Below are 45843 nucleotides of genomic sequence, written 5' to 3'. Positions count from 1 at the left end.
GGCGTGGGTGGTGCCCGCCGCCGGGTGGCGTCGTCGGCCGAGGCGACCCGACCGCCCGGCCCGCAGTGCCCGGCCGATCCGGCCGGCGCGGGCCAGGCGCGGGCCCGCCGCGCCGAGGAATGCCGGCAGCAGCGTCACCGACGCGAGCACCATGATCAGGACGACGATCGAGACGGCAAACCCGCCCACCGTCATGAACGGCACGTCCGCGACCGCCAGGCCGAGGATCGACACGACGACGGTGCCGCCGGCGAAGACCACCGGCCGCCCCGCCGTTGCCACCGCTCGTCCGGCTGCCTCGTGCGGATCGAGCCCGCGCGCGAGGTACTCCCGGTGCCTGGAGAGCACGAACAGCGCGTAGTCGATGCCCACTCCGAGCCCGACCATGCTGCCCAGGACCGGTGCGAAGGTGGGGACGTCCGTGACCCCCGCCAGTACCGTCATCGTGGCGACTCCGACGGTCAGTCCGAAGACCGCCATGCCGATCGGCAGCGCGGCGGCGACGAGCGAACCGAACGCCAGGAACAGGATCGCGGCCGCGGCGAGGAGGCCGATCAGCTCGCTCGCGCCGCCGTCGGGGTCGGAGAAGGCGTAGAAGAGGTTCCCGCCCATCTCGATGCGCAGGGGCAGTTCGGCGCGCAGCCGGTCGCCGAGATCGACGAGGGCGTCGAGGTCGTTCGCCGACAGCCGGCTCTGGTCGGGGTACTGCACCCGGACGACCGCGATCCGCCCGTCGGCCGAGACGAGGCCGCCGCGCACGGTGGTGTCCCCGCGTGCGTCGAGTGTGCCCGCCGGGTCGCTCGTGCCGAGCACGTGCGGCAGCCGCTCCACCTCGGTCTGCAGCCGCGTGAGAGCGGTGCGCGCGCTGTCGTGGTCGAAGAACGTCGCAGCGCCGTCGAGGGGGGTGACGACCACGTGGGCGGTCATCCCCTCCTGGCCGGTGCGGGCCCGCTCGATCAGTTCCGCGGCCTTTTGCGAGTCCAGTCCCGGAGCGGTCATCGAGTCCGCGGTCCGCCCGCCGAAGGCGACGGCGGCGAGGACGGTGAGCGTGGCGGCGACCAGCCATGCCGCGATCACCCGCCAGGGATGGCGGGCGGCGCTTGCGCCCAGGCGCAGCAGGGCTTTCGAGAGCATCGGGTCCTCCAACCACCTCGTCGGCCGTCCTTGTACGGCCGCCGATGCCGAGGCTCGTCGCCACGGCGCTCCGCGGCATCGGCCCGCGGGCCGCGGATCCGTCGGCCCTGGGGCGGAGTGACAACCCGTCCTTTCGGCCGATGCGCACCGCGCCGCGGTCCCTAGGCTGAGAACCGTGCTGCGAGACGACCTGCGAACCCTGTGGACCGAACCCCGTCCGCCCGACGCGCCCGCCCGCGTGTGGCGGGACTGGGCGCTGCTCGCCGCGGGCCTTGCCGGTGTGGCGCTGGAGGCCACCCTGCGCGAGAACGTCGTGTGGCGGCCGGTGGCGGTGGTGTTCGCCGTATGGCTGTGCCTGCTGCCTCTGTGGCGCCGCACCCGCCCCCTGGCGATGGTCACGCTGGCGTTCGGATCGGTGAGCCTGCTTCAGGTGGCCTCGCTGGTCGCCGCTCCGCGCGAGCCCGTCGGCCTGTACACCGGCGTGGTCGTGCTCGTGCTCGTGTACGCGCTGCCCCGGTGGGGATCGGGACGCGAGATCGTGCTGGGCGGCGCGGTGATCCTCACGGCCGGCGTGCTGTGTTCCGTCACGGACGACACGCCGGTCGTCGAGAACGTCGCGGGCTTGGTCTTCCTGCTGCTGCCCGGCGTGTTCGGGGCCGCCGTGCGGTTCTGGATGACCGCTCGCGAGCGGCAGTTGGAGCAGGTGCGCTCCCGCGAGCGCGAGCAGCTCGCCAGGGAACTGCACGACACGGTGGCCCATCACGTGTCGGCCATGGTGATCATCGCCCAGGCGGGCGGGGTGCTCGCGGACGCCGACCCGTCTGCCGCCGTCAAGGCGCTGGAGGGGGTCGAGGAGGAGGGGGCGCGCACGCTGGAGGAGATGCGCGCCATGGTCGCCGCGCTGCGCGACCGCGGAGTCGGCGCCGAGCTGGCGCCCCCTGCCGGAGTCGCCGATCTGGAGCGCCTGGTGCGCACCCCGGGTGGCCGCCTCAGGGTCGACCTGGGGCTCGACGGCGAACTGGACGCGCTGCCCCCGGCCGTGGACGCGGCCGTCTACCGGATCGTGCAGGAGTCGGTGACCAACGCGCTGCGCCATGCGGTCGACGCGACCGAGCTCGTCGTTCGGGTCGCCGCGGAACGGCACACGGTACGGGTGAGCGTGCACGACAACGGCCGGCGTACCGGCCGGGGGCGCGACGGATACGGACTCACCGGACTGCGCGAGCGCGCGACCCTGCTCGGCGGCACCCTACGAGTCGGCCCGGGTGCCGACCGGGGATGGCATGTCGAAGCCGAACTGCCGAGAGCGAGGAGCGAGAGCGGTGTCCATTCGCGTCCTCGTCGCTGACGACCAGGCGATCATTCGCTACGGGTTGCGGATCATGCTGAACGCCCAGCCCGGCATCGAGGTGGTCGGCGAGGCCGCCGACGGCCGGGAGGCGGTGCGCCTGGCCCGCGAACTACGCCCCGACGTGTGCCTGTTCGACATCCGCATGCCCGAACTCGACGGCCTCGAGGCCACCCGGCTGGTCGCCGGCCCGGGCGTCGCCGACCCGCTGGCCGTGGTCGTCATCACCACGTTCGACCTCGACGAGTACGTCTACGGCTCACTGCGTGCCGGCGCCCGCGGATTCCTCCTCAAGGACACGGGACCGGACCTTCTGGCGCAGGCCGTACGGTCGGCGTCCGACGGTGAGGCGCTCATCGCGCCCAGCGTCACCGTCCGTCTGCTCCAGACCTTCGCGGACCTGCCCGCCGGCCGACCCGTGGCCCAGCCCGTCTCCCCCGTCACCGCCCGCGAGGAGCAGGTGCTCCTCGCCGTCGCTCGCGGGCTGACCAACACCGAGATCGCCGACGCACTGCACATCAGCCTCAGCACGGTGAAGACGCATCTGGCCAGCCTGATGGCCAAACTCGGCGCCCGCAACCGGGTCGAGATCGCGATGTGGGCCTACGAAACGCGCCGTATCCTCCCGGCAACCTGAGCCGGGGTGCCGGGCCATGTCCCATGAGTCCCCGCCCGGACATCAGCGCACCGGTCGGCTCACGTCGGCTGCACGTGCCTCACCCGCCCCAGAGCGTGACGTACCCGGAGGCCGGAACCGGGACGGTGAGACACCCGATACGACAGGACTCCCGACAGCTACCTCGCCGGTCTCCACCTGCACGCCTCGATGATCTGGATCAAAGACCTCACCAGGGCCACCCGATGATCACGACTCGACACGGGGCGCCAGAAGGGCCTAGGCCGCTTCCTGCGACGCGCCTTCCGCTGAGCTCTCGGTGCTGCCCCCGGCCGGGTGGTCGACCGGCCCTCTGCCCGTGCCGTCCGCCGGTCCGCCGGTCGTGCCCCTGGGCGCCCCGGCAGCCGTATCCCTGTCCGCCCCGCCCGGCGCCTGCTCGGCCGAGACCCCGGCCAAGTCCCCCCTCGCACCCCCGGCCAAGCCCTCCCCCGAACCCCTGGCCGAGCCCTCGACCACTCCTTCTCCCGGCCCCGGATAGAACTGCGCGTACCACCGCCGCAACGCCCTGATCCCCTTCTCGTGCGGCAGCAGTACCGGCCGAGGCTGGTGGATCTTGTGGTCCCAGATCCGGACCTCCTCGCGCACCTCGCCCAGCGCCTCGGCCCGGAAGACCAGCTTGAACAGCGGGGTGAGGAAGGGGAGCCAGGCCGGTTTGCGGAGGTAGTACAGCATTCGCAGCTCGCTCGTGCGGTCGTCGACGGGCGTGGTGAGAGCGACTGCCGTCACCGACAGCACCGGCCCGTGCACCCGCACGACCATCACCCCCGGCCCGTACATGTACGAGTCGAACGTGTTGTCGATGTTCCAGCCGAACACCCGCCTGCTGATCGTCCCCCGCGCCTCGGCGAACGGTCCGTCCTCCCGCCACCGCTGGACCGGCGGCTCGTTCTGCCCGTGGATGAAGTGGAAGTGGGACTCGTCGACGATGTTCTCGCGCATCTCCTGGACATGGATCCGCGCCCGGCAGACGTCGTCGATCGGCGAGGCGAAGTCCCGGGACCCCGTCTCCCCGATCTCCGGCACCTCCCACGCCGGCTCGCCCGGCCCGGCGTACACGAACACGAGCCCGCTGTGCTCCCGTACCGGAAACCCGCCGATCGACACCTTGGGGGTCCGTGCGGCGAACGGCGCCTCCACGCACCGCCCGTCCGTTCCGAACCGCCACCCGTGGAACGGGCACTGCACCGTCCCGTCCACGACCTTCCCGCCGACGCCCAGGTGCGCGCCGTAGTGCGGGCAGTGCGCGTCCCGCACGGCCGCCCGCCCGTCCGGCCCGCGGAACGCGATCAGTGCCCGCCCGAAGTAGTGCAGGCTGACGACCTTCCCCGCCCGCAACTCCCTGCTGCGCAGCACCCCGTACCACCCGTGGGGCACGCTCGGCATCGGATACTCGTCGGCCCGTGGATCACGGGGCAGGGCGGCCGGATCAAGGGTGCTCTTGTCATGGCTCCGACGAAATCGCATGGGTCGATGCTAGTGGCGGTCGTGATCTCAGGTCCGTAACTGGTCCTATATTCAAGGAAGTTGGCGCGTAAGGATCGGGGCGGCGGGCGCCGGTCACGACGGCGGCCCGTAGGCGGCGACCATCAGATCGAGGGCCACCCGGCTCACGTCCCGGCCCTTGGCGTCCGTGGAGTTGACGCTGTAGACGAGGGTCCGGGAACCGTCCCGGGTGGAGGCGACGGCCGCGTTGTAGCCCCAGCGCCCGCCCGTCTTGCCCCACACCTCCCGCCCGCCGAGCACCTTCCTGGCCAGCCCGACGGCGTACTCGGCCGGCTTGCCACCCGGGAAGGTCGTCACCTTCGGCACCGTGAACATCTCCTCCAGCAGCGGCCCACGCGGCACGATCCGCCCCCGGAACAGCGCGTCGGTGAACCGCTCCAGGTCCGCCGTGGTCGAGACGAGGTCCCCGGCCGCCCAGCCGTCCGTCACCCCCCACACGGTCACGTCCCGCAGCCCGGTCGTCCCGTCGTCCAGCGTCATCCGCTGGTACCCGTGGTTGTGCGGGCCGGCGATCCGCGGGTCGGCCCCGGGGGCGTACGTGTCCCGCAGCCCGAGCGGCCGCAGCACCAGCCGGGCCAGCTGCCGCTCGTACGCATCCCCGGTCACCCGCTCCACCAGCAGCCCGGCGATCGTGTAGCCGATGTTGAGGTAGTGCTGCCGCTCACCCGGCGCGAACTCCCGCTCCTTCGCCGTGGCCGAGCGCACCATCGCCACCGGGTCGTGGACCAGGAATCGGTTCGCGTACCACTCCTCGACCGTCGACCCCGGGAAGTCGGCCGCCGGGATCCCGTGCGTGTGATCGAGCAACTGCCGGACGGTGACACCACCGTACGAGGCCGGAATCAGGTCCGGCAGATACGCGCGGACGCTCCGGTCGAGGTCCACCTTCCCCTCCTCCGCCAGCCGCAGCACCACGGCCGCCGTGAACACCTTGGTCACGGAGCCCACCCGGAATCGGGCACGCGGATCGGCCGCGCGCCCGCTCGTCAGGTCGTGCACCCCCGCACTGCCCCGCCACACCCCGTCGGTGCCCCCGACCCGTACGAGCGCCGCGGTGGTGTCGGCGGCGGGCAGTCCGGCGACGGCGGCCTCCAGGGCGGCGGTGGCGGGATCCGTCCGCGCCGTGCCGGGGTCCGCCCGTGGCGGCGCGGTCGTGTTCACCGTTCCGCCCGGTGCGGGCGACGCGGCGGCCGGCAGGGCCGCCGGACCCGTCACCGCCCCCAGGACGCAGGCGGCGGCGAGCAGGGTGCGGGTGGCGCGCTTCATGGGCAACTCCGTTGATGTGAGCCGGTGTTCGCGACCGCGCGGTCGCTCTCGACGGCTCCATCCTGCTGACCCGCGGCCCTGCGCGGATCGCCCGCACAGGGGGTCTTCGACGGGCGGCCGCGGTCACCCCCTCGCCTACGCGGGGGAGGCCCCGGGCCGGGAAACTCCCCCGGCCGGGGGACCGGCGGCCCCGCGCGGCGCGTCCCCCGCCGCGATCAGACCCGTCTCGTACGCGCAGATCACCGCCTGGACGCGGTCCCGCAGCCCGAGCTTGGCGAGCACGTTGCCGACATGCGTCTTGACCGTGTGGTCGCTGACGACCAGCTCGGCGGCGATCTCGGCGTTGGACAGCCCCCGCGCCAGCAGCAACAGCGTCTCCCGCTCCCTCCCGGTCAGCAGGCCGAGCCGGGGGTCGGACCGCGGGGCCCGGGCGGCGGGCGGCCGGGTGTACTGCTCCACCAGCCGCCGGGCCACGGACGGCGCGAGCAGCGAGTCGCCCCGCGCCACGACCCGTACGGCGTGCACGAGATCGTCCCGCCGGACGTCCTTCAGCAGGAACCCGCTCGCCCCCGCGTGCAGCGCCTCGTACACGTACGCGTCGGAGTCGAAGGTCGTCAGCATCACGACCCGGCAGCCGCCACCCCTACCGCCGGCCCCGTCTCCGTCGCCGCCCTGCCCGACACCCTCGGCACCGATCGCCCGGCACGCCTCGATCCCGTCCATCCGGGGCATCCGGATGTCGAGCAGCGCCACGTCGGCGCGGTGCCGCCGCACCGCCTCGACCGCCGCCGCCCCGTCACCCACCTCGGCGACCACCTCGATGTCCGGCTGGACGTCGAGGATCAGTGCGAAGCCACTGCGCACCAGCTCCTGGTCGTCGGCCACGACCACCCGGATCGTCACCTCCCCACCTCCGCCGCGGCCGTCGTGCCCGCGAGGGGCGCCACCGGTATCCGTACCCGCACCACGAACCCCCGCCCGCCGGGTCCCGCCCCGGTCTCCGCCGTACCCCCGTGCGCGGCCGCCCGCTCCCGCACGCCGACGAGCCCGTGACCGCCGCCGTGCCCGGCCCGCGGCCCGCGCCCGTCGTCCGTCACCTCCACGCGCACCTCGTCGTCCCCGTAGACCAGCCGCACCCGGACGGTACGGGCGTCCGCGTGCCTGACCGTGTTCGTCAGCGCCTCCTGCACGATCCGGAACACCGACGCCCCGGCGGCAGCAGGCAGCGGCCGCTCCCGCCCCGCCACCTCGTGCACGACGTCGAGCCCACTGCCCCGCACCCGGTCCAGCAACCCGGCCAGATCCCCGGCCCCCGGCTGCGGCTCACGAGGCGCGCGCCCTTCCCCGTACCCTTCCCCGGCCCCCTCCGCGGCCCTCTCCTCGGACCCCTCCCGCAGCACGCCCAGCATCCGCCGCAGCTGCACCATGGCGTCCCGGCCGGCCTCGGAGATCGCGTCGAAGGCGGCCTCGGCCCGCTCCGGAGCCGTCCGTACGGCCACCGGTCCGGCCTCCGCCTGCACGATCATCAGGCTCACGGCATGGGACAGGATGTCGTGCATCTCGCGGGCGATCCGGGCCCGCTCGCGCGCGGCGGCGCGCTCGGCCTCGACGCGGTGCGCCCGCTGCCGGGCGTCGGTCAGCCGTCCGAAGACATAGGCCGCCGCGAACACGAAGGCGGAGAAGGTCAGTTCACGCGCCGACCGGCTGTTGAGACCCACCCCCACCGGCACCGCGACCAGCACCAGCACTCCGGTGACCAGCCGCTTCCACGGCGGCGAGAGCACGGCGACCGTGTAGACGATCACCAGTCCGCTGTACGGCAGCGGCTGTCCGGGCCCGTCCAGCGCCAGCCTGTACAGCAAGCTGGTGGCCAGGACGGCCAGCAGCACGGCGAGCGGGGCCCGCCGCCGCCACACCAGCGGCACCACGGTCAGCGTCGTCAGCCCGTACGCCGCCCAGGTCGCCGCAGGCAGCCCGCCCGCCCGGGGCACTACGAACGGCATCGTCACCGCCGCCTGCACCAGCAGCGCGACCCCGCCGTCGACCACCCACGGATGAGCCTCCCCGAGCGCCCGTCCCCGTTCCCACCACCCGCGCGCCGCGCGCACACCCCGTAACCCCGTCACGACCCCCCACCGTAACGGCGATCCCGACGCGCGACGCCCCGGCCGGCGCCGCCTCCCCACAGGGAGCGCACGCTGTGTGAAGAAACCTGTACAACCGCGCACTGGCCCTCCCGCGACGGCGAACGCAAGGATGGTCCGGAGCCCGAGGAGCCCGTGGGGGCCCCATGAGGCGAGGGGGCAGGTATGAGGTCGCGCTTACGGTGGGTCCCCGCCCGGGGAGAGGACGCCATGGTCGAACGTGACCAGCCCTACGCGGCCGTCCTGCTCAGGTTCGTCGTCCTGGTGGGCCTGCTGACCATGCCGGTGCTCGTCTTCCACTGGGGCGCCTGGTTCCCGTTCGCCGGCGCCGCCTGCTACCTGCTCTGGGAACTGGCCCGCACGCACCGCGCACTCGACGAACTCGCCCGCCTCTGGAACGAGCGGCAGGGGCAGCCGCACGAGCCCGGGCGGCCGACCGTGCCGGGCGGGCGCTGAGCGGGTTCAGGGGCCGGCCGTCGGCGCCGGTGCCGTACTGCGCCGCCGTACGAGCCGTGTGGGCACGAGCGTCGTCCCGTGCTCGGCCGCCCCTTCCTGCGCGCCCTCCCGCATCTTGCTGAGCACGCCCCGCACACACAGCCGCCCCACCTCGGCGAAGTCCTGGTGGACGGTGGTGAGGGGCGGCAGGAAGGACGCGGCCTCCGGGATGTCGTCGAAGCCGACGACACTGACGTCCTCGGGGACCCGGCGCCCGCACTCGTCCAGGGCGCGCAGCAGCCCGAGGGCCATCTGGTCGTTGGCGACGAACACGGCCGTGCAGTCCGCCTGTTCGGCGATCCGCAGCCCGGCCCGGTACCCCGACTCCGCCGACCAGTCGCCCCGCACCAGTGGCGGCGCCGGGCGTCCGGCCTCCTCCAGCGTGGCGCGCCAGGCGTTGGCCCGCCGTTGCGCCGCGAAGGAGTCCTCGGGCCCTGCCAGGTGCCACACCGTCCCGTGCCCCAGCTCCAGCAGATGCCGTACGGCGTCCCGCGCGCCGCCCGCCTGGTCGGTGTCGACGACGGTGTACCGGTCCCCGGCGTCCGAGTCCGCCACCACGACCTGCACCCCGGGCGGCACCGACACGGTCGCCGCGTCGAGCAGATGGACCTCCATGATGACGATGACGGCGTCCACGGCCAGCTCCCCGAGCCGGGAGAACGCCCCGTTCACCTCGTCCTGCGTCGGCACGGCCACGGGCAGCAGCGTGACCGCGTACCCCTCGCGCGCGGCGGACGTGGCGATCGCGTCGAGGGTGCGGATGTTGCCCAGGGTGGAGAGGGAGAAGGTGATCACGCCGAGCGTCCGGAACTCCCCGCGCCGCAGTGCCCGCGCGGCGCTGTTGGGCCGGTACCCCAGCTCCCGCATCGCGGCGAGCACCTGGCGCCGGGTGTCCTCGTTGACCCCGGCGAACCCGTTGGACACCCGGGAGACGGTCTGCGACGAGACACCGGCGAGCCGCGCGACGTCACCCATGGAGGGCCCCTGCCGGGGCCGGGCGGAGCGTCTCCTCGTGCTACGACCGTCGGTCGCGTCCACCTGATCTCCCCCGACTCTTCCGTGGTTCTCTGCCCGGTTCCGTACCCGGGTGGCCGCCAGGTTCCGTACCCGGTCGTCCGCCCGTTGGTCCGGCCCTCGCGCCCCATCCGGCACACCCGGAACGCCGTGTCGATCTCTTACGCATCCTTGACCGCCGCGATTCGGACAGTGTAGACATCCGCCTCAGTGGATGTTTACGTAAACATCCACTGAGCGCCAGACCCACGCAAACCTCATGAGGGCGTGCCGAACCGCTTCGTACACGCCTGAACAGCGGCAGAACGCACGCCTCGCAGGAACCGCACCACGCTGAACGCCGGCCCCTTTCTCCGTGTCTCGCCGGGACGTGACACACGGAAGAGTTGGAGTACTCGAATGGCACACCGCACCCGTACGAGACGGCTCTTCGGGGCCATCGGCGTCACGGCCCTGGCCACCGGAACGGTCATGGCCACGACCTCCCTGCCGATGGCGCACGCCGACACGTCGGCCGCCGTCGCCTCGGTGACGGTCCGCCCCGACCCCTCCTACAAGGCCGAGGGCTTCGAGGGCTGGGGCACCAGCCTGGTGTGGTTCGCCAACGCCACCGGCGACTACCCCCCGGCGGTCCGCGAGAAGCTCGCCGACCTGCTGTTCGGCAAGGACGGCCTCGACCTCAACATCGCCCGTTACAACATCGGCGGCGGCAATGCCCCCGACGTCAAGGACTACCTGCGGGCCGGCGGCGCCGTCGAGGGCTGGTGGAAGGCCCCGGCGGGCACCACCCGCACGGACGTCGACTGGTGGGACGCCGACGACAAGAACGACTGGAACAAGGACGCCGACGCCACCCAGCGCTGGTGGGTCGACCGCATCAAGAACGACATCGACCACTGGGAGACCTTCAGCAACTCCCCGCCGTGGTTCATGACGGAGAGCGGCTACGTCTCCGGCGGCTTCGACTCCTCCAAGGACCAGCTGAAGGCCGACTCGGTCGACGACTTCGCCAAGTACCTGGTCGGCGCCACCGAGCGCCTGGAGAAGGCGCACCACATCAAGGTCGACACCCTCGACCCCTTCAACGAGCCCAACACGAACTACTGGGGAACCAAGCTCGGCGCCGACGGCCAGCCGACCGGCGGCCGCCAGGAGGGCGCCCACATCGGCCCGGAGCTGCAGCAGAAGGTCATCAAGGCACTCGCCCCGGTGCTGAAGAAGTCCCGTACCGACGCGGAGATCTCCGCGATGGACGAGACCAACCCGAGCATCTTCGCCACGAACTGGAACTCCTACCCCCAGGAGGTCCGCGACCTCGTCGGCCAGATGAACGTCCACACCTACGGCACCGGCCAGCGCACCATGGTCCGTGACCTCGCCAAGGCCGCCGACAAGCCGCTGTGGATGAGCGAGGTCGAGGGCGACTGGGGCGACGGCCAGAGCTTCACCGACATGCGCCCGGGGCTGGGTCTCGCCCAGCAGATCGTCAACGACCTCCGCGAACTGGAGCCCCAGGCTTGGGTGTTCTGGCAGCCGGTCGAGGACTACGACAACATGAAGCCGGGCGGCGAGTCCGCGAAGGGCGGCAACTGGGGCTCCATCCAGCTGTCGTTCTCCTGCAAGTCGTCGGACACGCTGAAGTCGTGCCCCATCTACACGAACACCAAGTTCGACACGGCCCGCAACTTCACGCACTACATCAAGCCGGGCGACCGCCTCATCAAGACCGACGACACCTCCAGCACGGCCGCGGTCGCGAAGAAGGGCAAGAAGGCGACGGTCGTCCACGTCAACAGCACGACGGCGCCGCGCGCGGTGACGCTCGACCTCTCCCGCTTCGGTGACGTCGGCAAGCACGCGCGGGTCACCCCGGTGGTGACGGACGCCTCCGGCAAGCTGGTCCGCCAGAAGGCCGTGGACGTCAGGGACAAGAAGGCCACGATCACGGTCCCGGCCCAGTCGGTGACGTCGTTCCTGATCAGCCACGTCTCGGGCGTGGCCGCCTCCGCCGCCGAGCTGCAGGACGACCACACCTACACCCTCACCGGCGTCCAGAGCAGCAAGAACCTCGCCCTCGCCGCCGACGGCAAGAGCCTGGTCATCAAGAACCCGAACGCGACCGCCGCCGCCCAGCGGTGGAGCCTGGACCGCGTCGGCACCGGCCCGACGGACAACCGCACCCGCTACGTCCTGACCGAGGCGGCCTCCCACAAGCGCCTGGCGGTCCGGGGCGGCTCCCTGGTCGCCGAGCCCGACACGGGCACCCGCGACAACGCCACCCAGTGGATCCTCTCCACCACCGGCGACTCCACCTGGACCCTGGTCAACGCGGCCACCGGCCAACTCGCCGACGTCGGCGGCCAGTCCACCAACGACGGCGCGGGCGTGGGCCTGTGGATCCCCAACTCGGGCACCAACCAGCGCTGGAAGCTGACGGACGTGACGCCGGCGTCGTAGCCGACGGCAGCAGCGACCGGGACCCGCGTCCACGGCCCACGAGGAAGCCCCAGGAATGGTCCTGGGGCTTCTTCGTGCCTGCGCGCCTACGTGCCGGGCGCTCCCCTCCGCTCTCCGTCTGCTCCGCCTGATGGTCAGCATTCCCGCACGTCGGCTCCGCTTGAACCGACCCACGATCGCGAAGGTCTGACACGGACGCCGTGGGCGTCCGCAACACAGGTCTCTATGCTCACGGCAACAGAGCAGGGGGCACGATGAGCAGGGAACCTGGAATTGTCACGGCGGCCAACGGATGCGTCGGTTGCCTCATCGTCTCGGCGGTCGGGCTCGTCCTCGTGACGGCGCTCGTTCAGTGGATCGACTGGGGAGTGCTGCTGGCCGCACTTCTCGTGGGCGTGGCTTTCTGGGCCCTTCTGCACTTCCAAGGTGGTGACGCCAAGAGCGGCGACGGCCCAGCGAACGACGACTGAGTCCGGGAAGGGCTACGCGAGGCGGCAGGCGGCAGGCGGCTGGGTGGGTTCCGGGCAGCGGGGGCCGGCAGTTCGAGGGCAGGACTCCGTCAGGGCCGCCCTGCGGGCTGTCAGTGCGCCCGTCTAGATTCACCGCGTGACCGAGCCTTCCTACCTTGCCGCGGTCCGGGAGTCGTACGACACCGTGGCCGACGACTACTGCGCCCTCGTCAAGACCCCTTCCGAGCTGGACCCCTTGTCGCGCTCGATGCTGACCGCCTTCGCCGAGCTGGTGCGGGCATCCGACCGAGGACCGGTCGCGGACCTGGGCTGCGGACCCGGAAGGGTGACGGCGCACATGGCCGGGCTCGGGGTTTCCGTATTCGGTGTCGATGTGTCCCCCAAGATGATCGAACTGGCCCGAAGCGCCTATCCGGACCTGCGCTTCTCCGTGGGCTCCATGACCGCGTTGGAGATGGGGGACGACACGCTCGGCGGCATCCTGGCCTACTACTCCACCCACCACACACCTCCGGAGCTGTTGCCGGTCGTGTTCGCCGAGTTCCACCGCACCCTGGCACCCGGGGGACATCTCCTCCTCGCCGGTCACGTAGGCACCGGTGAGCACCGCCGTCCGACACACGGCTATGGCGGCCACCCCGTGTCCTACGCGTCGTACCGGCTGCCCACGCACCAGATCGCTGAGCTGCTGGACCAGGCAGGGTTCACCGTCACCGCTCAGCTGGTGCAGGAACGCGACGAGGCACTGCACTGGAAGTTCGCCAGTTTCCTGGCCTGCAAGCCGACTGCCGAGGAGCCGGCTTGACCTCGTGGCCCCTGAGATCTCTCACACGTCGATGACGGTGATGCGGGAGCCGCACAGGGCCGTCAGGTCCTCGGGGTCCGAGGTGAGGACCGTCGTAGGGCCGGGGGCGGCGAGGGCGGTGGCGCCGAGCAGGGCCTCGATGGCGTACGTGTGGCCGTGCAGGCCCGCGTCGGCGAGGAGTTCGGCGGCGTGGCGGGCGATGGGCTCGGTGACCGGTTCGATGACGAGACGGGAGAGGGTCCATTCCAGGACCGGGCGGTTGATCCGGGGGTGAATCACTTCCGCGAGGGTGGCCGCGGAAGTGATCACCCGCAGATCATCGGCGCGGGCGCGGGCGCGGGCGCGGGCGCGGGCGCGGGCGCGGGCGAGCCAGCCGGTGACGGTGCGGTCGCGGAGAACTGCCTTCGCCAGCCCTTCGCTGTCCAGGACCAGGGTGCCGCCGGGGGTGGCGGCCGAGGAGCGGGTCATGTGGCGCTCGCACCGCCCTGCGCCTGCTGCCGTCGGGCCTCGTGGAGCTGGTCGCGCAGGGCTCGGATCTCTTCGTCGGTGACGGGCCCGTGCTCGGGCCTCGGCGCCCTGGATGAGCTCGTTGAGTTTGTCCCGCTCGATCTGGCGTGCGGCGGCGGCGACATAGGCGGACAGCCCGGAGGGGCCGCTGCGGGCTTTGGCCGCCTCGGCGATGTCGCGCGGCATGGTGATCGCGTCCCGTGCCGAAGCCCTACATGTCACGCCATATGCGCCGCACAGAGTGCCCGAGCACCGGATCCCAGACCACGCTGACCTGCACGAACCTTGTGACAGGGGCTCAGTAACTGCTTCACTGTGGCGACCTACGGGCCGTGCGGCAGTTTCGCCATCTCCGCTGCTGTCATGCCGTCATCCAGGAAGCGTGAGGCATGAACGATTCAGCGCTGATCACGACCGGCTTGCCCGTCGCGCTCGCCATCATCATGTTCGGGCTCGGGCTCTCGCTCACCACGGCCGACTTCCAGCGGGTGGCCCGTTCGCCGAAGGCGGTCGCGTTCGCCCTGACCGTGCAGATAGCCGTGCTGCCACTGGTCGCCTTCGGGCTGGTCGTCGGCTTCGACGTGGACCCGCTGCTCGCCGTGGGCGTCATGCTGCTGGCCGCGTCCCCGGGCGGCACCACCGCCAATCTCTTCAGCCATCTGTTCCGCGGTGACGTGGCGTTCAACATCACCCTCACGGCGATCAACTCCGTGCTCGCAGCCGTCACCATCCCCCTCATCACCAACCTGGCCATCACCTACTTCGACGTCGAGGGCGATCTGGGACTGCAGTTCGGCAAGGTGCTGCAGGTGATCGCCATCGTGCTCGTCCCGGTCGGGCTCGGCATGCTCGTGCGGAGGCGCTCCGCGCAGTTCGCCGCCCGAGCTGACCGTCCGGTCCGTGTGTTCTCGATCGCCATCCTGGTCGCGGTGTCCCTGGGGGCGCTGCTGGGAGAGCGGGAGAACCTCGCGGACTACCTTCGCCAAGTCGGCCTGGTCACCGGCCTCTTCTGCCTGGCGAGCCTCGGTATCGGCTACGGCGGCGCCAAGGCCCTTCGCCTGAACGAGCCCCAGGCTGTCGCCAGCGCCATGGAGGTGGGGATCCACAACACCACGGTGGCCCTCACCATCGCCCTGAGCATTCTCGACAGCACCGAGGTGGCGGTTCCCAGCGCTGTCTACTCGGTCCTCATGTACATACTGGCGACAGCCTTCGGCTACGCCATCACCCGGACGCGCGCAGAGCATCCCTCGACGGCGAGCTGAGCCCGTGAGCGCGTACGGAGAGGGAGGGACGGCCGTGACGACCATCGCGGTGACCGGCCACCTGGACCTGGCCGACGGCACCGTCCCCCTCGTGCGGGCGGCCCTGGACGCGCTGCTCAGGCCCTACGCGGCCGGTGGAGGGCTCGTCGGGGTGTCCTGTGTCGCCAAGGGGGCCGACACCCTGTTCGCCGAGGCCGTGCTCGCGCTCGGGGGGCGGCTGGTCGTCGTCACGCCCTCGCGCGACTACCGCCGGAACACCGTCGAGGCCGAGCACGGGGCGTCCTACGACCGGCTCGTCGAGGCCGCCGCGGAGGTCGTCGCGCTGCCCTACGAGACGGCCGGACGGCAGGCGTACGAGGCCGCCAACGCCGTACTCGTCGAGCGAGCCGATCGTCTCGTCGCCGTCTGGGACGGCACACCGCCCACCGGCAACGGCGGCGGCACCGCCGACGCCGTCCTCGACGCGCGGGCGGCCGGCGTCCCCGTGGACGTGGTGTGGCCGGACGGGGCCGCCCGGCGCGGGTGAGGTGTGCTGCGAGTCGCACGGCTGTGCGGGACCGTGGAGTGAGGCGGGTTCCGCGCGCGCACGGATCCCGGACGGAAGGAGATCCTCATGAAGTCGACGCGGCCTTCGGACACGCGGGCCACCGAGGCGCGGGACGAAGGGGGTTTCGGTCCGTTCCTCGCCGCGTGGGACCGGGCGCACCCCGCTCCCGTCGCCGACCCCGACTGGCGGCATCTGCTGGACGAGATGGTGCACCCCGGTACCACCCGGGCCTTCCATCGGCTGGCCGAGGCCAGGACCGTGGGCTGAGGCCATGGCCCCGGCGTACGGCTCAGGCGTTCGTCGACGGCTCAGGCGTTCGTCGTCAGCACGACCAGCCGTTGCGTCGCCCGCGTCATCGCGACGTAGTGGTCCACCGCTCCCTCGATGCCTTCGCCGAAGTCCTCCGGGTCGATCAGGACCACCAGGTCGAATTCGAGGCCCTTCGACAGCTCCGGGGTCAGGGACCGGACCCGGGGCGTCGCCGGGGCCGTACGAGACGACCGTGGCGACCCCGGCGCCGCGATGACACAGGCGATCCCGTCGGCGTGGGCGGCCAGCCAGGTGTCCAGGGTCTCGTCCAGGTCCGAGACCGGGCCGTGGACGACCGGGACACCGCCGCTGCGGATCGAGGTCGGGACGTTCGCGTCCGGGAGCACCGCCCGGATCACCGGCTCCGCCTCCGTCATGATCTCCTCCGGCGTCCGGTAGTTGATCGTCAGGGACGCCAGATCGACGCGGTCGAGGCCCACCCGCTTCAGACGCTCCTGCCAGGACTCCGTGAAGCCGTGCCGGGCCTGGGCGCGGTCACCGACGATCGTGAAGCTGCGGGAGGGGCAGCGCTGCAACAGCATCTGCCACTCCGCGTCCGTCAGCTCCTGCGCCTCGTCCACCACGACGTGGGCGAACGGCCCGGCCAGCAGGTCGGGGTCGGCGGCGGACAGCTCGGCGTCGTCCACCAGGCTGACCTGTGCGTCCTCGCCACGCAGCATGTTCACCAGGCCGATTCCCTCGTCGCCGTCGGCGCCGGAGTTGGCCACGGCCTCGATCAGGTTGTCGACGACCTGGCTCATGCGCTCACGCTGCGCGGCGAGGGTCGCGGCCTGCCGGCGCTTGCGGCGGGCCGTCTCCGGGTCCCCGAGGCGCCGGCGGGCCGCGTCGAGGAGCGGGAGGTCGGACGTCGTCCAGGCCTGCGGCTCGTCGCGCTGGAGGCGCCGCACCTCCTCGCGGGTCAGCCAGGGCGCGCACAGCCGGAGGTACGCCGGCACCGACCACAGGTCCCCGACCAGGTCCGCCGCCTCCAGCAGGGGCCAGGCGCGGTTGAAGGTCGTGACCAGGTCCCGGTTCTGCAGGAGGGCGCGGCGCAGGAGGGCCGGGGAGGGGGCGGCGGCGGTCTCCGGGTCGGGATCGGGGTCGGCCTCGGCGTCGTGCCGGTCCGTCAGGATCGTCAGGAGTTCCTCCCAGACCTGGTGCCGGGCCTCGTTGTGCGGGGTGCCGGGTTCCGCCGCGTCGAAGGCCGCGGTCCAGTCCTCGGGGCTCAGCCGGATGTCGGACCAGGGGGTGGTGACCGTCATGCCCTCGGTGGGGGGTTCCTCGTAGAAGCGGACGGCCTTCTCGATGCCTCCCACCAGCGCCGCCGACGACTTCAGGCGCGCCACCTCCGGGTCGCTCTCCGTCCCGGCCGCCGCCCCCTCGGCGACCAGGTCGCGCAGGATGCACGTCTGTACGCCCTCCTCGCCGAGGCTCGGGAGCACGTCGGCGACGTAGGAGAGGTACGGGCGGTGCGGGCCCACGAAGAGGACGCCGCCCCGGCGGTGGCCCAGCCGGGGGTCGGAGTGCAGGAGGTACGCCGAGCGATGCAGGGCGACGACGGTCTTGCCGGTGCCGGGGCCGCCGTCCACGACCAGGGCGCCCCGGGAACTCGCACGGATGATGGCGTCCTGGTCGGCCTGGATGGTGCCGAGCACGTCCCGCATGCGCTCGGACCGGTTGGTGCCGAGGCTGGCGATGAACGCGGACTGGTCGTCGAGGGCTGCGGCGTGGTGGTCGGTGAGCCCGTCCAGCTCCTCGCGGGAGAAGACCTCGTCCCAGTAGTCGCTGATCCGGCCGTCGGTCCAGCGGTAGCGGCGGCGGCTCGTCAGGCCCATCGGGGTGGCGTGGGTCGCGCCGAAGAACGGCTCCGCCGCCGGGGAGCGCCAGTCGATCAGCAGACGGCGGCCGGTCACGCCGTCCGTGAGGCCGAGACGGCCGATGTAGACGGGGTCGGGGTCGTCCGGGCTCACCATGTGGCCGAGGCACAGGTCCAGGCCGAAGCGGCGCAGGGTGCGCAGGCGGGCGGTCAGACGGTGGACCTCCGTGTCCCGGTCCATCGCGTGCCGGCCCATACCGCCGGGTGCCCTGCGTGCGGCGTCCAGTTGGGCGGACACCTCGGCGATCGACTGGGCCAGACAGGCGGCGAGCGCCGCGAAGTACCGCTCGTCGGCGGCGATCAGCGCCGGGTCGGCCTTGGCGGAGAGCCGGGCGGGGAGGTCGAACGCGCTGGGTCTGGTGGTCGGGGGGTTCATGTCAATCGCTCCGAACGCTCCGAATGCGGGGTCGCTTGCGGCCATGGGTGCTGCCGGGTGTCGGCCATGGGTTGTGCCGGGTGTCCTGCCTGCGGTGCTGCTGGTTCTGCTGGTTACTGGTCCTCCTGGGGGTGCCTGTGGGACGGGCCTGCTGGATGGAGCTGCTGGACGGGCCTGTTGAACGGGCCTGTTGAACGGGCCCGCCGGACGAGGCTGCCGGCCGGGTCCCCGTGGTCGATGGTGCACGCTCGGCGTGCGCGTCCGGTCGTGGGTGACGGGGGGTCCGCCGCGACTCCCGTCGGTATCTGCTCAGCCCGGAGATTCTGCGCCACGACGGGGGCCTTGCCGCAAGCCCCCCGGTGCGCTATAGGTTGAGAGTGGCAAGGAGAGTGTGACGTCCTTGCCTTTGCTTGTGTCCGGACGCCATGGGTGCACGTTTCGCCACGTGGCGGACCTCGGAGCGCTACGGGTCGCGCACGGCCGCCGCTCCGATGGGCTTCCCGCGCGGTTCCCCGCGCCCCTGGAAGCCCAGGCCCCACTGTTCCGCGGGCCGAACAGTACGGGACGCGGAAGGTACGGCAAGCCGCAGCCCCTGCACCACCACGGTCAGCGACCACCACCACGGCCCTCGACCACCACGGCCCTCGACCACCACGGTCCCCGACCACGCGGGACACGGCCCACGCCCCGCCGCGGCATCCGGGCGGCGGGTCCAGCGAGGCCGAGGAGGACGCGAGGCATGCCGGACGCCGTCCCCGACCCGGTCCTCCGTGCAGTCGTCGCCGAGATCCGGGCATGGTCGGCGACGCGATGTCATGAGCCCAGTCCTCGCGACATCAGGATCGTGGCGACCACCCGCGACGCCGCCCACGCCCTGCTGTACCCGGGCACCAGATCCAGCGAGGACCCGGTGTTCTTCGCGGTCGCCCGGGGCGACTTCCACCTGATCGGTTCGGGGCCCACCCGCAGCGGGGTGTGGGCCGGCCTGTTCGTGAAGTACCCCCCGGCGCGCGTCACGTCCTTCACGCTTCGCCCGGAGGCGTACATCCCCACGCTGGATCTCGGCAGCCTGGGCCGGGTGCACCTCGCCCCCCGGACCTCCTGAGTAGAGACCCACCGGGCACGGCCCACTCGTTCACAAACTCGGATGAACGGCTGTTCACGAGGGCATCCCAGCGGCCTCTGTCTCGCCCGCACCGACCCTTCCCGTAGGCACCAAAGCGCTACTGAACAGCGACTTCCCACTCTCCGAGGCGGAACCCCGCCGCTCTCTCGCTGATTCATCCATGTGAACGCAACCCACGTACACGTCTATTGACGTGTCCAGAACATCCCCAGACACTCAACTGGAGAAAGCGCTTTCTGACTCTGTCGGCCAACCCGCCCAGGAGATCGACGATGCATACGACGCACATGAGACCCGTCACGGCGACGGCGAGCGCAGCTCTGGTGGCAGCCCTGCTGGTCGCGGCGTCCGGTACGGCGGCGCAGGCCGCGACCGCGCGGTACGAGGCCGAGGTGTCGCCGGCCGTCTGCACCGGCACCATCGACTCCGACTGGGCCGGATACACGGGCAGCGGATTCTGCAACGGCACCAACGCCGCCGGCGCCTACGCGCAGTTCACCGTGACCGCACCCGCATCGGGCACGGCGACCCTGTCCGTACGCTTCGCCAACGGCACCACGGGGACCCGGGCCGCGAGCGTCACGGTGAACGGTTCCGCCGCCGCGACCACGTCCTTCGAGAGCACCGGCACCTGGTCGGCGTGGACCACCAGGACGCTGACCGTGCCCGTGACCTCGGGCAGCAACGTCATCCGTATCAATCCCACCAGCTCCACCGGCCTGCCCAACATCGACCGCCTCGACGCCACCGTGCCCGACGGCGGCACCACGCCCCCGCCGACCGGCTCCACGCTCTACGTCTCGCCGGGCGGGACGGACTCCGCGGCCGGTACGATCTCCGCTCCCACCACCCTGACCTCGGCGATCAGTCGCATCACCGCGGGCGGGACCATCTACCTGCGCGGCGGGACGTACGCCCAGGCAGCGACCGTCACCATCCCCGCAGGCAGCTCCGGCACCGCCGCCGCCCGCACCCGGCTGTCCGCCTACCCGGGCGAGACACCGGTCCTCAACTTCTCCGCCCAGACCGAGAGTTCGTCGAACCGGGGGCTCCAGCTCAACGCCTCCTACTGGCACCTCTTCGGGCTCGTCGTCGAGCGCGCCGGGGACAATGGCATCTACGTCGGCGGCAGCGACAACGTCATCGAGCGAACCGTGACCCGCTTCAACCGCGACACGGGGCTGCAGCTGGGCCGGGCGGCCTCCACCACCCCCGCCGCCGACTGGCCCTCGGACAACCTGATCCTGAGCGCCGAGTCGCACGACAACGCCGACTCCGACGGGGAGGACGCGGACGGGTTCGCGGCGAAGCTCACCACCGGGACCGGCAACGTCTTCCGCTACGCGGTGGCCCACCACAACATCGACGACGGCTGGGACCTCTACACCAAGACGGACACCGGCCCCATCGGACCGGTGACCGTCGAGGACTCGCTCGCCTACGAGAACGGCACGCTCAGCGACGGCTCGCAGGCCGGCAACGGCGACCGCAACGGCTACAAGCTCGGCGGCGACGACATCGCCGTGAACCACGTCGTCCGGCGCAGCATCGCCTACGACAACGGCAAGCACGGTTTCACGTGGAACAGCAACCCGGGCTCCATGGCGGTCTCCGGGAACGTGAGCATCGACAACACCGAGCGGAACTTCAACTTCGACGGCGGTACGTCCGTGTTCCGCGACAACACGTCGTGCCGTAGCGGCAGCGGTACGAACGACCGGATCATCGGCAGCTCCGACAGCTCCAACCAGTTCTGGTCCGGGACGAACGGCTCCCGCTGCTCCTCCTACGCCGGCGGCCTGCACTGGTCCTTCGGCGGCGACGGCACTCTGAAGGTCACCTTCGGGTAGTCCCCAGCCTCGCCGTGCCGATCGCTTCGCCCGGCCCCCGCCCATGACGGTTCGCCGTCATGGGCGGGGGCCCGCTGCCGCCGAGGCCGCGACGGAGCCCCCACCCGCCCTGTCCGCGAAGGCCGTCACCGCTCGCGCGTACGCCTCCGGGTGGGTCACGTGCGGGATGTGGCCCGCCCCCTCGAAGGTGAGGGTGGCCGCCTGGGGGAGGGCCGCGACGAGGCGGCCGGTGATCGCGGCGCACCACGGCGGGCTGTCCGTGCCCCGGGTCAGCAGGACCGGTCCGGTGCAGGCGGCCAGGCCGGCGAGGTCCAGGTGCGCCCCGTGCGGGTCGCCGTGTTCGTCGAGGAACGTGGAGGCGTTGGCGAGGAAGGTCTGCTGGACCCAGGGAGGCAACCCGTCCCAGGTGCCGGGGCCGAGGGCGATCTCGTCGGTGAACCGGCGGGCCGCAGCCTCGGGTTCATGGTCGCGGAGGTGGGTGAGGACGGCGGCGAAACTCTCCTCGACGGCCGACATCAGCGGCCGTAGGCCGGGGTCGTCGGGGACGATGCCCGTGAGCGGGGGGTCGTGCGCGACGAGGCCCCGGACGAGGTCGGGGCGGCGGGCGGCCAGACCGAGGGCGGTCGAGGCGCCGAAGGAGGTGCCGGCGACGTAGGCCGGGGCGAAGCCCAGGGTCTCCATCAGGGACGCCAGGTCCTCCTCGTCCTCGTGCCGTGCGCCCTGTCCCGGTGGGCGCTCGCTGCGGCTGTGGCCGCGGCGGTCGTAGACCAGCACACGGAAGCGTGCGGCGAGGGCGGGGAGGGCCGGCAGCCAGGTGTGGTGGTCGCCCCAGGAGCCGTGCACCAGGACCAGCGGGTCGCCGGCCCCGGCCACCTCGTAGAACAGTTCGACGCCGTTCGCCTCGGCCCTTGGCACGCCCGGTCTCCTCGTTCGTCGGTCCACTGGGGGGTGTCGTGGACTTCAACGACAGGGCGCCGCCCGCGGCACTGTGGCGCCGGTGCTCAGCCCCGCGGCTCGCCGATGTTCACCATCCACGGCACGCCGAAGCGGTCCGTGCACATGCCGAAGACGTCGCCCCACATCTGCTTGTCGAGGGGGACGGAGACGGTCGCGCCGGCGGAGAGCTTCTCCCAGTAGCCGCGCAGTTCGGTGTCGTCGTCACCGCTGAGGCTGACGGAGAAGCTGGACCCGGGGGCGTACTCCATGCCGGGCGGGGTGTCGGCGCCCATGAGGGTGAAGCCGCTCGGCGTCTCCAGCATGCCGTGCATGATCTTGTCGGCCCCGGGTGCGTCCGGTGAGCCGAAGGCACCGAAGGTGTTCAGCGTCAGTTCGCCGCCGAAGACCTCCTGGTAGAACTCCAGCGCCTGCCGGGCGTCGCCGTCGAAGCTCAGATACGGGTTGAGTCGCGAGACCACGAGAACCTCCTGAAGGGACTCGGAAACTCCTGAAACGGAGCAAACGGTCAGATGTCCGGAGACTAGCCCCGGCCACTGACAACGGCATGCCGTGGCCTCCGTCACACACACCTGTCAACACGTCAAGTCTTCACAAAGTACCCATCGGTACCGGGAGTCCCGACTGTTACTTTCCTTTTCAAGATTCCCGCACCCCCCACGAGGCCCCCCATGCCCCTCCCCTCCTCCGATGTCCGCGCGGGCGGCCGGCACCGCAAGGCCAAGGCCCCGAACCCCGCGCTGCGACGGGCGGCCGTACTCGCCGTGGTCGCGCCCGTGGCCGGGACGATCATGGCCGGCACGTCCGCCTTCGCCGCCGACAAGGCGACCGCCAAGCCCGGCGCGGTCGAACTCGACCCGGCCGAGCAGAAGATCGCGGACAATCTGAACACACGCAGCCAGGACACCCGCCTCGGCACCAGGCTCGGCGGTGTCGTCATCGACGCCAGGTCCGACAAGGTGGTGTGGGGTCACAACGCGGACACCGCGCTGATGGCCGCGTCGAACACGAAGCTCGCGACCGCCACGGCCGCGCTGACGGTGCTCGGCCCGGAGCACCGGTTCACCACGAAGGTCGTGTACGGGGACGGCACGCTCACCCTCGTCGGCGGCGGCGACCGCACGCTGACGACCGCCGACCTCGACGCGCTCGCCAAGACCGCCGTCGCCGGGCTGAAGAACGCCGGCCTCACCTCGGTAAAGGTCCGGATCGACGACAGCCTCTTCCCCGAGCCGACCCTCGCCAATGGCTGGAACACCGGCTACTACCCCGACTCCGTCGCCCCCGTCCGCGCGCTGGTCGTCGACTCCCACAACGTCGACGACACCTCCCTCGACGCGGGCGGCGTCTTCGCCAAGCAGCTCGCCGCGCGGGGCGTGACCGTCGACGGCGGCGTCACCCGCGGGGTCGTCGGCAAGGGTGACGTGCCGGTCGCCGCGCACACGTCCGACAAGCTGTCCACGGTCGTCAAGCAGATGCTCAAGGTCAGCGACAACGACATCGCCGAGTCGCTGCTGCGCCTGACCGCGATCGGCGCGGGCCGCTCCGCCACCTTCGAGGACGGCACGGCCGTCGTCCGCGAGGTCCTCACCCGGTACGGCATCTCGCTCACGAACGTCGAGATGTACGACGGCAGCGGGCTGTCCCGCGCGACCCGCATCCCGGCGCGGACCATCGCCGACATCGTCGACCTGGCCGCCGACCCCCGGCACGCGCAGACGCTGAAGTACGTCATCGACGGGCTGCCCGTCTCGGGGGAGGCGGGCGCCACCCTGGGCCCGGAGTTCGGACGCTTCGACACCGCCGACTCCCAGTGCGCCGTCGGCCAGGTCAAGGCCAAGACCGGCACCCTCACCGGTGCCGTGGCCCTGAGCGGTCTGACCAAGGCCCAGGACGGCCAGTGGAAGGTCTTCTCCTTCATCGAGAACGACTCCACCGCCGGGCCGTCCGACATCAAGGACGCCCTGGACGGCCTCGCGGCCACGGTCAACGGCTGCTGGGCGTAGCGCGCACCCCCTGAGAACTCCACGGACGCCGGGTGTGGGGACGGCCGGCGTCCGTGGGGCACGACGACGCCGTCACGACGGCGTGACCGTCACGACGGCGGCACCGTCAGAGACCGAACTCCTGCGGGGACAGGCCGAGCGCCGCGCACGCCTCGCGCAGGACCTGCTCCTCGGACTGCGCGATGTACCCGTCGGCGCCCGCCACCACGAAGCCGGTCTGGACGACCGCCCGCGCCTCCGTCGGCTTCTTCGCCGCCTTGGCGATCTCCTGCATGGCCTCGGCCTTGCCCTGCTGGAAGTTGGCCGACAGCTGGCCGACGTGCTTGTGGAAGCGCTGCCGGAGCTGGTCCGCCGGGAAGTTCTGCAGGACGTCGTTGTTCAGGATCAGCGACTCCACGTGCTGCCGCTCGTGCTCGTCCACGTTCCCGTCGGCGGCGGCGACCAGGGCGCACATGGCCATGCTGGCGTCCCGGTAGGCCCCGCTCTTGAGCTCCGTCTTCAGGGAGGTGAGCTGGGACTTGAGCGCGCTCACCAGCTGGGCCTTCGACCCGCCGCCGGACCGCCCGGAGCCGGACCCGGTGGAGCCCAGGGGCCCCGCGCCGGGCCGCCCGTGTCCGGTGCCGCCCCGCGCTCCCTGCGCCTGCTGCTGCAGACCCTTGGCCTGGTCCTTGATCCGATCCCACATCGCCATGCGTTGCCACCTCGGCTTCAGCCCGTGTCGTGCCGGTCGTTCCGGTCGTCCGCGTGCGTTCCGCACGTCACCCGGTGAACGGCCGTCACCCCCTTCGGAGTTCCGGGGGCCGCGCCGCCGCGGTCAGCGGCCGTTGCCCTTCGCGGGGGCGCGGCGGCGGCCCTGGGACGGGCGGCCGCGACGGCCGCGCGACGCCGGGCGGGCGGACGGCTGCTCGGTGACCGGCGGAGCGAGGACGACCGGCACGCCGGAGGGCGCCTGGGCGCCGGTGATGCGGTTCAGGTCGGCGCCGCCGGAGCGGACCCTGGTGGTCGTCGGGGTGATCCCGGCGACGGCCATCAGCCGGGTGACGTCCCGGCGCTGGTGCGGCAGGACGAGGGTCACGACGGTGCCGGACTCGCCGGCGCGTGCCGTACGGCCGCCCCGGTGCAGATAGTCCTTGTGGTCGCCCGGCGGGTCGACGTTGACGACGAGGTCGAGGTCGTCGACATGGATGCCGCGCGCGGCGACGTTCGTGGCGACCAGCGCCGTCACGTCACCCTCCTTGAACTGGCTCAGGGCCCGGTTGCGCTGCGACTGCGACTTGCCGCCGTGCAGGGCGGCGGCGCGCACGCCGACCGCCAGCAGCTTCTTGACCAGCCGGTCCGTCGCGTGCTTGCTGTCCAGGAACATGATCACCCGGCCCTCACGGGCGGCGATCTCGGTCGTGGTGGCGTGCTTGTCGTCGTCCTCGATGTGCAGCACGTGGTGGTCCATCGTGGTGACGGCGCCCGCGGACGGGTCGACCGAGTGGACGACGGGGTCGTGCAGGTAGTCGCGGACCAGCCGGTCGACGTTGCGGTCGAGGGTGGCCGAGAACAGCAGCCGCTGGCCGCCGGGACGCACCTGGTCGAGCAGCGCGGTCACCTGCGGCATGAAGCCCATGTCGGCCATCTGGTCGGCCTCGTCCAGAACGGTGATCGCGACCTGGTCCAGCCGGCAGTCGGCGCGGTCTATGAGGTCCTTGAGCCGTCCGGGTGTCGCGACGACCACCTCGGCGCCGCCGCGCAGCGCGCTGGCCTGACGCCCGATGGACATGCCGCCGACCACCGTGGCGAGCCGCAGCCGCAGCGCGCGGGCGTACGGGGTGAGGGCGTCGGTGACCTGCTGCGCCAGTTCCCGGGTGGGGACGAGGACGAGGGCGAGCGGCTGCCGGGGCTCGGCCCGCTGCCCGGCCGTACGGGCCAGCAGCGCGAGACCGAAGGCGAGCGTCTTGCCCGACCCGGTGCGCCCGCGGCCCAGGACGTCCCGGCCGGCGAGCGAGTTCGGCAGCGTCGCGGCCTGGATGGGGAACGGGGCGGTCACCCCTTCGGCGCGGAGGGTCTCCAGCAGCCGCCCGGGAAGGTCGAGTGCGTCGAACGCGTCGACCGCGGGCAGCGCGGGCGTGACCGTCACCGGCAGCGCGAACTCCCCGCCGACGGCCACGGCGGCGGGCCGGCCGCCTCCGCGACGGCTCCGGCCGTTCTTGGGCGCGCCGTTCTTCGCGGCGCCGGTCTGGGCCGCACCGTTCTTGGACGTGCCGTTCCTGCCCCCGCCGTTCCTGGCCGCACGAGAGGAAGTGCCCGGGTTGCCCGACCCTGATCCCGCCCCGGCTCCCGTTCCCTGTGCGCGGGTGCGGTTGCCCCGGGAGGAGCCCGCACCGGTGGAGCCCTTGTCCGAGCGGGTGGCAGAGCCCTGCTCCGTACGGGGGCGGGAGGAGCTGCTGCTGTTGGTACGAGCGGTGCGGTTCATGGGGACCTTCCTCGATGCGGCGACGCCGGTCACACACGAGCCGGGGCCCGCACCTTTCGGGCGCGGGCCCCGGCTCATGCGTACGCGTCAGAGTCAGGCGGGAACGATGTTCTCGGCCTGGGGGCCCTTCTGGCCCTGCGTGACGTCGAAGGTCACCTTCTGGCCTTCCTGAAGCTCACGGAAGCCGGAGGTGGCGATGTTCGAGTAGTGGGCGAAGACGTCGGGGCCGCCACCCTCCTGCTCGATGAAGCCGAAGCCCTTTTCCGAGTTGAACCACTTCACGGTGCCGGATGCCATGCTGTAACTCCCTTGATGCAGTGCCCGGAGTCCACACTTTGCGGACCCGGTGTCGCAGCACGGTTCGACCCGACGGGAAGTACGAAAGTCCCGGAAAGTCCCGGAAACAACAAAGAGTGCTCGTCGACGGAAGGTCGAAGAGCACTCAGAAGCCTCTGGTAACCAAAACTGCCACTTCATGGCAAGGTAGCACAGGCTGAGGACGATCGCAGTGAGACACGGGACACGACACCCCCAGCGAGGCGTTTGATGTCCGCCGGGCCCCCGCCGGACATCAGCCGGCGGCCGGTGGCGGCGGCGGTGGCTGGTGGGGTTGCGGGTGCGACGGCGGGGCCGGCGGCGGTGCCGACGGGTACGGCTGGGCCGCGGGCGCGCCGGGTGCGTCCGGCGCGGCGGGGAGGGCCTGCCAGTGCTGCGGGGGCGGTGGGGTCTGCGCGGCCTGCTGGGCCGGGTACGGGGTGTGGGCGGGGCCCGGGAGGGCGGCGGCCGGGCCGCGCAGCGCGAGGACGCTGGTCACGGTGGCGCCGAGGGCGAGCAGCAGGGCGACGGTCAGCAGATGGAAACCGGCGCCGAAGGTCGTGGTCCGGCCGTCCCCGTCCCACTGCGTGTCGTTGAAGGCGTCCGTGAGCACGGTGAGTGTCGTGCCGAACAGCAGCACCCCGCCGGCGATGCCGAGCGCGGGCGCCGGCGGGAACCGGCGGCCGCGGCCGGTCAGGAGGAGCACGCCGGCGACGACGGCCAGCAGGCCGCCGAGAAGCAGGGGGACGCCGGAGAACTGGGTGACCGAGGCCGGCGCGTCGGTCACACCCGAGTTGGAGTAGGACCAGGCCTTCGCGACGCTCTCGTAGACCGGTTGCCCCTTCTTCTCGTCGCCGAGGTACTGGACCGACTTGTCCAGCGTGGCGAACGAGCCGCCGACGGCGAGGAGGGCGCCGAGTATCAGCAGCGCGCCGGCCGCGCGGTCGGTCGTCCCCACCGGGCCTCCCGGCGGGGCGGCCGGTCTGCCGGGACCGGCGGGCGGGGTGGCCGCGTAGGGATAGGGGGCCCCTTGCTGGGGGGGCGGGGGCGGCCAACCGGGCGCGGGCGGGGTCGGCTGGGGCTGTGGGGCGGGCGGGCCCGTGTACGGGCCGGACCGGGTCGGTTCCGTCATCATCCGATGATAGGGAGCGGAGATCGTGTGCATAAGGTGAAGTGCCCCCGAAAATAAGGGAGTTGGGGATAAGGTCTTCCCCCTCGTTCTCCGGTCGCGATATCGGATCTGCATACGTCCATCTCAAAGCATCACTGTGCGACCAAAATTAGTTACTCTCCGGGCATGGCTCTCCTCGGTCGCCGGCGAAGCACGACCAGACTCGCACCCGAACTCGACGACTCCGATCTCGGGAAGGTACGCAAGCGTCTCGTGGAGAGGGGGAGTTCGGGCGGCCGCAGCCTCGCGGTGGCCATGATCGAGCAGTTGCTGCGCGACAGCGGGCGGGACTGGGACCGCCGGGCCCACCGGCTGAGCGTCCTCGCGGAGTCGGCGTCACCGCCGCTGCAGCGCTCGTGGGCAGAGGAACAGGTGCAGGACCCGGACGCGCAACTGCTGTTCGCCTGGGGGATCCTGCTGCGCGCGCGGTACGAGGAGCAGCCGGTGCCCGGGGAGACCCGGGAGGCGCTCGACGCCTGTGAACGCGCTGTCGCGCTGCGGCCGGAGGACCCGACCCCGTGGGTCGTGCGGCTCGGGCTGCTGCGGCTGTGGCGGCGGCCGGCCGCGGAGGTCTTCCCGCTCTGGGACGAGATCGTCCGGCGCGATCCCTGGAACCGCGAGGCCCACTTCCAGATGCTGGGCTACCTGTCGCCGTGGGAGTGCGGTTCGCACGCGCAGACCGTCGACTTCCTGGACCGGGTGCGGGCGGGCGCGGCGCCCACGGCGCCGACGGCGGGCCTGGAGATAGCGGCCCTCATCGACCTCTACCAGGGCACCCTCGACCAGGGCGGCCTCGAAGCGCTCACCGCCGTGCATCTGTGGAGCCGGCCCAACGCGGTGGCGGCCCTGGACCGGGCGCTGGCCGACTGGCCACGCCCCGGTTACCTGACCCACGCGGCAGCCGTCGCCGATCTCAACCTGCTGGCGTACGCGCTGGTGCAGGCGAAGCGGGCGGGGGAGGCGGGGGAGGTGTTCCGCGCGATCGGGGGGCTGGCGACGGCGTACCCGTGGGGCCTGGAGAGCGGCGAGCCGCTGGCGACGTTCGCCGCCGGGCAGCAACGGGCGACGGGCTGACACGGCGCGCGTGTCCGAGGGCGGGGGTCTTGGCTCGGTGCGCTGTCGGCTGCGGGTGGTTGGGGGCTGGTCGCGCAGTTCCCCGCGCCCCTGAAAAGCAGGGGCTGCGCCTCCTGCCTTTTCAGGCCCCGCACCCTTGGAAAGCAGGGGCTGCGCCCACTGCCTTTCAGGCCCGTCGCCGGTCGCCTGGGCCGTGGGGTCCTGGGCTTGCAGACCCGCAGGGCCTGGGCTTTTCAGGGGCGCGGGGAACTGCGCGAGAAGACCCACCGGGCCCGCACCCGACCACGCACCCACACCCAACCACCCACGCACCCACGCGCCCCCGGCCAACCCGCCGGGGGCGCACCGCTACCTGCCTACCTACCTCCTGCTCGGCGATCCGGCGAGCAACGGCATCGCCATGCCCGCCAGCAACGCACCCGGCACGGCCAGGCCGAGCCAGACGGCCGTGGTGGTGTCGCCGCCGATGAGGGTGGGGAAGTTGGACACGATCAGCCAGATCGCACCGGCGATGCCGCCGGCGCCCAGCGCCGGGGCGATCAGGGTGTTCCACAACCGGGTGTCACCGGACTGCTCGTGGCGGAAGTACACGATGACCGACACGGAGGTCAGCAAGTACAACAGCATGATCGCCAGCACGGCGAGACCGCTGAGCCAGGAGAAGAGGGTGAGCACGGGGTCCTTGCCCGCGAGTGCGAAGGGGAAGACCAGCAGCGCGGCGACCCCGGTCTGCGCGACACCCGCGAGCCACGGTGACTGGCGGCCGTTGAGCGTGCTCAGCGCGCGCGGGAGCAGGCCCTCCCGGCCGAGCGAGAACAGGTACCGGTTGGCGGAGTTGTGGAAGGCCAGGATGCTGGCGAACAGCGAGGTGGCCAGCAGGATCGGCAGCGCGTCCCCCGCCCACGCGCCCAGCTCCGCGGCGACCGGCGCGGCGACGAAGGCCGCCCCGTCACCGCCCTCCAGGGCCTTGCCCGCGGCGGCCGCGCTGGAGGACGGGCCGTGCGCCGAGATCAGCATCCAGGACGTGAACGCGAAGAACGCCGTGACGAGGACGACCGCGAGATAGGTGGCCCGGGGGACCGTCTTGTGCGGCTCGCGCGCCTCCTCGCCGTAGATCGCCGTCGCCTCGAAGCCGAACATCGACGCCACCGCGAACATCAGCGCCACGCCGGGCGCGCCCTCCAGCGCCGCCGACAGGGAGAAGGAGGAGCCCGGAGCCAGTCCCTCGGGGCCGCCGCCCTTGAGGAGCATCACCACGCCGAAGACCAGCAGCAGGCTGATCTCGGCCAGCACGAACACGGCGAGGACCTTGGCGCCCACGTCGACGCCGGTCGCGCCGAGTCCCTGCACGATCACCATCGTGCCGAGCGCGAACAGCCACCACGGCACGTCCGTGTCCAGGTACTGCAGGGACAGCCCGTTCATCACCGCGCCGAACAGGCCGTACACCGCCGCCTGGATGGCGTGGTAGGCGAGCAGCGCCACGCCCGCGCTGCCCGCGGCGGCCGTACCGCCGAGGCCCTTGCCGACGTAGGAGTAGAAGGCGCCCGCGTCCACCACATGGCGGCCCATCGCGACGTACCCGACGGAGAAGAGCAGGACGACCACGCCGGCCACGACGTACATCGCGGGGACGCCCGGGCCGTTGCCGATGGCTATCGCCACCGGTGCCGCTCCGGCCACACCGGTCAGCGGCGCCTGCGCGGAGAGCACGAAGAAGAGGATGCCCAGGACGCCGAGCGCGTTCTGTTTGAGGGAGCCGGTGGCCGCGTAACCGTCGCCGGCCGCGTGCCGCATTCTGGACGCACTTGTAGACATGTTTTACCTGTCGGGCGAAAGAGAAGGATGTGGTTTCGGCTCAAACGAGCTGCCCCATGTTTGCCCCAACAGGCCTGCCTGGCAAGGGAGTGACACGTGTAGGGCCACAGATTGTTCGGGTGTCCGCGACGTTCCGTGTGCGCCCGCCCTCCTTCGCCCGGCGGCCCGGCGGCCCGCCGCTCCCCGCCCCCGCGGTGAGGTGCCGGAGTGGGTGCCACTGGTGTGCCGATGCCCGGTTGGTGGTCGCGAAATAGAGTGAAAAGGTTGAAATAGGACATACCAAAGGTAGTGGTGCGAGCCTCGGCGCGGGGTGGTCTCGGGCGAGAGTGAGATGAGCGGTCATGGAGCGGCATGTCGTCGGCGGACCGGGAGCGGATCCGGGCCCGGACAGGCTCGGAGAGGCGCCCACCGCGCGGGCCACCGTCGACGAACACGGCACGGTGACCGGCTGGAGCGCAGGCGCCGAACGGCTGCTCGGCTACACGCCGACGCAGATCCTGAACCGTCCGGCCGCCACCCTGCTCGCCGAGGAGCCCACGCCGGGCGCCCTGCCGTCCTTCTCCGAACTGTCGAGGTGGCACGGCGCGCTCGTCCTGCGGCACCGGGACGGGCGGCGCGTGGAGGTCAGGGTCCTGGCGCACCACCGCACGTCGTACTGCGGGACCCACGACTGGTCCCTCGTCTCCGCCCTCACGGGCACCCGGCCCCGCCCCGGTGACGACGTGCTCGCGCTCCACGGGTTCCTCGACTCCCCCTGCTGCTCGACCTCGGTGCACGACACGGAACTGCGCTTCCGCCGGTCCAACCGGGCCTCGGGCGGTGCCCTGGGGCTCGACGACGACGACCTGCGCGGGCTGCGGATGACGGAGGCGGTGGACGACACGTCCGTCGGCGAGGTCGAGCGGCTGATGCGGCGGGCCCTGGAGACCGGCGAGCCGCAGTACGTGGAGAACCACGCGCGCGCCCCCGGCGAGGCCCGCGAGCACGCCTGGTCGGTCCACTGCTACCGGCTGGAGGACGACGACGGCCGCGTCCTCGGCGTGGCCACCACCGGGCACGACACGACGGAGCAGTACTGGGCCCGCACCCGCCTGCAGCTGATCGCGGAGGCCGGCCGGCGCATCGGCAGCACCCTGGACGTGACGCGGACGGCGCAGGAGCTGGCGGACGTCGCGGTCCCGGACCTCGCCGACTTCGTCAGCGTCGACCTGCTGGCGTCCCTCGACGACACGCACGAACCGCCCGCGCGGGTGCCGGGGGAGGGCCGTGCCCTCGGGCTGCGGCGCGTCGCCCACAGGTCCGTGCTGCCCGGGAGCCCGGAGGCGGTCGTCGTGCCGGGCGAGGTGGACGAGTACCCGGACGGCTCGCCGCCGGTGGAGAGCCTGCGCTCGGGACAGGCGGTGCTGTACCGGGTGACCGAGCCCGCGATCGCCGACTGGGTGGCGCGGGACCCGCTGCGGGCCGCCCGCATCCGTGACTTCGGGTTCCACTCGGCGATGACCGTGCCGCTGTCGGCCCGCGGGACCACCCTGGGCGTCGTCGTCTTCGCCCGCCACCGGCACCCCGACTCCTTCCAGGACGACGACCTCGTCCTGGCCGAGGAGCTGGCGGCCCGCGCGGGGGTCAGCATCGACAACGCGCTGCGCTACACGCGCGAGCGCGGCACGGCCGTCACGCTGCAGCGCAGCCTGCTGCCGCAGAGCCTGCCCGAACAGGACGCGGTCGAGGTCGCCTCCCGCTACCTCCCGGCCGGCGCCCGCGCCGGGGTCGGCGGCGACTGGTTCGACGTCATCCCGCTCTCCGGGGCCAGGGTGGCGCTGGTCGTCGGCGACGTCGTGGGCCACGGCATCCACGCCTCCGCGACCATGGGCCGGCTGCGGACCGCCGTACGCACCCTCGCCGACATCGACCTGCCCCCCGACGAACTGCTCACCCACCTCGATGACCTCGTGGCCCGACTGGCCACCGAGGCGGAGGCCGGCGCGGAGCGGGCGGCCGGGGGAGGGGCGGCGGCGGGGGACGCGACCGCGGGCGTCGTCGGGGCGACCTGCCTGTACGCCGTATACGACCCCGTCTCGCGCCGGTGCACGCTCGCCCGGGCGGGGCATCCGCTGCCGGTCGTGGTGCGCCCGGACGGCGCCGCCGACCTGCTCGACCTGCCGGCGGGGCCTCCGCTGGGCCTGGGCGGACTGCCCTTCGAGTCACGGGAGACCGAGCTGCCGGAAGGCGGTCTGCTCGCCCTCTACACCGACGGACTGATCGCGTCCCGCGGCACGAACGGCGGCGGGGACGAAAGCGGCGGGTACCGAGACGGCGTGCACGGAGACGGCGGGGACCGAGACGGCGGTGGCACCGGCCGCACCGGCACCGGCACCCGCGTCGACGTCGACGACGGCATCGCCCGGCTGCGGCAGGCGCTCGCGGCTCCCGACGCCTCGCTGGACGCGCTGTGCGACCGGGTCCTCGGCGCCGTGCTGCCGCGGCGGCCCACCGACGACGTGGCCCTGCTCCTCGCCCGGCCCCGCGCCCTCGACCCCGCCCGGGTCGCCACCTGGGAGGTGTCCCCGGACCCGTCCGCCGTCGCGGAGGCACGCAAGAACGCCCTGTGCCGGCTGGAGAGCTGGGGACTCAACGACGCGGCCTTCGTCACCGAGCTGGTCGTCAGCGAACTGGTCACCAACGCCATCCGGCACGCCGAACCGCCCGTGCGGCTGCGCCTGATCCACGACCGGAGTCTCATCTGCGAGGTCTCGGACGCCAGCAGCACGGCACCCCACATGCGCCGCGCCCGTACCTACGACGAAGGGGGCCGGGGCCTGCTCCTGGTCGCCCAGCTGACCCGGCGCTGGGGCACCCGCCCCACCCCCACGGGCAAGACGATCTGGACGGAACAGGCCCTCGGCTGACCCGCGTACGCCCCGGGTGGCTACGGCTACGGCATGCCCTGCTTGGGGCCGGGGCCGTTCAGGGCGTCGGCGGCGTGCCGGGGGCCCTGTCCGGGGGAGAACTGGCCGACGAGTTCACGGAAGCAGACGAGGGCGGTGATCGGCGGGATGCCGACGATCACCATGGCCAGCACGGAACTCGTCGACTGGCCGATGCACAGGGCCACCGCCGTGCCGGAGCAGATCAGCATCACCGCCCAGGACTTCCGGGCGGTCCGCTGCTGGACGGAGGCCCGCAGGATGGACAGGCCGGCCAGGAGCCACGGGCCGTACACGGTCAAGGGCCACCAGCGCGCCAGATGCTCCGCCACGACCAGCAGCGCGATGCCGCGAAGCTGACCGTACGAATAAGAGACGGACCAATAAAGCATCGTCAGTGCGCAGATGGCGATTGTCGTAATTAAGAAAAAGACAGGGACGATCCTAGGGTTTTTCGAAAGGAAGTGGGTGCCCGGGCGAGGTCGCCGCCGGCTGACCGGGCGGCGCGGGCGGTCGCGCAGATCCGGCAGGGGAGGGGTGGGGATGTCCACAGCGTGCGGCATGTGTGGCATGTGCGGCACGTACGGCATGTGGATCAGGTCGTCGTTCGGGTCCCACACGCCCGACGCCGCCCTCGGACCGGGGAGCCAGATGGGCTGCGTCTCGAACGGCTGGGGCCCGTCGTAGTGATGATCCACCGCGTCGTAATCGGTTCTCATTTTGTATCCAGTCCATTCGGGATCCGCTTTTCCGACCGGTACGAGAGGAGTCGATACCTGATTTTTGGCATTCGGGAGAATAGCGATCGCCGGGGATTTTCGCGAGTTTCGAATCGTGATCGATGATTGTTGAAATGGTGCGGGAGCGCGTGGCTCCGAACGAGTGGACTCGTCCCGACGCGTCCTGGACGGAGCTCTCGGCCCAGGGCCCGGATGGTGACGTCGGCCCCTCCGTCCCCCGCTCCGGAAGAGGCCTCCCGACATGCGACGTACCCCCTCCCGCCGTCTGCTGGCCGCCGCAGCGCTGGTGGTGTCCGTACTGACCCCGATGGCGGTGACACCTGCCGCGACCGTCCACGCCGCCGTCGACCGCCACGACGACGTCCGTCGCCATGGCGAGGGCCGCGGTCACGGCCAGGGCGGCCGCCAGGAGGAGGACGAGTGCCGGCAGGGCGGTCTCGGGCGCGCGCTGACCGCCCGCCTGGACAGGGCCGTCGCGGAGGTCCGCCGCGAGGCCGGCATCCCCGGCGTCACCGTCGGACTGTGGGTGCCCGGCCAGGGGTGCTACGTCCGCGCGACCGGCGTCGCCGACACCGCCACCGGCCGGCCGATGGCCACCGACCTGTACATGCGGATCGGCAGCGAGACCAAGACCTTCACCGTCACCGCCCTGCTCGAACTCGTCGACGACCGCCTACTCCGGCTCGACACCCCCATCTCCCGCTATGTGCGCGGGGTGCCGAACGGTGACCGGATCACGCTGCGCCATCTCGCGGAGATGCGCAGCGGCCTGTTCCCGTACAGCGCCGACTCGGACTTCGTACGGGCCCTGTTGAGCGACCCGACCCGTTTCTTCACCCCGCGCGAGGTGCTCGCGTACGGCTTCCGGCACCGGAACACCTTCGAACCGGGCGCGCAGTTCCAGTACTCCAACACCAACCTCGTCCTGCTCGGTCTGGTGATCGAGAAGGTCGGTGGGCGGCCGCTGGCCGAGTTCATCCACGAGCGGGTGCTCCGCCCGGCCCGGCTGCGGCACACGCTGTTCCCCGAGGGCCGCGCGTTCCCCGAGCCGCACGCGCACGGCTACACGAACCAGACGCTGAGCGGTGAGGTCGAGGACGCCACGGACTGGAACCCCAGCTGGGCCTGGGCGGCCGGGGCGATGATCTCCGACCTGCAGGACCTGCGTCGCTGGGCCAGGATCGTCGCCACCGGGACCCTGCTCAGCCCGCAGACGCAGCGCGAGCGGCTCAGGATGCTGCCGACCGGCTACCCCGGCACCAGCTACGGCCTCGGCATCTTCGAGTCCGGCGGCTGGATCGGGCACAACGGCTCCATCCCCGGCTACCAGAGCGTCACCGTTTACCTGCCGTCTCGGAAGGCCACCCTGGTGCTGCTGCTCAACACCGACATCACCCACGACGGCCAGGAGCCGTCCTCGCTCCTCGCCCGCGCGATCACCGAGATCGTCACCCCGGACAACGTCTACGACCGCCCCGCACCCCCGCGCTGACCGATTTGCGGTATATGCACGCATAGGGCGGAACCGGTCGGATACCCGGCCGTCATGATGCGGACTCTGAAACGACACCACAAGCGGCCCGACACCGGCCGGGGCGCTGAACGGGACGTCGACCGTGGCGCTGAACGGGACGTCGACCGGGGCGGCGGCCGGGACGTCGACCGGGGCGCCGACCGGGACGTCGACCGTGGCGCTGAACGGGACGTCGACCGGGGCGCTGAACGGGACGTCGGCGCTGACCGGGACGTCGACCGGGGCGCCGAACGGGGCGCCGACCGGGACGTCGGGCCGGACGAGCGGGTGGAGCAGAGGGCGCCGGACAGTCCCACGGAGCTGTCCGGGCGCTCCTGGCGGTCGGTGCTGAAAGGCACCCTGAAGGAGTTCAAGCGGGACGAGCTGACCGACCGGGCGGCGGCCCTGACCTACTACGGCATCCTGGCCCTGTTCCCGGCGCTGCTGGCCCTCGTGTCCCTGTTGGGGATCGTCGGGGAGTCGGCGACGCGGCAGGTGCTGGACAACATCCAGAAACTGGCCCCCGGCGCGGCCCGGGACGTGCTGACCAACGCCGTCCAGCAGATGCAGAGCAACGCCGGGCTCGGCTCGATCATGGCCATCGTGGGCCTGGTGCTCGCGGTGTGGTCGGCCTCCGGGTATGTCGCGGCGTTCATCAGGAGCGCGAACGCGGTGTACGACGTCCCCGAGGGGCGTCCGGTGTGGAAGGTGCTGCCGGTCCGGGTCGGTGTGACGGTGGTGCTGATGGTCATGGCCGTGATCAGCGCCCTGATCGTGGTGTTCACCGGCGGTCTCGCGCGCCAGGTGGGCACGGCGCTCGGGGTTGGTGACACGGCACTCACCGTGTGGTCGATCGCGAAGTGGCCGGTGCTGGTCCTGCTGGTCACGATCATGATCGCGGTCCTCTACTGGGCCACCCCGAACGCCAAGAGCCGCGGCTTCCGCTGGATCACCCCGGGCAGTCTCCTCGCTCTGCTGATCTGGATGGCCGCCTCCGCCGGGTTCGCCTTCTACGTGGCGAACTTCGGGTCGTACAACAAGACGTACGGCGCCCTCGCGGGTGTGATCATCTTCCTGGTCTGGCTGTGGATCACGAACCTGGCGATCCTGCTGGGCCTGGAGTTCGACGCGGAGCTGGCCCGGCGGCGGGCCATCGAGGGCGGTCATCCCCCGCACGAGGAGCCGTACGTCCAGCCGCGCGACACCCGCAAGTGGGACGAGGAGGACCGGCGCCGCCTCGGATCCTGAGGAGCTGGTGATGAAGGTTTCCAAGGTCGTCTACAAGCCCGTCGGTCTCGTGCTGGGCGCCCTCAGCGGCGCCCTGGCCGGCGGGGTGTTCAAGCAGGTGTGGAAGAAGCTCGGCCACGAGGAGGACGCGCCCGACGCCACCGACGAGGGCCGTGCCTGGCGCGAGGTCGTCTCGGCGGCCGTCCTCCAGGGCGCGATCTTCGCCGCCGTCAAGGCCGTCGTGGACCGCGGCGGCGCCGTCGCCACGCGCCGCCTGACCGGTACCTGGCCGGGTTGACCCTGCGGGCCTGAAGCCCCCAGGCCCTGCGGGCCCGGAAAGCACGGGGCGCGGCCCCTGCCTTTCGCGGGCGCGGAGAACTGCGCGACCAGCCCCCACGCACCCGCACCCGCACCCGGCCTCGGGCGGCGGTGGGCGGGACACGCCGTCGGATGGGCGATCGGGGTGTTCGGGGCGAACCTGGTCATATCTTGCGGAATATGACGAAATGGCATATTGCCCTTGTGGCGAGCATCGCGGCGGTCATCGGGGTGGGGCTCGGGGCCGCCCCGTCGGCCGTCGCCGACCCTCACCGGACCCATGTGGTCTTCCCCGGGGAGTCGATCCAGGAGACCGTGGACGCCGCGGCGGCGGGCGACACCGTCCTCGTGGCCTCCGGCACGTATCGAGAGAGCGTCAGGATCACGACGGACGGGCTCACACTGCGCGGCATGGGCCGCGGCACCGTCGTCGTACCGGCCGCGACCAGGGCCGCGGAGGGCTGCGCGGACGGTAACGGCATCTGCGTGACCGGGACCAAGGAACGCAAGGTCGAGGACGTGACCGTCGCCACGCTCACCGTGGCCGGCTTCACCGGGTCCGGGGTGTTCGCCCAGGACACCGACCGGCTGACCGTACGGCACGTGACCGCCGAGAAGAACGGCGTGTGGGGCATCGCCCAGGAGCGTTCGGTGCGCGGGGTGTTCCGCAAGAACACCGCCCGGGACAACGGCGACGCCGGCCTGTTCCTCGCGAACACCGTCAAGGCCGAGCAGGGCGCCACGGACAGCGGCGGCGCCGTCGTCGCCCACAACCGCCTGGAGGGCAACCGGATCGGGCTCACCGTGCGGCGCCTGCGCAACCTCACCGTCGCGGACAACCACCTCACCGGCAACTGCGCGGGCGTCTTCGTCGTGGGCGACGAGAACATGCCGAGGGCCGGCGCGCTCACCGTGCGCGACAACCTCATCGAGCGGAACAACAAGTCCTGCCCGAAGACCGCGCGGCTCGACGCGCTGCAGGGCACCGGCATCGTGCTGACCGGCGCCGAGGACACCCTGGTGACCCGCAACCGGATCACGGAGAACGCCGGCGCCTCCCCGCTGTCCGGCGGCATCGTCGTCTGGAAGAGCTTCGTGGGCACCACCAGCGAGCGGAACCGGATCACCGACAACGTGCTGGAGGGCAACGCCCCGGCGGACATCGTCAACACCGACACCGCCGGCAAGGGCAACACCTTCACGGGCAACACCTGCCGGGCGTCCAGGCCGACGGGCCTGTGCTGACCCGCCCCGGTCGTCCCACGAACGCGAAGAAGGAGGGCGTCGCATGACGACCGCTCAGACCCGACAGACCACCACCACGCCGATCTCGGCGGCGAAGACCTCGCACCCGGCGCAGGACACCCCGGCGCCCCCGCCCCCCATGCGGTTCAGGGAGCTGGTGTTCGGCGCCGCCTGTGCCGCGGCCCTGCGCGCCGCCGCCCGGCTGGGTGTCGCCGACGCCCTCGGTGACACCCCGCTGTCCGCGGAGGACCTCGCCGCCGCGGTGAAGGCCGAACCGAAGCCGCTGCGGAGGCTGTTGCGGGCCCTGTCCTGCTACGGCGTCTTCACCGAACGGCCGGACGGGACGTTCGCGCACACCGACATGTCCCGGCTGCTGCGCGAGGACGACCCGCACAGCCTGCGCGCCATCGCCCTGTGGTGCACCGAGCCGTGGACCTGGGACGCCTGGCCGAAACTGGACGAGGCGGTGCGCTCCGGCCACAACGTCGTCGAGGAGCTGTACGGCAAGGAGTTCTTCGTCTACCTCAACGAGGACGCCCCCGAGTCGGCCGACGTCTTCAACCGCGCCATGACGACCTCCAGCGTGCAGTCCGCGCGGGACGTCGCCGAGTTCCTCGACCTGTCGGGGAGTTCGTCCGTCGCCGACATCGGCGGAGGCCAGGGGCATGTGGTGGCGAGCCTGCTGGAGAAGCACCCGGCGCTGCACGGGACCCTGCTCGACCTGCCGCGCGTGGTGGAGAACGCCGACCCCCGGCTGCGACCGGGCGGCGCGCTCGCGGACCGCACACGTGTCGTCCCCGGGGACTGCCGCGAGGCCGTCCCGGTCCGGGCCGACGTGTACGTCATCAAGAACATCCTGGAGTGGGACGACGACAGCACGGTCCGGCTGCTGCGCAACGTCATCGCTACCGGCGGCCCGGGCACCCGGGTCGTGGTCATCGAGAACCTCGTCGACGACTCGCCCTCGATGCGCTTCAGCACCGCCATGGACCTGCTGCTGCTCCTCAACGTCGGCGGGGCCAAGCACACCACCGAGAGCATGACCCGCCGGCTGACGGACGCGGGACTGGTGATCGACGACGTACGCCCGGTCAACGCCTATCTGCACGCGTTCGACTGCCACGTGCCCGGATGACCGTACGGGCCGCCGGGCACGCGTCTCGCACGTGCCCGGCGGACCGACGGCGGGTTCAGGAGCGGCCGTCCCGCTCCCACCGGTAGAAGCGGTTCGCCATCGCGTCCTTCGGCGAACGCCAGGTCGCCGGGTCGTACGCGGTGACGTACGACGACAGCCGTTCGCTGATGGCACGGAACTCGGGGTGTCCGGCCATCTCCGTGATGACGGGCGTGGGGTCCCGCTCGGACTCGACCAGGTGGATGTAGATGTCGTCGAACTGGAAGAGGCTGCGCCGGGAGACCCCGATGAGGTGCGGCAGCTCACCCCGGTCGGACTCCTCGAAGATCTTGGCGATGTCCGGGGCCGACCCCGGGGCCATCCGGGCGACGATCAGGGACTGGTGCATGGGGGTGTTCTCCGTCCGGCTCGGTCGGTCGGCGCGCGGGGCGCTCATGGTGCGCGGGGCGCTCAGTCGGTCAGGCCCGGCGCGGCGCCCTGTTCGGCGGCGGCCTTCTCGATGCGGTCCCGGATCAGGGCCATCTGGACCTTGGAGTTCCGGTTGATGTTGTCCGTCATCCAGTCGTCGTCGACGGGCGCGTCGGGCTTCATCGCGAAGTCCTGCGTCCACGTCATCCGGGTGCCGGTGGGGACCTTCTCGTACTCCCACAGGATGTTCATGTAGGCGAAGGGCCCGGTCTCGACGCGGCGGGCCTCCACGCTGAGGGTTTCCCGGTCCGCCTCGCGCTCCGAGACCCAGCTCCACACCTTGCCGTTCTCGTCCGGGTGCATGGTCAGCCGGAACGTCACCCGGTCCCCCTCCCGGGAGAGGATCTCGGCGGTGGCGTACTCGCTGAACAGCCGGGGCCAGTTCGCGACGTCGTTGGTCATGTCCCAGACCAGGTCGACCGGGGCGGCGATGGTGATCTCGTTCTGCGTGTGTCCGGCCATGTCAGGCACCCGCCATCAGCGCGGTGTTGACCTGGTCGAGGAACTGCCGGGGGCTCCGGGCCTTCTCCGCGTCCGGCGGCATCGGCGTGCCGTACCGGTTCTCCAGCTCGCCCACGATGCCCAGCAGACCGAGCGAGTCGATGCCGATGACGTCGAAGCCGGACTCCAGGCGCCGCTGGAGCTCCTCCGGGGTGACGGTGACCCCGGCGGCCTTCTTCATCAGTTCGGACAGTTCTTCCACGGTGATGCGGTCACTCATGCGGTTCTCCTTGATGGTGCGTCGGTGGTGCGTGGTGAGGGGTGGTCAGGAGGCGTCGCCGGGGCCGAGCCGCAGCACCAGCGCCGCGTTCGAGCCCATGAGGCCCCGGCTGAGGACCAGCGCCGTGCGCGGTTCGGCGGCGCGGGCGGTGCCGGTGACGAGGTCGAGGTCGTGGCAGACGTCGAAGACGTTCGGGGTGGGCGGGATCACGCGGTGCTCCATCGCGAGCACGGCCGCCGCGACGTCCAGGACGGCCGCCGCGCCGTTGCCCCGGCCGATCGCGGTCTTCGGCGCCGTGACGGGGACGCGGGTGCCGTGCGCGCCGAGGGCGTCCGCGATCGCCAGCGCCTCCGCACGGTCAGCCTCCGGTACGCCGAGGGCGTCGGCGAAGACCACGTCGATCTCCTCCGGTGCGCAGCCGGCCTCGTCCAGGGCGGCCCGGATCGCCTCGGCGAGCCCCGCACGCGACTCCTCCCAGCGGGAGGCGCCGGTGAAGGTGGCGGAGTGGCCCGCGACGAGGGCCCGCACGGGCGCGCCCCGCTCCCGGGCCGTGCCCTCGGCCTCCACGACGAGCATCGCGCCGCCCTCGGCGGGCACGAACCCGCAGGCCGCGGCGGTGAACGGACGGTAGGCGCGGTCCGGGTCGGCCACGGTGCTCAGCTCCGGGTAACCGAGCTGGCAGACCACCGAGTAGGGGGCGAGCGGCGCCTCGGTCGCGCCGGCCACCATCACGTCCGTGCCGCGCCGCACGGCCCGTGCCGCGTGCGCCACGGCGTCCAGTCCGCCGGCCTCGTCGGAGGCGATGACCCCGCAGGGGCCCTTGAAGCCGCGGCGGATGGAGATCTGGCCGGTGCTCGCCGCGTAGAACCAGGCGATGGACTGGTACGGGCCCACGAAGCGGCTGCCCTTGGACCACAGCTGCTGCAGTTCCCGCTGCCCGAACTCGCCGCCGCCGGAGCCGGCCGCGGTGACCACGCCCACCGAGAACGGCGCGGCGTCGGTCTCGGGCCGGTCCAGGCGAGCGTCGTCGAGCGCCTGGTCGGCGGCGGCCATCGCGAAGTGCGTGAAGCGGTCGGTCTGGACGAGGTAGCGCTCCTCGACCGCCGACGGCGGGTCGAAGTTGCGGACCTCGCCCGCCACCTTGAGCGGCAGGTGCTCGCAGCCCTCGCGGGTGACCCGGTCCAGGACGCTGATGCCTTCCCTGGTGGACTTCCAGAACGTCTCGGTGCTCGTTCCGTTGGGCGCGACCACGCCGATTCCGGTGACGGCCGCGCGCCGAGGACGCCGTTCGCTCATCGTGTCTTCTCCCTCGGCAGGCTCATGACCACCGCGGACTGGAACCCGCCGAACCCGCTGCCCACGGAGAGCACGTTGGTCAGCTTCCGCTCACGGGCGACGCGCGGCACGTAGTCCAGGTCGCACTCGGGGTCCGGGGTCTCGTAGTTCGCGGTGGGCGGGACGACCTGGTGGGCCAGGGCCAGCGCACAGGCGACGACCTCGATCGCGCCGATCGCGCCCAGCGAGTGACCCACCATGGACTTGATGGAACTCATGGGCGTGTCGTAGGCGTGCGCGCCGAGCGTCCGTTTGACGGCGGCCGTCTCGTGCCGGTCGTTCTGCTTGGTGCCCGAGCCGTGGGCGTTGACGTAGTCGACGGCCGTGCGGTCCAGGCGGGCGTGGTCGAGGGCGTCCTCGATGGCCCGCGCCATCTCCAGGCCCTCACTGGTCAGACCGGTCATGTGGTATGCGTTGCCGAAGGTGGCGTAGCCCCCGATCTCGCAGTAGATCCGCGCGCCCCTGGCCTTCGCGTGCTCCAGCTCCTCCAGGACGAGCACGGCGCCGCCCTCGCCCATGACGAACCCGTTGCGGTCGGCGTCGAAGGGGCGGGAGGCGTGGGCCGGGTCGTCGTTGTCGGGGGAGGTGGCCTTGATCGCGTCGAAGCAGGCCATGGTGATCGGGGAGATCGGCGAGTCCGAGGCGCCGGCTATGCAGATGTCGGCCCGGCCCTCCTCGATGGTGTGGAAGGCGTACCCGACGGCGTCGAGACCCGAGGTGCAGCCGGTGGAGACGGTCTGCACCGGCCCGCGTGCCTCGAAGCGTTCCGCGACCGTCGACGCCAGGGTGCTCGGCGCGAACGCCCGGTGCAGATGCGGTCCGGCCTCCCGGTGGTCCACGTCCCAGCGCTGCCCGCCATGGCTGACCAGCACGTAGTCGTGTTCCAGCCGGGTGGTGCCGCCGACCGCGGTGCCCAGGGACACGCCGACCCGCCAGGGGTTCTCCGCGGCGAGGTCGAGGCCGGAGTCCCGCACCGCCTCCTCGCCGGCCACCAGGGCGAACTGGATGTACCGGTCGCACCGGGCGATCTGCCCGGCGTCCAGTCCGTGGGCCGCCGGGTCGAAGTCGCACTCGGCGGCGATCCGCGAACGCAGCCCGGACGGGTCGAAGAAGGTGATGCCGCGTGTCGCCGTACGACCGTCGGCCAGCAGGTCCCAGAACGCCGGGACACCGATTCCGCCCGGAGCGACGATGCCTATGCCGGTGACCGCCACGCGCCTGGTCATGAGCGGACCTGAGGCCGCTCGGCCCGTCCGGCGTGGGCCGCCTCCACCGGGATCGGTACGCCGTTCGCGTCCTCGGTGTCGACGTGCCCGAGCGGCGGGCTCGGGGCCAGCGGACCGAGGTGGAAGACCATGCGGGCCTCCACGTTGCCGACGTTGCGGAAGCGGTGCCGCATGTGGGCGGGGATCAACAGCCCCTGCTCGGGCTGGAGCGGGTGGGGCTCGCCGTCGAGGTCCACCTCCAGCTGGCCGCAGATGACGTAGATGAACTCCTCGGAGTACGGGTGGTAGTGCTCGGCGATGCGGTCGCCGGGCGCCACGATGGCCACGCCCATGAAACCGCTGGTGGAGCCGACCGTGGAGGGGGTCAGCATGGCGCGCAGATCGCCGCCGCGCCGGGTGTTGGGCTCGACCTCGCTGACATCCACGATGCAGGGATGGCGATTGATCACGACGTTCCTCCGAACATGAGCTGCGTCGGGCGGGTGCGGGGGTCGGGGGCGTGCGCGGTGGACGGGCACGGCCCCCGGTGCCGGGGATCAGGCGTCGGGCGCCCGGCGGTCGGTGACGAGGTCCATACGGGCGACCGTGAGCAGGCGGGCGGGGGCTCCCTCCTGCGGCGAGCCGTCCGCGCCGAGGGCGCCGCCGTCCAGGAGCGCCGTCAGCTCGGCAGCGCGGGCGCGGTCGGCGAGACCGAGTACGGGGCCTGGGTCGCTGTCGATGCCGCCGCGCACGTCGACCAGCCGCACCACGATGTCGTCGCGCTGGAAGATCGTGCTGCGCAGCACCGGCCCCCGCGGGTCGTCCGCAGCCGCCTCGTCCTGCCGGGCGAGCAGCTCGGCCAGCCGCAGACCGCAGCCCTCGCGGGCCGGGTAGTACAGCGCGTGCCGTACGGCGTCCGGGCTCTCCTCGCCGGCCGTCACATGGTGGACGGCGGGCAGCGCCGCGCGGGTGAAGAAGACCCGGGCGGAGTCGGGGTCGTCCAGGTCCCGGTCCTGCTCCAGATAGGGGTTGATGGCCTCCTCGACGGCCCGCACCTCGGGCTGCCGGGCGACGTGCCGCAGCGCGGCGAGCAGGTCGCCCCGCACCTCGACGGCGCGGACCACCCGGTTGCCGTGCATGAACAGGGAGGTGCGGCACAGCCGGGTGGTGTCGTCGACCTTCGGGTCCGGCGCGGCGTAGTCGGCGAGGATCCGGGCGACCTTCTCCTCGCTGCCCGGCTTGACCGTGAAGGTGAGCGCGTGCCGGATCAGGCCGTCACCGATGCGGGGCGAGGTCTGCAGCCGGCGCTCGCCGGTCTCGGCCGCCACGGCCGGGCCGCCGGTCTCGCGGACGATGTGGAAGCGCAGGGAGCGGGTGTCCCGGACGCAGTTGTGCAGCGGCTTCACCATGTCCACGTGTTCCTCGCTGTTCACCCAGGTGAGGAACGGCGGGGCGGACTCCCACTCACTGGTGATCAGCCATTGGGAGGGGTTCTCGATGGACTGGCACAGCTGGTCGCTGACGTGCCCGGGGACCGACGCGACCTGGTTGCACAGCTGCTCGTACGCCTCCAGGAACTGCTGCTGGGCGCCGTCGTAGACGTCCACGAGGAGGACGACACGGAGCCGGGAGCCGTCGAAGACGGACTGGGAGACCCGCTGCGACACCTGTCGCTTCAGCGTCTCCGTAAGACGTTCGGACGTGGTGGTCATCCTGCGCACATCTCCTCGGTGGGGGGCGGGGACGGACGAACGTCGGCCGGATCGGCGTGACGTCGGCGTGCCTCGATCCTGGGCCCGCCCCTTCCGGCGCGCGACTCGTATGCACTGCGCGGGTGACCGGTGCGCCGCCCGGGTGACGGCCTCTCCGGGACCGCCGCACGGGGCGGCCCGGACACGGCGGCAACAGCGCCGGGGCCGGTGCGGGGCGGGCGGCGCGTCGGGCGGAGGCGGTGGCTGTTGCGCCGGGTGCGCGCGGCAGGTGACCGGCTGCGGCCGACGTGAGGACGGCCGGGGGGCTCGGCGGTCGGGCGCTCGGTGGTCGCC

General features: G+C 72.1%; 42 protein-coding genes and 1 pseudogene. 19 read left to right on the top strand and 24 right to left on the bottom strand.

The window, feature by feature from the left end:
- A partial coding sequence (locus tag ACFU5F_RS33160) for an MMPL family transporter (RefSeq protein ID WP_383895412.1) occupies positions 1-1134 on the bottom strand: 1134 nt, incomplete at its 3' end.
- 175 nt (positions 1135-1309) lie between these two features.
- Here ACFU5F_RS33160 and ACFU5F_RS33155 point away from each other — a divergent pair.
- Together ACFU5F_RS33155 and ACFU5F_RS33150 are read left to right on the top strand one after the other, a co-directional pair.
- Entirely contained in the window at positions 1310-2482 is a 1173-nt protein-coding gene (locus ACFU5F_RS33155; protein WP_383895409.1) for a sensor histidine kinase, read from the top strand.
- Positions 2457-3119 (top strand): response regulator, encoded by a 663-nt coding sequence (locus tag ACFU5F_RS33150; RefSeq protein WP_383895406.1) that lies wholly within the window; start codon positions 2457-2459, stop codon positions 3117-3119. Before ACFU5F_RS33155 ends, ACFU5F_RS33150 begins: the two co-directional genes overlap by 26 nt.
- A gap of 258 nt (positions 3120-3377) precedes the next feature.
- Here ACFU5F_RS33150 and ACFU5F_RS33145 read toward each other — a convergent pair whose 3' ends face one another.
- The 4 genes from ACFU5F_RS33145 to ACFU5F_RS33130 all read right to left on the bottom strand — a co-directional run bounded on the left by ACFU5F_RS33145 (position 3378) and on the right by ACFU5F_RS33130 (position 8053).
- Positions 3378-4622: a Rieske 2Fe-2S domain-containing protein gene (locus ACFU5F_RS33145; protein WP_383895403.1), complete on the bottom strand. Its 1245-nt coding sequence runs from the start codon at positions 4620-4622 to the stop codon at positions 3378-3380.
- Between the two features lie 93 nt (positions 4623-4715).
- On the bottom strand, positions 4716-5927 hold the full coding sequence (locus ACFU5F_RS33140) for a serine hydrolase domain-containing protein (protein WP_383895401.1): 1212 nt from the start codon (positions 5925-5927) through the stop codon (positions 4716-4718).
- Between the two features lie 135 nt (positions 5928-6062).
- Positions 6063-6830, bottom strand: coding sequence for a response regulator (locus ACFU5F_RS33135; protein ID WP_383895398.1), 768 nt, complete (start codon positions 6828-6830; stop codon positions 6063-6065).
- On the bottom strand, positions 6827-8053 hold the full coding sequence (locus ACFU5F_RS33130; protein ID WP_383895396.1) for a sensor histidine kinase: 1227 nt from the start codon (positions 8051-8053) through the stop codon (positions 6827-6829). Before ACFU5F_RS33130 ends, ACFU5F_RS33135 begins: the two co-directional genes overlap by 4 nt.
- Before the next feature lie 228 nt (positions 8054-8281).
- On the opposite strand from ACFU5F_RS33130, the gene ACFU5F_RS33125 reads away from it, so the two are divergent.
- Entirely contained in the window at positions 8282-8527 is a 246-nt protein-coding gene (locus ACFU5F_RS33125; protein ID WP_383895394.1) for a hypothetical protein, read from the top strand.
- 6 nt (positions 8528-8533) lie between these two features.
- On the opposite strand, the gene ACFU5F_RS33120 is transcribed toward ACFU5F_RS33125, so the two are convergent.
- Positions 8534-9541 (bottom strand): LacI family DNA-binding transcriptional regulator, encoded by a 1008-nt coding sequence (locus ACFU5F_RS33120; protein ID WP_383895392.1) that lies wholly within the window; start codon positions 9539-9541, stop codon positions 8534-8536.
- 438 nt (positions 9542-9979) lie between these two features.
- On the opposite strand from ACFU5F_RS33120, the gene ACFU5F_RS33115 reads away from it, so the two are divergent.
- The 3 genes from ACFU5F_RS33115 (at position 9980) to ACFU5F_RS33105 (ending at position 13312) form a co-directional block, all read left to right on the top strand.
- Positions 9980-12037, top strand: coding sequence for an RICIN domain-containing protein (locus tag ACFU5F_RS33115; protein WP_383895390.1), 2058 nt, complete (start codon positions 9980-9982; stop codon positions 12035-12037).
- Positions 12038-12291: 254 nt separating this feature from the next.
- A complete protein-coding gene (locus ACFU5F_RS33110) occupies positions 12292-12507 on the top strand; it encodes a hypothetical protein (protein WP_383895384.1) in 216 nt (71 codons plus the stop codon).
- A gap of 136 nt (positions 12508-12643) precedes the next feature.
- Complete coding sequence (locus tag ACFU5F_RS33105; RefSeq protein ID WP_383895382.1) at positions 12644-13312, top strand: class I SAM-dependent methyltransferase; 669 nt, start codon at positions 12644-12646, stop codon at positions 13310-13312.
- 21 nt (positions 13313-13333) lie between these two features.
- Here ACFU5F_RS33105 and ACFU5F_RS33100 read toward each other — a convergent pair whose 3' ends face one another.
- Together ACFU5F_RS33100 and ACFU5F_RS33095 are read right to left on the bottom strand one after the other, a co-directional pair.
- On the bottom strand, positions 13334-13780 hold the full coding sequence (locus tag ACFU5F_RS33100) for a type II toxin-antitoxin system VapC family toxin (protein WP_383895379.1): 447 nt from the start codon (positions 13778-13780) through the stop codon (positions 13334-13336).
- Positions 13777-14005 (bottom strand): annotated as a pseudogene (locus ACFU5F_RS33095) (CopG family transcriptional regulator). The gene ACFU5F_RS33100 and the pseudogene ACFU5F_RS33095 overlap by 4 nt, the downstream one beginning before the upstream one ends.
- A gap of 203 nt (positions 14006-14208) precedes the next feature.
- Between ACFU5F_RS33095 and ACFU5F_RS33090 the strand changes: the two are divergent.
- The 3 genes from ACFU5F_RS33090 (at position 14209) to ACFU5F_RS33080 (ending at position 15898) form a co-directional block, all read left to right on the top strand.
- On the top strand, positions 14209-15084 hold the full coding sequence (locus ACFU5F_RS33090) for a bile acid:sodium symporter family protein (protein ID WP_383895376.1): 876 nt from the start codon (positions 14209-14211) through the stop codon (positions 15082-15084).
- 34 nt (positions 15085-15118) lie between these two features.
- Entirely contained in the window at positions 15119-15610 is a 492-nt protein-coding gene (locus tag ACFU5F_RS33085) for a hypothetical protein (RefSeq protein ID WP_383895373.1), read from the top strand.
- Between the two features lie 87 nt (positions 15611-15697).
- Positions 15698-15898, top strand: coding sequence for a hypothetical protein (locus ACFU5F_RS33080; protein ID WP_383895371.1), 201 nt, complete (start codon positions 15698-15700; stop codon positions 15896-15898).
- A gap of 41 nt (positions 15899-15939) precedes the next feature.
- On the opposite strand, the gene helR is transcribed toward ACFU5F_RS33080, so the two are convergent.
- Positions 15940-18192: an RNA polymerase recycling motor ATPase HelR gene (gene helR / locus ACFU5F_RS33075; protein ID WP_383895368.1), complete on the bottom strand. Its 2253-nt coding sequence runs from the start codon at positions 18190-18192 to the stop codon at positions 15940-15942.
- A gap of 739 nt (positions 18193-18931) precedes the next feature.
- Here helR and ACFU5F_RS33070 point away from each other — a divergent pair.
- Together ACFU5F_RS33070 and ACFU5F_RS33065 are read left to right on the top strand one after the other, a co-directional pair.
- Positions 18932-19297, top strand: coding sequence for a hypothetical protein (locus ACFU5F_RS33070; RefSeq protein ID WP_383895366.1), 366 nt, complete (start codon positions 18932-18934; stop codon positions 19295-19297).
- Positions 19298-19605: 308 nt separating this feature from the next.
- On the top strand, positions 19606-21168 hold the full coding sequence (locus ACFU5F_RS33065; RefSeq protein ID WP_383895364.1) for a carbohydrate-binding protein: 1563 nt from the start codon (positions 19606-19608) through the stop codon (positions 21166-21168).
- Positions 21169-21225: 57 nt separating this feature from the next.
- Here the strand turns inward: ACFU5F_RS33065 and ACFU5F_RS33060 are convergent, their stop codons facing one another.
- The gene (locus tag ACFU5F_RS33060) at positions 21226-22083 is read right to left on the bottom strand and encodes an alpha/beta fold hydrolase (RefSeq protein WP_383895361.1); all 858 of its coding nucleotides are present in this window, start codon (positions 22081-22083) and stop codon (positions 21226-21228) included.
- Between the two features lie 86 nt (positions 22084-22169).
- Complete coding sequence (locus ACFU5F_RS33055) at positions 22170-22583, bottom strand: VOC family protein (protein ID WP_383895359.1); 414 nt, start codon at positions 22581-22583, stop codon at positions 22170-22172.
- 210 nt (positions 22584-22793) lie between these two features.
- On the opposite strand from ACFU5F_RS33055, the gene dacB reads away from it, so the two are divergent.
- Positions 22794-24128 (top strand): D-alanyl-D-alanine carboxypeptidase/D-alanyl-D-alanine-endopeptidase, encoded by a 1335-nt coding sequence (gene dacB / locus ACFU5F_RS33050; RefSeq protein ID WP_383895356.1) that lies wholly within the window; start codon positions 22794-22796, stop codon positions 24126-24128.
- 106 nt (positions 24129-24234) lie between these two features.
- On the opposite strand, the gene ACFU5F_RS33045 is transcribed toward dacB, so the two are convergent.
- From ACFU5F_RS33045 to ACFU5F_RS33030, 4 genes are all read right to left on the bottom strand, one after another.
- Positions 24235-24819 carry a tellurite resistance TerB family protein gene (locus ACFU5F_RS33045; protein WP_383895353.1) on the bottom strand — a complete coding sequence of 195 codons (585 nt, stop codon included), beginning with the start codon at positions 24817-24819 and terminating at the stop codon, positions 24235-24237.
- A 123-nt stretch (positions 24820-24942) separates the two neighbouring features.
- The gene (locus tag ACFU5F_RS33040; protein WP_383895350.1) at positions 24943-26589 is read right to left on the bottom strand and encodes a DEAD/DEAH box helicase; all 1647 of its coding nucleotides are present in this window, start codon (positions 26587-26589) and stop codon (positions 24943-24945) included.
- A gap of 93 nt (positions 26590-26682) precedes the next feature.
- Positions 26683-26886 carry a cold-shock protein gene (locus ACFU5F_RS33035; protein ID WP_005483357.1) on the bottom strand — a complete coding sequence of 68 codons (204 nt, stop codon included), beginning with the start codon at positions 26884-26886 and terminating at the stop codon, positions 26683-26685.
- 274 nt (positions 26887-27160) lie between these two features.
- Complete coding sequence (locus ACFU5F_RS33030) at positions 27161-27862, bottom strand: hypothetical protein (RefSeq protein ID WP_383895348.1); 702 nt, start codon at positions 27860-27862, stop codon at positions 27161-27163.
- A gap of 339 nt (positions 27863-28201) precedes the next feature.
- Here ACFU5F_RS33030 and ACFU5F_RS33025 point away from each other — a divergent pair, with 339 nt between their 5' ends.
- On the top strand, positions 28202-29149 hold the full coding sequence (locus tag ACFU5F_RS33025) for a hypothetical protein (protein WP_383895345.1): 948 nt from the start codon (positions 28202-28204) through the stop codon (positions 29147-29149).
- A gap of 360 nt (positions 29150-29509) precedes the next feature.
- On the opposite strand, the gene ACFU5F_RS33020 is transcribed toward ACFU5F_RS33025, so the two are convergent.
- Positions 29510-30946, bottom strand: coding sequence for an APC family permease (locus ACFU5F_RS33020; protein ID WP_383895415.1), 1437 nt, complete (start codon positions 30944-30946; stop codon positions 29510-29512).
- A 362-nt stretch (positions 30947-31308) separates the two neighbouring features.
- On the opposite strand from ACFU5F_RS33020, the gene ACFU5F_RS33015 reads away from it, so the two are divergent.
- Positions 31309-33873 (top strand): SpoIIE family protein phosphatase, encoded by a 2565-nt coding sequence (locus ACFU5F_RS33015; RefSeq protein ID WP_383895342.1) that lies wholly within the window; start codon positions 31309-31311, stop codon positions 33871-33873.
- A gap of 26 nt (positions 33874-33899) precedes the next feature.
- Here ACFU5F_RS33015 and ACFU5F_RS33010 read toward each other — a convergent pair whose 3' ends face one another.
- Positions 33900-34283, bottom strand: a complete 384-nt coding sequence (locus ACFU5F_RS33010; protein ID WP_383895339.1) for a DUF2637 domain-containing protein — start codon at positions 34281-34283, stop codon at positions 33900-33902.
- Between the two features lie 589 nt (positions 34284-34872).
- Between ACFU5F_RS33010 and ACFU5F_RS33005 the strand changes: the two genes are divergently transcribed.
- From ACFU5F_RS33005 to ACFU5F_RS32985, 5 genes are all read left to right on the top strand, one after another.
- A complete protein-coding gene (locus tag ACFU5F_RS33005; RefSeq protein ID WP_383895337.1) occupies positions 34873-36123 on the top strand; it encodes a serine hydrolase domain-containing protein in 1251 nt (416 codons plus the stop codon).
- Between the two features lie 54 nt (positions 36124-36177).
- Positions 36178-37392: a YhjD/YihY/BrkB family envelope integrity protein gene (locus ACFU5F_RS33000; protein WP_383895334.1), complete on the top strand. Its 1215-nt coding sequence runs from the start codon at positions 36178-36180 to the stop codon at positions 37390-37392.
- 10 nt (positions 37393-37402) lie between these two features.
- The gene (locus ACFU5F_RS32995; RefSeq protein ID WP_383895331.1) at positions 37403-37669 is read left to right on the top strand and encodes a DUF4235 domain-containing protein; all 267 of its coding nucleotides are present in this window, start codon (positions 37403-37405) and stop codon (positions 37667-37669) included.
- A gap of 200 nt (positions 37670-37869) precedes the next feature.
- A complete protein-coding gene (locus tag ACFU5F_RS32990) occupies positions 37870-38934 on the top strand; it encodes a nitrous oxide reductase family maturation protein NosD (protein ID WP_383895328.1) in 1065 nt (354 codons plus the stop codon).
- A 43-nt stretch (positions 38935-38977) separates the two neighbouring features.
- Positions 38978-40069 carry a methyltransferase gene (locus ACFU5F_RS32985; RefSeq protein ID WP_383895325.1) on the top strand — a complete coding sequence of 364 codons (1092 nt, stop codon included), beginning with the start codon at positions 38978-38980 and terminating at the stop codon, positions 40067-40069.
- A gap of 55 nt (positions 40070-40124) precedes the next feature.
- Here ACFU5F_RS32985 and ACFU5F_RS32980 read toward each other — a convergent pair whose 3' ends face one another.
- The 7 genes from ACFU5F_RS32980 to ACFU5F_RS32950 all read right to left on the bottom strand — a co-directional run bounded on the left by ACFU5F_RS32980 (position 40125) and on the right by ACFU5F_RS32950 (position 45510).
- On the bottom strand, positions 40125-40457 hold the full coding sequence (locus tag ACFU5F_RS32980; protein WP_383895322.1) for a TcmI family type II polyketide cyclase: 333 nt from the start codon (positions 40455-40457) through the stop codon (positions 40125-40127).
- Positions 40458-40519: 62 nt separating this feature from the next.
- Positions 40520-40999, bottom strand: a complete 480-nt coding sequence (locus ACFU5F_RS32975; protein WP_383895320.1) for an SRPBCC family protein — start codon at positions 40997-40999, stop codon at positions 40520-40522.
- A 1-nt stretch (position 41000) separates the two neighbouring features.
- On the bottom strand, positions 41001-41258 hold the full coding sequence (locus tag ACFU5F_RS32970; RefSeq protein ID WP_383895317.1) for a phosphopantetheine-binding protein: 258 nt from the start codon (positions 41256-41258) through the stop codon (positions 41001-41003).
- A gap of 45 nt (positions 41259-41303) precedes the next feature.
- Positions 41304-42554 (bottom strand): beta-ketoacyl synthase N-terminal-like domain-containing protein, encoded by a 1251-nt coding sequence (locus ACFU5F_RS32965; RefSeq protein ID WP_383895314.1) that lies wholly within the window; start codon positions 42552-42554, stop codon positions 41304-41306.
- Complete coding sequence (locus ACFU5F_RS32960; protein ID WP_383895312.1) at positions 42551-43819, bottom strand: beta-ketoacyl-[acyl-carrier-protein] synthase family protein; 1269 nt, start codon at positions 43817-43819, stop codon at positions 42551-42553. Before ACFU5F_RS32960 ends, ACFU5F_RS32965 begins: the two co-directional genes overlap by 4 nt.
- Positions 43816-44268 (bottom strand): cupin domain-containing protein, encoded by a 453-nt coding sequence (locus ACFU5F_RS32955; RefSeq protein ID WP_383895309.1) that lies wholly within the window; start codon positions 44266-44268, stop codon positions 43816-43818. Before ACFU5F_RS32955 ends, ACFU5F_RS32960 begins: the two co-directional genes overlap by 4 nt.
- Before the next feature lie 87 nt (positions 44269-44355).
- Positions 44356-45510 carry a SchA/CurD-like domain-containing protein gene (locus tag ACFU5F_RS32950; RefSeq protein ID WP_383895306.1) on the bottom strand — a complete coding sequence of 385 codons (1155 nt, stop codon included), beginning with the start codon at positions 45508-45510 and terminating at the stop codon, positions 44356-44358.
- Between the last annotated feature and the right edge of the window lie 333 nt (positions 45511-45843).

The organism is Streptomyces sp. NPDC057438 (assembly GCF_042802995.1).
Lineage (GTDB): Bacteria > Actinomycetota > Actinomycetes > Streptomycetales > Streptomycetaceae > Streptomyces.
The sequence above is the reverse complement of the archived record's forward strand: the minus strand, read 5'-3'. Positions and strand labels throughout refer to the sequence as shown.

Excerpts from the sequence above, each read along its gene's own strand:
- ACFU5F_RS32990 (WP_383895328.1), top strand. The coding sequence starts at position 37,870 with ATGACGAAATGGCATATTGCCCTTGTGGCGAGCATCGCGGCGGTCATC.
- ACFU5F_RS33005 (WP_383895337.1), top strand. The coding sequence starts at position 34,873 with ATGCGACGTACCCCCTCCCGCCGTCTGCTGGCCGCCGCAGCGCTGGTG.
- ACFU5F_RS33080 (WP_383895371.1), top strand. The coding sequence starts at position 15,698 with ATGAAGTCGACGCGGCCTTCGGACACGCGGGCCACCGAGGCGCGGGAC.
- dacB (WP_383895356.1), top strand. The coding sequence starts at position 22,794 with ATGCCCCTCCCCTCCTCCGATGTCCGCGCGGGCGGCCGGCACCGCAAG.
- ACFU5F_RS32975 (WP_383895320.1), bottom strand. The coding sequence starts at position 40,999 with ATGGCCGGACACACGCAGAACGAGATCACCATCGCCGCCCCGGTCGAC.
- ACFU5F_RS33045 (WP_383895353.1), bottom strand. The coding sequence starts at position 24,819 with ATGGCGATGTGGGATCGGATCAAGGACCAGGCCAAGGGTCTGCAGCAG.
- ACFU5F_RS33120 (WP_383895392.1), bottom strand. The coding sequence starts at position 9,541 with ATGGGTGACGTCGCGCGGCTCGCCGGTGTCTCGTCGCAGACCGTCTCC.
- ACFU5F_RS32970 (WP_383895317.1), bottom strand. The coding sequence starts at position 41,258 with ATGAGTGACCGCATCACCGTGGAAGAACTGTCCGAACTGATGAAGAAG.
- ACFU5F_RS32965 (WP_383895314.1), bottom strand. The coding sequence starts at position 42,554 with ATGAGCGAACGGCGTCCTCGGCGCGCGGCCGTCACCGGAATCGGCGTG.
- ACFU5F_RS32980 (WP_383895322.1), bottom strand. The coding sequence starts at position 40,457 with ATGCACCAGTCCCTGATCGTCGCCCGGATGGCCCCGGGGTCGGCCCCG.
- ACFU5F_RS33010 (WP_383895339.1), bottom strand. The coding sequence starts at position 34,283 with ATGCTTTATTGGTCCGTCTCTTATTCGTACGGTCAGCTTCGCGGCATC.
- helR (WP_383895368.1), bottom strand. The coding sequence starts at position 18,192 with ATGAACCCCCCGACCACCAGACCCAGCGCGTTCGACCTCCCCGCCCGG.
- ACFU5F_RS32960 (WP_383895312.1), bottom strand. The coding sequence starts at position 43,819 with ATGACCAGGCGCGTGGCGGTCACCGGCATAGGCATCGTCGCTCCGGGC.
- ACFU5F_RS33100 (WP_383895379.1), bottom strand. The coding sequence starts at position 13,780 with ATGACCCGCTCCTCGGCCGCCACCCCCGGCGGCACCCTGGTCCTGGAC.
- ACFU5F_RS33070 (WP_383895366.1), top strand. The coding sequence starts at position 18,932 with ATGCCGGACGCCGTCCCCGACCCGGTCCTCCGTGCAGTCGTCGCCGAG.
- ACFU5F_RS32995 (WP_383895331.1), top strand. The coding sequence starts at position 37,403 with ATGAAGGTTTCCAAGGTCGTCTACAAGCCCGTCGGTCTCGTGCTGGGC.
- ACFU5F_RS33015 (WP_383895342.1), top strand. The coding sequence starts at position 31,309 with ATGGAGCGGCATGTCGTCGGCGGACCGGGAGCGGATCCGGGCCCGGAC.
- ACFU5F_RS33035 (WP_005483357.1), bottom strand. The coding sequence starts at position 26,886 with ATGGCATCCGGCACCGTGAAGTGGTTCAACTCGGAAAAGGGCTTCGGC.
- ACFU5F_RS33020 (WP_383895415.1), bottom strand. The coding sequence starts at position 30,946 with ATGCGGCACGCGGCCGGCGACGGTTACGCGGCCACCGGCTCCCTCAAA.
- ACFU5F_RS33090 (WP_383895376.1), top strand. The coding sequence starts at position 14,209 with ATGAACGATTCAGCGCTGATCACGACCGGCTTGCCCGTCGCGCTCGCC.
- ACFU5F_RS33065 (WP_383895364.1), top strand. The coding sequence starts at position 19,606 with ATGAGACCCGTCACGGCGACGGCGAGCGCAGCTCTGGTGGCAGCCCTG.
- ACFU5F_RS33145 (WP_383895403.1), bottom strand. The coding sequence starts at position 4,622 with ATGCGATTTCGTCGGAGCCATGACAAGAGCACCCTTGATCCGGCCGCC.
- ACFU5F_RS33110 (WP_383895384.1), top strand. The coding sequence starts at position 12,292 with ATGAGCAGGGAACCTGGAATTGTCACGGCGGCCAACGGATGCGTCGGT.
- ACFU5F_RS33040 (WP_383895350.1), bottom strand. The coding sequence starts at position 26,589 with ATGAACCGCACCGCTCGTACCAACAGCAGCAGCTCCTCCCGCCCCCGT.
- ACFU5F_RS33000 (WP_383895334.1), top strand. The coding sequence starts at position 36,178 with ATGATGCGGACTCTGAAACGACACCACAAGCGGCCCGACACCGGCCGG.
- ACFU5F_RS33025 (WP_383895345.1), top strand. The coding sequence starts at position 28,202 with ATGGCTCTCCTCGGTCGCCGGCGAAGCACGACCAGACTCGCACCCGAA.
- ACFU5F_RS33140 (WP_383895401.1), bottom strand. The coding sequence starts at position 5,927 with ATGAAGCGCGCCACCCGCACCCTGCTCGCCGCCGCCTGCGTCCTGGGG.
- ACFU5F_RS32985 (WP_383895325.1), top strand. The coding sequence starts at position 38,978 with ATGACGACCGCTCAGACCCGACAGACCACCACCACGCCGATCTCGGCG.
- ACFU5F_RS32950 (WP_383895306.1), bottom strand. The coding sequence starts at position 45,510 with ATGACCACCACGTCCGAACGTCTTACGGAGACGCTGAAGCGACAGGTG.
- ACFU5F_RS33125 (WP_383895394.1), top strand. The coding sequence starts at position 8,282 with ATGGTCGAACGTGACCAGCCCTACGCGGCCGTCCTGCTCAGGTTCGTC.
- ACFU5F_RS33115 (WP_383895390.1), top strand. The coding sequence starts at position 9,980 with ATGGCACACCGCACCCGTACGAGACGGCTCTTCGGGGCCATCGGCGTC.